Source organism: Actinotalea solisilvae (assembly GCF_016464425.1).
Lineage (GTDB): Bacteria > Actinomycetota > Actinomycetes > Actinomycetales > Cellulomonadaceae > Actinotalea > Actinotalea solisilvae.
Genome location: NZ_JADDKQ010000015.1, coordinates 1 through 57,671, shown reverse-complemented (window position 1 = coordinate 57,671; position 57,671 = coordinate 1). Strand labels below are relative to the sequence as shown.

Below are 57,671 nucleotides of genomic sequence, written 5' to 3'. Positions count from 1 at the left end.
ACAGACCCCGCCAGCGCCACAGACCCCGCCAGCGCGACGGACCCCGCGAGCACGTCCGGAACCGCGAGCCTCCCGGGTGCTACCGGCCCTACCGGCGCTGCGGGCGCTGCGGGTGCGGGCGTGGACCAGACGCGCCTGGACAACCTGCAGGCCCTGTGCCGCCACCACCACCGCGCCAAGACCCACGCCGGCTGGACCCCCGTCCGCGGGGCCGACGGCGCGACCGTCTGGACCGCCCCCACGGACCACCAGCACGTGCGACTGCCGGCGTGGCCAGACCCCGACCCTCCACCGCCCGAGATGCCTCCACCCGCCTGGATCGAAGACGAGCTCGGCAGGCGGGACGGGGAAAGCGGTCGTCCCCCGCCCGACGAGGAGCCGGAGGAGCCTCCCTTCTAGCGCCTGCAGCCGGTGTTAGCGGTGGCCGACCCGCGCGCGGTTGCCATGCGCGCGGGCAGGTGACCGGTGCAGGGCGCGTGGCTGCGCGTGGATGTGGCGCGCGTAGGTTCCACGGCGGCGCCCTGCGACCGTCGCAACCCTGTGGCGCGTCGCCGCCGGGCCGTACCTCGGATCAGCGGGGCGCGGCGACGGTGCGGTCGCGGTCCCAGGGCTCCGTCCAGCCGAGCGCGTCGAAGAGGCGGTCGAGCACGAGTGCGGTGAAGCCCCAGACCACGTGCGGGCCGACGAGGAACGCCGGGCTCACGTGGCGCACGGGCAGGCGGCCGCCGAAGGTCGCGGTCCTCCGGTTCGCGGGGTCGAGGAGGTCGGCGACGGGCGCGCGGAAGACATGCGCGGACTCGCCCCGGTCCACCACGGCCACGGGCGACGGGTCGGCCCACCACGCGAGGACCGGCGTCACGCGGTGGTTGCTCACGGGCACGGGCAGCTCACCGAGGGTGCCGAGCACCTCGACACCGCGAGGGTCGAGGCCGGTCTCCTCGACCGCCTCGCGGAGCGCGGCGGCCACGGGACCGTCGTCCCCGGCGTCGACCCGACCGCCCGGGAACGACACCTGGCCCGCGTGGTGCGCGAGCGACGCCGCACGGCCGACGAGCAGCACGTCGAGGTCCTCGGGGACCGCCGCCGAGCGGTGGTGAGCCGCAACGGCGTCGAGCGCCCCGAGGAGCACGAGCACCGCGGCCGGGCGCGCGGCGGGATCGGGGGCGGGCCAGCCCGGCCAGGTGACTCCCCGCGCACCGAGCGCCCGCAGCTGCGCGTGGGCGGGCCCGAGGGAGCCGCGACGCTCACCGGGCCGGGGCTCGTGCCCCGTCGCCCCGCCCGTCGTCGGCCCGCCCGTCGCCTCGCGCGCTGACGACGGCTCGGCGAGCCCGTCCGTGACCGGGGGATCGGCCGCGGCCGGTTCGCCCGACACCGGTCCGGTCACCGCTCGCCCGCGCCCACGGCCGTCCGCGTCCACGCCCACGCTCACCAGCCGGCGGGGAGCGGGCGGCCCTCGTCGTAGCCGGCGGCGGACTGCAGACCGACGACGGCGCGCTCGGCGAACTCGTCGAGCGTCGTCGCGCCGGCGTAGGTCATCGCGCTGCGCAGCCCCGACGTGATCTGGTCGAGCAGGTCCTCGACGCCGGGCCGCGCCGGGTCGAGGTACATGCGCGACGACGAGATCCCCTCCTCGTACAGCCCCTTGCGGGCCCGGTCGAACGCCGACCCGCCCTGCGTCCGCGCCGCGACGGCCCGGGCCGACGCCATGCCGAAGCTCTCCTTGTACAGCCGGCCGTCGCCGTCGGCGTGCAGGTCGCCCGGGCTCTCGTGGGTCCCCGCGAACCACGACCCGATCATCACCTGCGACGCGCCCGCGGCGAGCGCGAGCGCGACGTCGCGCGGGTACCGGACGCCGCCGTCGGCCCAGACGTGCGCACCGAGGCGCCGCGCCTCGGCGGCGCAGTCGAGGACCGCGGAGAACTGCGGCCGCCCGACGGCGGTCATCATGCGCGTGGTGCACATCGCGCCCGGGCCCACGCCGACCTTGACGATGTCCGCGCCCGCCTCGACGAGGTCCCGCGTGCCCTCCGCCGTGACGACGTTGCCGGCGGCGACCGGGACGTCGGGGGAGAGGCTGCGCACCGCCGCGAGGGCGTCGAGCATCTTGCGCTGGTGGCCGTGCGCCGTGTCGACCACGAGCACGTCCACGCCGGCCTCGAGCAGCGCGGCCGCCTTGGCCCGGACGTCGCCGTTGATCCCGACGGCCGCGGCGACGCGGAGGCGCCCGCCCTCGTCGACCGCGGGCCGGTAGATCGAGCTGCGCAGGGCACCGGTGCGCGTCAGCACGCCGAGCAGCACGCCGTCCTCGACCACGGGCACGAACCGGCGCCGCGACCGGTGGAGGCGCTCGAACGCGGCCTCGAGCCCGTCCGGCGCGGCGACGACCTCGGCCTCGACGACGGTCGGGTCGGGCGTCATGACGGCCGAGACCTGCGTGAACCGGTCGACGCCCACGCAGTCACCCTCGGCGACGACGCCGACCGGCCGACCGTCCTGCACGACGACGGCCGCCCCGTGCGACCGCTTGCCGATGAGCGTCAGCGCCGTGTGGACGGTGTCCCCGGGGGCCACGACGACGGCGCTCTCGACGACGGTGTGGCGCGCCTTCACGGTGCTCACGACGTCGGCGACGACGTCGGCCGGGATGTCCTGGGGGATGACCGCGACCCCGCCACGCCGCGCGACCGTCTCGGCCATCCGGCGGCCCGAGACGGCGGTCATGTTCGCGACGACCACCGGGATCGTCGTGCCCGTGGCGTCCGAGGCCGTGAGGTCGACGTCGAACCGGGACGTCACCTCGGAGCGGGACGGGACCAGGAAGACGTCGCCGTACGTGAGGTCGGTCGTGGGCTGGTGGCCCGGCAGGAAGCGCATGCGGTCAGGGTACGGGTGGCGCCGCCGGGTCCGGGGCGAGGGAGGTCGGGTCGCCCCGGCGGACGTGCGAGCCACCGGGCGGCCGGGCCGACGTGCTGCCGGCCCGCCGGGCGCAACCTCGCTCCCGGTTCACTCCTTCACCGCGCCCGTCGTGACGTTCATGATCCGGCGCTGGAAGAGGAAGAACAGGATCGCGACCGGGATCGTCATGATCGCCGCCGCACCCAGCTTGAGCGGGAACTGGCTGCCCTGGCCGAGGCTGCCGGCCGCGAGCTGGGCGACGCCCTTGGTGAGGGTCCGCAGCTCCGGGTCCTGCGCGGAGACGATGAAGTGCGAGAGCTCGTTCCACGAGCCCTGGAACGACAGGATGACCAGCGTCACGAGCGCGGGGGTCGCCATCGGCAGCACCACCGACCAGTACGTGCGGAACGGGCCCGCGCCGTCGATCCGGGCCGCCTCCTCGACGCTCTTGGGGATGGACTCGAAGAAGTTCTTCATGATGAAGATCCCGGCGGCGTCCGCGAGGAGCGGGATGATCATGCCCGCGAAGGTGTCGTAGATCCCGAGCTGCTTGATGACCAGGAACTTCGGGATGAGCAGGACGACGCCGGGGACCGCCATGACGGCCACGAGCAGCGCGAACACGAGACCGCGCCCGCGGAACTCGAGCCGGGCGAGCGCGTAGCCGGCGAGCGAGTTGACGAACACGCGGCCGAGCGTCACCAGAATCGTGACGATCGCCGAGTTGCGGAACCAGAGGGGGTAGTCCGACCGCTGCGCGAGCTCCTCGTACGCCTGGTTGGTCCAGGTCGCCGGGACCAGCGACAAGGGCGAGGCGACGGCCTCGGCGTCGCTCTTGAACGACGTCGCGACCTGGACGAGGAAGGGGTAGATGTACAGGAGCGCCACGGCGACGAGCACGACGTAGACGGCGACCGTGCCGATCGTCCGGCGACGCGCCGACCGGTCGGCCCGCCGGTTCCGGCGGACGTCCGCCTCCGTGGCCGCCGGCTGGGCCTGGAGGGCGGTCATCGCTGGGCCCCCGCCCCGGGGACGGCGCCGCTCTCGCCGCTGCGTGCCGTGAGCACGAACCGCTTGCGCGCCGGGACTGTGGTGCGCTCCCGGAGCACCCATCGTTGGAACGCCGTGAACACGACGATGATCGCGAAGAGGACGAAGGCGATCGCTGCGCCGCGGCCCCACTGCTGCTGCTCGAACGACGCCTGGTAGGAGAGGTAGGCGGGGGTGAGCGTGGTCTTCGCCGGGCCGCCCTGCGTGCCGGTGTAGATCTGGTCGAACACCTGCCAGCACCCGATGAGGCCCAGCGTGATGACCGTGAAGAGCGTCGGGCGCAGCATCGGCAGCGTGACGAGCCGGAACCGCTGCCACGGGGGCTGAGACGCCGCAGCGAGGTCACGACGCCATCACGGCCCGACCGTCGAAGGGGCACCGATGGAGCTGCAACCCCTGCTGCACGATCTCCTCGTCGCCGTGGCCGCGCCCACCCAGGTGTGGTCGGGCCCCGACGGGCAGCTGCGCGCCCTCGGGGCCCACGGGCTGTACGAGGGCGACGTCCGGGTCCTGTCCGAGGCGGTGCTCACGGTGGGCGGGCTCGAGCCGGAGGCCGTCGCGGCGGGTCCGGCGGGGCGCGGGTCCGTCGAGGTGGTCGCCCTCGTCCGCGGCACGGACGAGGACCACACCGCGGACCCCACGGTGAGGCTGCGTCGGCGGCGGACCGTCGGGCGCGACGGCCTCGTCGAGTCCGTCGAGGTGAGCGCCGCGGGTCAAGTCCGGGGGACCGGTCGCGGCCCGCGAGCCCGACCCGCCGACCCCGGGCCCCGGCCGTGGCGTGCCCGTGGCACCGGGGAGGGGCCGGGAGTCCGACGCGACGACGGCGCCGCTCCTCGTCTGGTCGGACCCGACGGCCACGGTGACGGTGACGGCGCCCGCGGCCGAGGTCGACCGCGGCGACCCGGCGCGGCCCGTGCTGCGGTGGGTGCTCGACGTCGAACCGGGCCGCCCCGTGAGCGTGACCTGGCGTGCCGCCACGACGCAGGGCGCCGACGCCGTGGTGCTGCCGCCGGTCGGCGCCGCCCCGTGGTCGGTCCCGGACGTCCGGTCGGACGACCCGCGCCTCGCCGCCCTCCTCGCGCGGTCGCTCGACGACCTGGACGGCCTGCGCCTGCGGGCACGCTTCGCGCCCGAGGACACGTTCCTCGCCGCGGGCGCGCCGTGGTTCTTCACGCTCTTCGGGCGCGACTCGCTGTGGGCGGCCCGGATGCTCCTGCCGCTCGGCACCGAGCTCGCCGCCGGGACGCTTCGGACGCTCGCCGCACGCCAGGGCGCCGTCGTCGACCCGCTCACGGCCGAGCAGCCCGGCAAGATCCTGCACGAGGTGCGCTCGCGCGAGCTGCCGCTCGGCGAGGACGGGCGCGTCCTGCCGCCCCTCTACTACGGCACCATCGACGCGACCCCGCTGTGGGTCTGCCTCCTGCACGACGCGTGGCGCTGGGGCATGCCCACCGACGAGGTCGAGGCGCTCCTGCCGGCCGCCGAGCGCGCGCTCGCCTGGATGGTCGAGCACGGTGACGCGGACGGCGACGGGTTCCTCGAGTACCGCGACGAGGGCGGGCACGGCCTCGCGAACCAGGGGTGGAAGGACTCGGGGGACTCGGTCCAGTGGCGGGACGGCCGCCTCGCCGACGGCCCGATCGCGCTGTGCGAGGTCCAGGCGTACGCCCACGAGGCAGCCCTCGGCGGCGCCGCGCTGCTCGACGCGTTCGGGCGACCCGGGGCCGAGCGGTGGCGCGCGTGGGCCGCGCGGCTTGCGGAGCAGTTCCGCGACCAGTTCTGGGTCGCCGACGACGACGGCCCGTACCCGGCCATCGCGCTCGACGCCGCCAAGCGCCCCGTCGACTCCCTGACGAGCAACATCGGGCACCTGCTGGGCACGGGTCTGCTCACGTCCGCCGAGGAGGCCGTCGTCGCCCGGCGCCTCGGCTCGGCCGCGCTCGACTCGGGCTACGGCCTGCGCACGATGTCGACGCACGAGGCCGGCTACTGGCCGCTCAAGTACCACGGCGGCGCTGTGTGGACCCACGACACGGCGATCGTCGCCCAGGGACTCGTCCGGGCCGGCCACGCGGACGTCGCCGCGCGGCTCGTCGCGGGGCTGCTCGCCGCGGCGGGGGAGGTCGGCTTCCGCCTCCCGGAGCTGCACGGTGGCGACGCGCGCGGGGCGGTCCCGGCGCTGGTGCCCTACCCGGCGGCCTGCCGGCCGCAGGCGTGGGCGGCCGCGTCCTCGGTCGCGCTGGTCGGCGCACTGCTCGGGCTCGAGGTGGACGTCCCGGCGGGCTCCGTGCGGGTCCGCCCCGCGGCGCCGTCCGTCGTGGGGGCGCTCGAGGTCGCGGGGCTGCGCGTGCCGGGCGGGACGCTCGACGTCGCCCTCGCAGCCGACGGCACCGTCCGCACGGCGCGGGCCGACGGCCTCGCGGTCGAGGTCCGGGAGGCGCCCGGCAGCGCCGGCAGGCCCCCGGACGGCCGGGAGCCGTGACATGGCCGCCCTCCTCACACCCTCCCCGGACCCCTCACCGCGCCGCCGAGGTCCCGTGGCACCGTGCGCCGTACGATGACCGGATGACCCTGCTGCCCCGGATCACCTCGCCGGCCGACGTCCGTGCGCTGCGACCCGGGCAGCTCGCGCAGCTCGCGGGCGAGATCCGCCAGTTCCTCATCCAGTCGGTCTCGCGCACGGGCGGCCACCTCGGCCCCAACCTGGGCGTCGTCGAGCTCACGCTCGCGCTGCACCGCGTCTTCGAGTCGCCGCGCGACACGCTCGTGTTCGACACCGGCCACCAGTCCTACGTGCACAAGCTGCTCACGGGGCGCGCCGACTTCTCCGACCTGCGCCGCCGCGGCGGCCTCTCGGGGTACCCGAGCCGTGCCGAGTCCGAGCACGACGTCGTCGAGAACTCGCACGCGTCGACCGCCCTCTCGTGGGCCGACGGCATCGCCAAGGCGAACCAGCTCCTCGGACGCACCGACCGGCACGTCGCCGCGGTCATCGGCGACGGCGCCCTCACGGGCGGCATGGCCTGGGAGGCGCTCAACAACATCGCCTCGGGCCACGACCGGCGCCTCGTCGTCGTCGTCAACGACAACGGGCGGTCCTACGACCCGACGATCGGCGGCCTCGCGCACCACCTCGACGTCCTGCGCACGACGCGCGGTTACGAGGACGTGCTCGCGTGGGGCAAGCGCACGCTGCGCCGTTCGGGCCCGCCCGGCCGCCTCGCCTACGAGGCGCTGCACGGCCTCAAGAAGGGCATCAAGGACGTCGTCGCGCCGCAGGGCATGTTCGAGGACCTCGGCATCAAGTACATCGGCCCGGTCGACGGGCACGACGTCGGCCAGGTCGAGCAGGCGCTGCGGCGGGCCAAGGCGTTCGGCGGGCCGGTCATCGTGCACGTGATCACCGAGAAGGGCCGCGGCTACGTGCCGGCGGAGCAGGACGTCGCCGACCGCTTCCACGCGGTCGGCGTCATCCACCCCGAGACGGGCCTGCCCGTGGCGCCGTCGCGCTTCGGCTGGACCTCGGTCTTCGCGGACGAGATGGTGCGCCTCGGCCGTCGCCGGCCCGACGTCGTCGCCATCAGCGCAGCCATGCTCCAGCCGGTCGGCCTCGCGCCGTTCGCGGCCGAGTTCCCCGCGCGCGTGTTCGACGTCGGCATCGCCGAGCAGCACGCCGTGACGTCGGCGGCGGGCATGGCGTTCGCCGGCCTGCACCCCGTCGTCGCGGTGTACGCGACCTTCCTCAACCGCGCGTTCGACCAGGTGCTCATGGACGTCGCGCTCCACCGCGCGGGCGTCACCTTCGTGCTCGACCGCGCGGGCCTCACGGGCGACGACGGCGCGAGCCACAACGGCATGTGGGACATGGCCCTGCTGCGCGTCGTGCCCGGGCTGCGGCTCGCGGCGCCGCGCGACGAGGACACCCTGCGCTCGGCCCTGCGCGCGGCCGTCGACGTCGACGACGCGCCCACGGTCGTCCGCTACCCCAAGGGCCCGCTGCCGGACGCGCTGCCCGCCCTCGAGAGCCACGAGCTCGTCGACGTCCTCGCGCGGCACGAGCCCGCACCCGGCGAGCGGTCGGTGCTCGTCGTCGGCGTCGGCCCGCTCGCGCACACGGCCGTGGAGGCCGGCGGGCTGCTCGCGGCCGAGGGCCTGGGCGCCACGGTCGTCGATCCGCGCTGGGTGCTGCCCGTCCAGCCCGCGCTGGTCAAGCTCGCGGGGGAGCACGACCACGTCGTCGTGCTCGAGGACGGGCTCGTCGAGGGCGGCGTCGGGGCGCTGCTCGCGCAGCGGTGCGACGAGGCGGGGCTCGCGGCGCGCGTCCAGCCCGTCGGCGTGCCCCACGAGTTCCTCGACCACGCGACACGGGCGCAGCTCGTCGAGCAGCTCCGGCTGCGCGCTCCCGACGTCGTGCAGGACGTGCTCACGCGCCTCGCCACGCTCTGACGAGCCGGCTCCGACGAGCCGGCTCGCAGCCGCTCCGGCCGGGAGAACCCCGGCGGCCGGCGAGCCAAAGGTCCCAGGTCATCCTATGAATCGCGCCGTAGCGTCGTGGTATCACAGCCCGACCACCAGGGAGCTCGGTTCGCATGGCCATCACCGCAGACCACACGACGGTCCCCCCGCGGGAGCAGGACGGCCCGCCCGCCGCATGGCAGGGTTTCGTCGCCGGACCGTGGCAGGACGCCGTCGACGTGCGCGACTTCATCCAGCGCAACTACACGCCCTACACGGGTGACGCGTCCTTCCTCGCCGGCCCGACCGAGCGCACGACCGGGATCTGGGCGACGCTCTCCGCGATGTTCCCCGAGGAGCGCGAGCGCGGCGTCTACGACGTCGACGCGAGCACGCCGTCCTCCATCACGGCCCACAAGCCGGGCTACATCGACCAGGGCAACGAGCTCATCGTCGGCCTGCAGACGGACGCGCCGCTCAAGCGCGCGATCATGCCGTACGGCGGCTGGCGCATGGTCGAGGGCGCCCTCAAGACCTACGGCTACGAGGCCGACCCGCAGATCGCGAAGATCTTCACCGAGTACCGCAAGACGCACAACGCCGGCGTGTTCGACGTCTACCCGCCCGACGTCCGCGCCGCGCGCAGCTCCCACCTCATCACGGGCCTGCCCGACGCCTACGGCCGCGGCCGGATCATCGGCGACTACCGCCGCGTCGCGCTCTACGGCGTCGACGGCCTCGTCGCCGCGAAGAAGCTCGAGCGCGCGGCGCTCGACATGGAGCGCTCCACCGAGGACGTCATCCGGGAGCGCGAGGAGATCGCCGAGCAGATCCGCGCCCTGGGCGAGCTCAAGCAGATGGCGGCGTCCTACGGCTACGACATCTCGAAGCCCGCGACGACGGCGCGCGAGGCCGTGCAGTGGCTGTACTTCGCGTACCTGGCGGCGGTCAAGGAGCAGAACGGCGCCGCGATGTCGCTGGGCCGCACCTCGACCTTCCTCGACGTCTACATCCAGCGCGACATCGCCGCGGGGACGCTGACCGAGGAGCGGGCGCAGGAGCTCATCGACGACTTCGTCATCAAGCTGCGGATCGTGCGCTTCCTGCGCACGCCCGAGTACGACGCCCTCTTCTCGGGCGACCCGACGTGGGTCACCGAGTCCATCGCCGGCATCGGCGAGGACGGCCGCCCGCTCGTGACGCGGACGTCGTTCCGCTACCTGCAGACGCTGTACAACCTGGGCCCGGCGCCCGAGCCGAACCTCACCGTGCTGTGGTCGCACAAGCTCCCCGAGGGCTTCAAGCGGTTCTGCGCGCAGGTGTCGATCGACACGTCCGCGATCCAGTACGAGTCGGACGAGCTGGTCCGCGGCCAGTGCGGCGACGACGCGGCCATCGCGTGCTGCGTCTCGGCCATGACCGTCGGCAAGCAGATGCAGTTCTTCGGTGCGCGGGTCAACCTCGCCAAGGCGCTGCTCTACGCGATCAACGGCGGGCGCGACGAGGTCTCGGGCAAGCAGATCGGCCCGGTCACCGTGCCGGTCACCGGCGACGTGCTCGACTACGCCCAGGTGCGCGCGTCCTACGACACGCTGCTCGACTGGCTGGCCCAGACGTACGTGGACGCGCTCAACTGCATCCACTGGTCGCACGACAAGTACGCGTACGAGCGCATCGAGATGGCCCTGCACGACCGGGCGATCCTGCGGACCCTCGCGTGCGGCATCGCCGGTCTCTCGGTCGCGACCGACTCGCTCTCGGCGATCAAGTACGCGACGGTCAAGCCCGTCCGTGACGAGACCGGTCTCGTCGTCGACTACGTGGTCGAGGGCGAGTACCCGACCTACGGCAACGACGACGACCGCGCCGACGAGATCGCGGTCGAGCTGGTGCGCAGCTTCATGGAGAAGATCCGCCGCCAGCCGACGTACCGCAACGCCAAGCACACGCAGTCCGTGCTGACCATCACCTCGAACGTGGTCTACGGCAAGCACACCGGCAACACGCCCGACGGCCGCCGCTCCGGCGAGCCGTTCGCGCCGGGCGCCAACCCGATGAACGGGCGCGACTCGCACGGCATGCTCGCGAGCGCGCTGTCCGTGGCGAAGCTGCCGTACGACGACTCCGAGGACGGCATCTCGCTCACCTCGACCGTCGTGCCCTCGGGCCTCGGCCGGGACCGCGCGGAGCAGGTGACGAACCTCGTCGGCCTCCTCGACGGGTACACCGTCTCGCACGGCTTCCACGTCAACGTCAACGTGCTCAACCGCGAGACCCTCGAGGACGCGATGGAGCACCCGGAGAACTACCCGCAGCTGACCATCCGGGTGTCCGGGTACGCGGTCAACTTCGTCCGCCTGACGCGCGAGCAGCAGCTCGACGTCCTGTCGCGCACCTTCCACGGGGGACTGTGACGCGACGGACGCCACGGCCGCCGGTCCACGCCGGCGGTGCGGGTGACGGGACGGGATGACGGGACGGGGCGCGGTGCCGGGGGGCACCGCGCCCCGTCGCGTCGTCGGGACCACCTGCCGTGCGCACGGCCGCGCCGCTCGGACGGCGCCCGGGACACCCGGCGTGCCGGGGACATTCGTCCCATGACTTTCCCTGGTGGGGGCCGGAGACTGGACCCATGAGCACCAACACCGTCACCGGCGCACCCGTCGTCGAGCTCGACCTCCCGGTCGTCGGCGGCTCGCACGAGCGCTCCTCGGCGGGCACCGCGGGCCTCGAGCTCGCGGACGCCGACCGCTCGGAGCGCTTCGCGCAGATGCGCGCCGGCGAGCTCGGGTCGCTGCACTCGTGGGAGCTCGTGACGGCGGTCGACGGCCCCGGGACGCGCCTGACGGCGTTCCTGTCGGGCTGCCCGCTGCGGTGCCTCTACTGCCACAACCCCGACACCATGGAGATGCGGCGCGGCGAGCCCGTCCTGGCCGACGAGCTGCTCGCGCGCATCCGCCGCTACGTGCCCGTGCTCCAGGTCACCCACGGCGGCGTGACCTTCTCCGGCGGCGAGCCGCTCATGCAGCCCGCGTTCCTCGCGCGGCTCCTGCGCGGCGCGAAGGAGATGGGCCTGCACACCGCGGTCGACACCTCCGGCTTCCTCGGGGCGCACTGCTCGGACGCGATGCTCGACGACGTCGACCTCGTGCTCCTCGACGTCAAGTCGGGCCTGCCCGAGACCTACCGCAAGGTCACCGGGCGCGACCTGCAGCCGACGCTCGACTTCGGCCGCCGGCTCGCCGCTCGCGGCACCGAGATCTGGATCCGCTTCGTGCTCGTCCCGGGCCTCACCGACGACGAGGAGAACGTCCAGGCGGTCGCGGACTACGTCGCGACCCTGCCGACGGTCACGCGCGTCGAGGTCCTGCCGTTCCACCAGATGGGGCGCGACAAGTGGGAGTCCCTCGGCATGCGCTACGAGCTCGACGGCGTCGCGGCGCCGAGCCCCGAGCTCGTCGAGCGCGTGCGCGGCCAGTTCCGCGACAAGGGCCTCACGGTCTACTGAGCCGCACCCCGAGGCCGCAGACCTCGCGCGGGAGGCGGGCTCAGGGAGTGCCGGCGACGTCGGCGGTCGCGGCCTGCGTGCCGACCCCGACCGTGCGGTTGCGGCCCGTGGCCTTCGCCTCGTAGAGCGCGCGGTCCGCGCGCGCGAGGAGCGCCTCGGCGCTCTCGCCCGCCCGCCAGCACGTGACGCCCGCGGAGACGGTGACCCGCAGGCCCGGGGCGACGTCTGCCCAGTCGTGGGACTCGACGGCCTCGCGCAGCCGCTCGACGGCCCGCTCGGCGTCCGGCCCCGCGGTCGGCGCGGCCAGCAGGAGCGCGAACTCCTCGCCGCCGAAGCGGGCGAAGTGGTCCTGCGTGCGCACCGTGCGCTCGGCCACGCGGCAGAGCTCGGCCAGGACGGCGTCGCCGACGCCGTGGCCGTGGGTGTCGTTGACGAGCTTGAAGGCGTCCACGTCGAGGATCGCGACGGCGAACGGCCGGGTGCCGCGCTCGGCCCGCGCGCGCTCCTCGGTCAGCGCGGTCATGAAGGAGCGCCGGTTCGGCACGCCCGTGAGCTCGTCGATCGTCGCGAGCGCGTGGACGCGCGCGAGCGCGGCGCTGAGCTCGGCGTTCTTGGCCGACAGCTGGGCGCGCAGCGAGCCGAAGCGCGAGCCGATGAGCGTGAGCTGGTGCACGGACAGGACGAAGTACGCCCACAGGAGCAGCAGGTCGACGTCGCCCGTCCCCGGGTGCCCGAAGCGCCCGCGGACGAGCAGCAGCGCCGTGGCGAGCCCGCCCGCGACCCACCACTTCGCGACGCTGAACTGCCGGGGGCTGAACGACACCATCGCGAACGTGAACGTCACGAGGACGGCGACGAGGAAGAGCGTCCACAGCCGCGGCGCGAGCACGAGGTAGACGAGCTGGACCACGAAGCTCGAGGTCATCTGCGGGACGACGAGCGCCGGGTCGCGCAGGCGCCGGTTCCAGCCCGTGCGCACGAGGAGGGCGAAGGTCGTGGTCGTCACGAGGATCGTCGCCGCGAACGCGACGGCGACGGGCAGCGGAGCCGCGCCGGTCGTCGCGAAGAGCAGGACCATGACGGCCTGGAGCACCGCGTTGCCGACGCCGATGAGCGTCATCCGGACGCGGTGCCCCTGCCGCCGCGCCTCGCGGGCGACGGCGTCCTCGGCCGTGTCGGTCGTCACACCCTGACCATCGGCCGAGGGGTCACCGGGATGATCCCTCGGCCGACGCCGGCGGAACCTCACCCGCACGGGACGCGGCGGCCTCGGCGACGCGGTCAGCCGACGGTGGCGCGGTCGGCCGACGGTGGCCCGGTCAGCCGACGGTGGCGCGGTCCGGCACGTCCGCGGTGCCGCGCGGCAGCAGCCGGCGCCCGATCACGCGCTCGGACCACCCGGTGCGGTCGAGGTAGGGGCAGATCCCGCCGAGGTGGAACGGCCAGCCGGCGCCGAGCACCATGCAGAGGTCGATCTGCTCGGGACCTTCCACGACTCCCTCGTCCAGCATGAGGCCGATCTCCTGCGCCAGTCCGCCGAGGACGGCGTCGAGGACGCCCTGCTCGTCGAGCGAGCCCGCGCGTCCCACGGGGCCGTCGAACGCGTCCTGGATCGCGGGGTCCACGTCGGCCTCGGCGCCCGAGCCGTCGGGCTCCGGGACGACGCGACGCCCCTCGGCGGCGAGCCGCTCGAGTCCGGGGGACAGCGGGTACCGCTCGCCCAGGTCCTCGTGCAGCGACCGCAGCACGTGCAGCGCGACGGGCAGGCCCACGAGCTGGATGAGCGCGAACGGTCCCATGGGCAGGCCGAGGGGACGCAGGGCGCGGTCGGCGACCTGGACCGGCGTCCCGCCCTCGACCGCGGCCGCGACCTCGGCGAGCATGCGCAGCAGGAGCCGGTTGACGACGAAGCCGGGGCGGTCAGCGACGCCGACCGCGGTCTTGCCGAGCGCCTTCGCCACGGCGAAGGCCGTCGCGACGGCCGCGTCGTCCGACGCGGGCGTCCGGACGACCTCGACGAGCGGCATCTGCGCGACCGGGTTGAAGAAGTGCAGCCCCACGACGCGCTCGGGACGGCGCAGGTGCGCGCCCATCGCGGTGACCGACAGCGCCGAGGTGTTGGTCGCGAGCACCGCGGCGTCGTCGAGCACGTCCTCGAGCTCGGCGAACACGCGCTGCTTGAGCGGCAGCACCTCGGTCACCGCCTCGACCACGACGTCGGCCTTCGCGAGCGTCGACAGGTCCGTGCTGATCCGCACGGACCCGAGGATCCGGTTCGCCTCGCCCTCGGAGATGCGGCCCTTACGCGCGAGCTGCTCGACCTGCGCCCGGACGCCCGCGAGGCCCGCGGCGACGCGGTCCTCGTCGACCTCGCGCATGAGCACCGGCACGCGCAGGCGGCGCGCGACGAGCACCGCCAGCTGGCCGGCCATGAGGCCCGCGCCCACGATCCCCACGCTGCGCACGGGGCGTGCGAGCTCGGCGGACGGCGCCCCCGCGGGCGTGCGCGCCTTGCGCGACGTGAGGTCGAACGCGTACAGGCCGGCGCGCAGCTCGTCGCTCATGATGAGGTCCGTCAGCGCGTCGTCCTCCGCGGCGAACGCGACGTCCTGCTCCGCCGTGCGCGCCGCCGCCACGAGCTCGAGCGCGCGGTACGGCGCCGGCTTGGCGCCGTGCAGCCGGCGGTCGAGCTGCGCGCGGGCGCCCGCGACGACGGCGTCCCACTCGTCCTGCGGGTCGAGCGCGCGCCGGGGCACCTGCACCTCGCCCGCGAGCACGCGCGCCGCCCACGCCACGGACTGCTCGAGGAAGTCCGCGGGGTGCAGCACGGTGTCGACGAGGCCCATCTCGTGCGCCTGCGCCGCGGTCGTCATGCGGTTGTTGGCGAGCGGCCGGGTGAGGATCATCTCGATCGCCCCGCGCACGCCGATGAGCCGCGGCAGCACGTAGCACCCGCCCCAGCCGGGCACGAGACCGAGGAACGTCTCGGGCAGCGCGAGCGCGGCGACGTCGGCCGCGACCGTGCGGTACGTGCACGCCAGCGCGAGCTCGAGACCTCCGCCGAGGGCCGCGCCGTTGACGAACGCGAACGTCGGCACGCCCATCTCGCCGAGCAGGCGGTACGTCGCGTGCCCGAGCTCCGCGATCTGCCGCGCGAGGGCCGGGTCGACGAGGCCCGAGACGGCGCGCAGGTCGGCGCCCGCGGCGAGGTAGTACGGCTTGCCCGTGACCGCGACCGCACGGAGCTCGCCCGCACGTGCCCGCGCCTGCTGCGCGAGCAGCACCTCGCGCAGCTCGGCCATGCCGGCGGGGCCGATGGTCGTCGGCTTGGTGTGGTCGAGGCCGTTGTCGAGCGTGACGAGGGCGAGCGTGCCGCCGTCGGGCAGCGCGACGTCGCGCACGAGCGCGTGCGTGACGCGCTCGCCCGGGGCGCCCGCGCCGTCCGCGCGGCCCTCGGCGGTCGTCGTGCCGGTCGTCGTCGTGCCGGTGGTAGCCGTGCCGGTCATGCCTGCTCCTCCGTGCTCGTCGTGGCGGCCGTGCTCGCCGTGCTGCTCCCGCCGGCGTGCGGGTTCTCCCAGATCACCGTGCCGCCCTGCCCGAGGCCGACGCACATGGTCGTGATGCCGTAGCGGACGTCGGGCCGCTCGGCGAACTGGCGCGCGAGCTGCGTCATGAGGCGCACGCCGGTGGACGCGAGCGGGTGCCCGACGGCGATGGCGCCGCCGTACGGGTTGACGCGCGGGTCCTCGTCGTCGATCCCGAACGCGTCGAGGAACGAGAGGACCTGCACCGCGAACGCCTCGTTGATCTCGATGAGGCCGATGTCGTCCATCGTGAGGTCGGCGCGCGCGAGGGCGCGCTCGGTCGACGGGACGGGCCCGAGGCCCATGACGGCCGGGTCGACCCCGGCGTAGGCGAAGGACACGAGGCGCATGCGCGGCGAGAGCCCCAGCTCCTCGGCCGTCTCCTCGGCCGCGAGGAGGCACATGGTCGCCCCGTCGGTCAGCGGTGCGCTCGTCGCGGCCGTGACGCGCCCGCCGGCCCGGAAGGGCGTCGGGAGGTCGGCGATCCCCGCGAGGGTCGTGCCGGGCCGCGGTGGCTCGTCGGCCGTCGCGAGGCCCCAGCCCCGCTCGGGGTCGCGCACCGCGACGGGGACGAGGTCCGGCGTGATCCGTCCCGACGCGAGCGCCGCGGCGTACCGCTCCTGGCTCCGCACGCCGTACGCGTCGGCCCGCTCGCGCGTGAGCGCGGGGAACCGGTCGTGCAGGTTCTCGGCGGTGCTGCCCATGTTCAGGGCGTCGGCCGAGACGAGCTTCTCGGAGACGAAGCGCGGGTTCGGGTCGGCGCCCCCGCCGATGGGGTGTCGCCCCATGTGCTCGACGCCGCCGGCGAGCACGACGTCCTGCGCGCCGACGCCGATGGCCGACGCCGTGGTCGTCACCGCCGTCATCGCGCCCGCGCACATGCGGTCCAGGGCGAAGCCCGGCACCTCGCGCGGCAGGCCCGCGAGGACGCCGACCGTCCGGCCCAGCGTCAGCCCCTGGTCGCCCGCCTGGGTCGTCGCGGCGATCGCGACCTCGTCGATCCGCTCGGGCGGCAGCGACGGCTGGCGGCGGAGCAGCTCGCGGACCGCCTTGACGGCCAGGTCGTCGGCCCGGGTGTGGGCGTACAGGCCGTCGGGCCGGGCGCGGCCGAAGGGGGTGCGGACGCCGTCGACGAAGACGACGTCACGGACGGTGCGGGCAGGGCGCACGGCGGAGTCGGTGCGGGCAGGGCGCACGGCGAAGTCGGTGCGGGTCGGGCGCGCGGGCATCGGGCCTCCAGTCGGACGTCGTCGTCCGGTCGAGCTCGGCAGGGTGGTCCCGCCCCCGCGAGGGCGGGTGGTGGGACGAGGTTACTGGAGAGTAACAAAGGCCGCGGACAGCGGTCCCGCCACCAGGCCGACCTGCCACGGCCGCGCGCCGCCCGCGACGAGGAAGCCCGTGACGGCGTCGACGTCGGCGCCCGGGGGCGTCCAGCACAGGCGCCGCAGGAGGTCCGGCTGGAGGAGGTTCTCGACGGGCAGGTCGTGCTCCTCGGCGAGCGCCGTGACGACGGCACGCGCCGCGGCGAGCCGCGCCGCGGCGGCCGGGTCCCGGTCGGCCCACGCGCGGGGCGGCGGGGGAGCGTCGGTCCGGGGGCCACGCATCGTCGGCAGCGCCGCGTCGGGCAGGGCGAGCGCACGCTCGACCGCGGCGAACCACTGGGCGGCCCGGCGTCGTGTCCCCTTGCCGGCGAACGGCCGCAGGGCGACGAGGTCCGCCACCGACCGGGGGAGCGCGACGGCGGCCGCGATGATGGCGGCGTCCGGCAGCACGCGGCCGGGGGAGACGTCGCGGTGCCGGGCGTCGGCCTCGCGCGCCTCCCAGAGCGCTCGCACGACGGCGAGCCGTCGCGGGTCGCGCACCGTCTGGAGGCCGGACGTGCGCCGCCACGGGTCCACGCGGGGCGGCGCGGGGGGTGCCGTCCGCACGGCCTCGAACTCCTGACGCGCCCACTCGGCCTTGCCGGCCGCCTCGAGCCGCGCACCGAGCTCGCGCCGCAGGTCGACGAGGACCTCGACGTCGAGCGCCGCGTAGAGGAGCCAGTCGCGCGGCAGCGGGCGGGTCGACCAGTCGACCGCCGAGTGCTCCTTGGCGAGACCCAGGCCGAGGACGTCGGCGACCACCGCGGCGAGCCCGACGCGGGGCATCCCGAGCAGGCGCGCCGCGAGCTCGGTGTCGAACACGGCGTCCGGGAGCATCTGCTGCTCCACGAGGCCCGGGAGGTCCTGGGACGCCGCGTGCAGGACCCACTCGACCCCTCGCAGGGCCTCCGAGAGGCTCGAGAGGTCGGGCAGCGCGACCGGGTCGACGAGGAACGTCCCCGCGCCCTCGCGCCGCAGCTGGACCAGGTAGGTGCGCTGGCCGTACCGGTAGCCCGACGCGCGCTCGGCGTCGACGGCGACGGGGCCGGTGCCCGCGACGAGCGCCGCTGCCGCGGCGGCGAGCGCCTCCGGCGTCTCGACCACGTCCGGGACGCCGTCCGCAGGTTCGCGGAGCGGGGTCACCGAGGACTCGGAGGCCTCGGGGGGCACCGTGGGCCCAGGGGAGGCAGGGGTCGCGGGGGTGACTGAGGTCTCGGGGTTGCCGAAGGTCGCGGGGGTGACTGAGGTCTCGGGTGCGACAGACGTCTCGGGCGTGACAGAGGGGTCCGGGCTGACAGGGGTCTCTGTGGCCGCTGCGCCCGTCGCCTGCGGACCGACGGTGCTCGTGGCGCGCTGGGCGCGGCGTCGGGAGGCGGGCACGTGGGGCACGGCGTCCAACCTACGTGCTGCGGGCGACACGGTGGCGCAGGCGCGACGGTCGCGGGCGTCCGGGCGCGGAGGGGTGGCTCGTCAGCCCAGCAGCTCGTGCCGGATCGCGTACGCGACCATCTCCGCGCGGTCGCCCGTGCCGACCTTGCGCGAGATGCGTGCGAGGTGGCTCTTCACGGTCAGCGCGGACAGCTCGAGCGCCTCACCGATCTGGCGGTTGGAGCGGCCGTCGGCCACGTGGCGCAGCACGCCCAGCTCACGGGCCGTGAGCTCGGGGCCCGGCTTGGCAGCGACGGGCACGGGCTTCGCGGCGATGCGCACGGCGCCCGGGTTCTCGGCCGTCACGGCGCCGCGGACCCCGCCGCCCAGCAGGACGACCAGCTCGCGCCGGCCGGCCTTGCGCGTGAGGAGGACCGCGCGGGTCGACTCCCGGCGGCGCAGCGAGCGCACGAGCATGTGGCCGTCGCCGTCGCCGATCTCGGGGACGACGAGGCAGAGCGGTCCGCCGGGGGCGGGCCGCGGCGACGGCGGGTAGGTGGGGCCCGGCTCGCCCTGGACGGGGCGGCGCAGGGCAGGGCGGTTCGCCGGGGGTGTCCGGACGTGCTCGACGGTCACGGGCTGCTCCACACTGCCGTACGGGGTCTGTCCTGACGTGTATCGGCAGGAACTCTCACCCCCTTGAGAGGTGGATCACGCCCGTTTGTGACGCGGTATCGCGGACCGGTTTCGAGCGGTGGGTCAGCGGCGGCGGCCGAGCGCCGTCTACCTGCGGCGGCCGAGCGCCGTGACGCCGTCGGGCAGCGGCGGCAGGCCCGCCGCCTGGCACAGGAGGGCGGCCCAGGCGCCGAGGTGCGCCCCCGCCTCGCCGCGCGGCGACCACGAGGCGCGGATCTCGACCTCGGACTCGGCCTCGCGCTCGGCGAGCGAGCCGAACGACTCCGACGCGACGCGCGTGACGGTCCCGCCGAGCGCGTGGTGGTCGACGCCGGTGAGCGCCTCCTCGACCCAGGACCACGCCGCCTCGCACAGCAGGGGGTCCGACCCGGTCTCGGGGTCGAGCGTCGCGCGCACGAGGGTGACCACCCGGAACGTGTCGTCCCACGCCGTCTGGCCCGCCGGGTCGTGCAGCAGCACGAAGCGGCCGGACGCGGCGTCCTCGTCGCCGTCGGCGCCCGCGACCTCGGCCGTGAGCGCGACCGCGTAGGGCGCGATCCGCGCGGGGGCCGGGATCTCGGTGAGCCGCACCTCGGGCCGCAGGCGCTCGTCGCGCAGCGCGTGCAGCGCGCGCACGAACTCCGGGGGCACTCCGGCATCCGCGGTGATCACGTCTCGCAGGGTACGGCGGCCCTGCGACACCGGCGTGGACCGGCGCGCGGACACCCCGGAGCAGGTCCGGGTCGCCTCGGTAGTCTGGCGGCACACGTCACCGTCGGAAGGGAAGTCCTCGAGCATGACTGCACGCGCGCAGATCGGTGTCACCGGGTTGGCCGTCATGGGCCGCAACCTCGCTCGGAACTTCGCACGCCACGGCTACACGGTGGCGGTGCACAACCGGTCGTTCGCGAAGACGCAGTCCCTCGTCGCCGACCACGGCGACGACGGCGACTTCGTGCCCTCGGAGTCGATGGCGGACTTCGTCGCCTCCCTGGAGCGGCCGCGCAAGGTCGTGATCATGGTCAAGGCCGGCGGCCCGACGGACGCCGTGATCGCCGAGCTGGTCCCGCTCCTCGAGGCGGGCGACATCGTCATCGACGCGGGCAACGCGCACTTCCCCGACACCCGCCGCCGTGAGGCCGAGCTCAAGGCGCACGGCCTGCACTTCGTCGGCACCGGGGTGTCGGGAGGCGAGGAGGGCGCGCTCAACGGTCCGAGCATCATGCCCGGCGGCTCGCGCGAGTCCTACGAGTGGCTCGGCCCGATCCTCGAGGACATCTCGGCCAAGGTCGACGGCGTGCCGTGCTGCACCTACGTGGGCTCGGACGGCGCGGGCCACTTCGTCAAGATGGTCCACAACGGCATCGAGTACGCGGACATGCAGCTCATCGCCGAGGCGTACGACCTGCTCAAGCAGGGGCTGGGCGCGTCGGCGGCCGAGATCGGCGAGATCTTCGCCGAGTGGAACACGGGCGACCTCGAGTCCTTCCTCATCGAGATCACCGCCGAGGTGCTGCGCCACACGGACGCCGCGACCGGCCAGGCGTTCGTCGACGTCATCCTCGACCAGGCCGAGCAGAAGGGCACCGGCCGCTGGACGGTGCAGAACGCGCTCGACCTCGGGGTGCCCATCACGGGCATCGCGGAGGCGACCTTCGCACGCGCCCTGTCGGGGTCCGTGCCGCAGCGCACGGCCGCGCGGGGCGTGCTCGTCGCCGACGCGGCGGCGTGGGACGTGACGGACCGCGACGCCTTCGTCGAGGACGTGCGCCTCGCGCTCTACGCCTCGAAGGTCGTCGCGTACTCGCAGGGCTTCGACCAGATCGCGGCGGCCTCGGCCGAGTTCGGCTGGGACATCGACCGCGGCGCGATGGCGCGGATCTGGCGCGGCGGCTGCATCATCCGCGCGCGCTTCCTCAACCGCATCACCGAGGCCTACGAGCGCCAGGCGGACCTGCCGCTGCTGCTCGCGGACGAGTACTTCGCGTCCGCGGTGGGCAACGGCGTCGCGGCGTGGCGCCGCATCGTCTCGGCCGCGGCGCTCAACGGCGTGCCGACGCCCGCCTTCTCGTCGTCGCTCGCGTACTACGACGGCGTCCGCGCCGAGCGCCTGCCCGCCAACCTCATCCAGGCGCAGCGCGACTTCTTCGGCGCGCACACGTACCGCCGCACGGACCGCGAGGGCACGTTCCACACCGAGTGGACGGGCGACCGCTCCGAGAGCGACGCGTGACGGCGACGACCGCCGCCCCCGCCCCGCTCATCACGCGGGCCGAGGGGCGCTCCGAGGGCGGCCGCGCGTTCCAGCCGGTGATCCTGGGTGCGGACATCGGCGTCTACGCGCTCGCGCGCGCCTTCCACGAGGGCTACGGGGCGCGCTCCGTCGTCGTCAGCCTCACCGTGACGGGGCCCGTCGCGGACTCGACCATCCTCGAGAACGTCGTCCTGGGCCCCGACGCGGCGCCCGAGGACCTCGTCCGCGCACTGCGCGAGGTCGCGGAGCGGTTCGGGACGGGGGACGGGGCGCCGCAGCTGCTGCTCCTCGCGAACACCGACTGGCTCGTCCGGTTCCTCGTGACGCACCGCGCCGAGCTCGAGCAGTGGTACACCGTCCCGTTCCTCGGCGAGGAGCTGCTCGGCCGGCTCGCGGACAAGGCCCGCTTCGCCGCCCTGTGCGAGGAGCTCGGCATCCGCACGCCCCGCACGGTGGTGCAGGACTTCACGGCGGCCGACGACGCCGCCTGGTCGCCCGTCGGGGTCGACCTGCCGTACCCGCTCATCGCCAAGGCCGCGAACAGCGCGGACTACGAGCGCCTGAGCTTCCCGGGCAAGAAGAAGGTGTACCAGGTCGACACGGCCGCGGAGCTCGACGAGCTCTGGGTGACGCTGCGCGCGGCGGGCTTCCGCGGGCGCTTCGTGGTCCAGGAGATGATCCCGGGCGACGACACGCAGATGCGCTCGATCACGTGCTACGTCGACCGGCGCGGCGTCGTGACGCTCTCGTGCTGCGCGCACGTGCTGCTCGAGGAGCACACGCCGAGCGGCCTGGGCAACCCCGCCGCCATGATCACCGGGAACTTCGAGGCGATGCTCGAGCAGGCGCACCGCCTGCTCGTCGGCACGGGCTACACGGGCTTCGCCAACTTCGACGTCAAGGTCGACCCGCGCGACGGCTCGGCGCAGTTCTTCGAGGTGAACCCGCGGATCGGGCGCAACAACCACTACGTGCTCGCGGCGGGTGCGAACCCGGCGCGGTTCCTCGTGCAGGACCACGTCGACGGCACCGCCGTCGAGCCCGTGGTCGTCGAGCGCGAGGTGCTGTACTCGATCGTGCCCCACCGGCTGCTGCTGCGGTACGTGCTCGACCCGGCCCTCCGGGCCAAGGTCACCGGGCTCATCCGCGCCCGCGCGACGGCGCACCCGCTGCGCTACCGGGCCGAGACGCGCCTGCGGCGCCGCCTCTACGTCGCCGCGGCGGCCGTCAACCAGGTGCGCAAGTTCCGCCGGTACTACCCGGAGGTCACCGGCACCGGGCTCTGAGGCCCCGGGACGTCAGCCGAGCCGGCTCGTCCCGCTGTAGAGGTGCAGCACGGGCACCTGGAGCTCCTCGCGCGCCCGCGAGGCCCAGTCCGTGTGGAAGGTGTCCTCGAGCGCGTGCGGCACGGTGACGACGACGACCTCGCGCACCCCGGGCTGCGCCACGGCCGAGCGCAGCGCGGGGAGCGGGTCGTCCGCGACGACCTCGCCGTCGACGCGGGCACCCGTCGCGACGAAGGCGGCGACGCTCGCGGCGAGCTGGTCCTCGGCCGTCTCGTGCGCCCGCACCGGCTCCGGCTCGCGGCCGAGCACGGCGTCGAGCGCCTCGCGCAGCTCGCCCAGGCTGAGGTGGTCGACCAGCGAGACCAGCATGTTGTGCTCGGTGTCCGCGGGGACGAGGAGCTGGTACCGGACGTCCTCGTCGGCGTGCAGGCCGACGACGTGCTGGACGTCGGCATCGGTCAGGGTGTCCTCGGTCAGGACGACGATGATCTCGCTCACGCGGCGAGCCTAGTCGTGCGCCGGTGCGGGCGCCGTGAGGTGACGCGCGTGCGGACGCGGCGGCCGGACGCGCCCGCACGGAGGGAGGACCGCCCGGCCCGGGCGTGCGGGGCCACGCCTAGGCTGGCGGCGTGACCGATGACGCTGCGCCCGCGGCCCGCCCGGCGGCCGACCCCGCGCTCGCGCGACGCGTCGTCGTCGTCGCCGGGGGGACGGGCCACGTCGGGGGGTACGTCGTGCGCGCGCTGCTCGACGCGGGCGCCCGCGTCGTCGTGCCGACCCGGCGTCCGGCGGGGGCGCGCGGCCGCGGCCTGCCCGACCACGAGCACCTCGTCCGGGTCACCGTGCGGGACTGGGAGCAGCCCGGCGAGATCGCCGCGGCGCTCGACGACCGCGGCTGGGTCGCCGATGCGGCGGTCGCGAGCCTGGGCGGGTGGTGGATCGGCACACCGCTCGTCGAGCTCGACCCGCTGGTGTGGCGCCAGGTGCTCGACGACAACCTCACGGCGCACTTCCTCGCGGCGCGCGCCCTCGTCCCGCTCGTGGCCGCGGCCGGCCCCGACGCCGACCCGGTGCACGTCGCGCTCAACGGCGCCGCCGCGACCGAGCCGATGGCGCTGTCCGGCCCCGTGAGCGTCGCGGGCGCGGGCCAGCGCATGCTCCTCGACGTCCTGCGCCGCGAGGAGCCGGGCGTGCGGCTGCACGAGGTCGAGGTGCTCGCGGCGGTCGCGGGCGACGACCGCAACCTCGACCCCGTCGCCGAGGTCGGCGGGACCGCGGTCGCGGCCGCGGTGCTCGGCGTGCTCGCCGACCCCGGCTCGCCCGCCGTGGCGGCGGTCGCGGGGGAGCGCGCCTAGGCTGGCTCCTCGTGAGCACCCCGGCGACCCGCGCGGCCAGTCTCGTGGGCCGTCGGCCGCAGGTCGCCCCGGAGGACCTGCTCGCACAGCTCGGCGTGCCCCGGCACTTCGCGGACGCCACGCTCGAGTCCTACGTCCCGGACCCCGAGCACCCGAGCCAGGCCGCCGCGCGCGCCCGGGTCGCCGACGTCGCCGAGGGCCTGGGGCGTCCCGCGCGTCGGGGCTGGCTGCGGCGTCCGACCGCCCCGCCCGCGCTCTACCTCGACGGCGGGTTCGGCGTCGGCAAGACCCACCTCCTCGCCGCGCTCGCGCACCGCGTGCCCGGTGCCGCCTTCGGGAGCTTCGTCGAGTACACGCACCTCGTGGGCGCGATCGGGTTCCGCGAGACCGTCGACGCCCTCGCGACGCGCCGCCTCGTCTGCATCGACGAGTTCGAGCTCGACGACCCCGGCGACACGCTGCTCATGTCCCGCATGCTGCGCGAGCTGTCGGACGCCGGCGTCGCCCTCGCCGCGACCTCGAACACCCTGCCCGAGCAGCTCGGCGAGGGCCGCTTCGCGGCGGAGGACTTCCTGCGCGAGATCCAGGCCATGGCGGACCGGTTCGACGTCGTGCGCATCGACGGGCCCGACTACCGCCACCGCGGCGCCGCCCCGCTGACCACGCTGCCCGACGACGACGTGCGCGCGACCGCGGCCGCGACCGACGGCGCGACGTGCGACGCGTTCGACGCCCTGCTCGCCCACCTGCGCACCGTGCACCCGAGCCGCTACGGCGCGCTGCTCGAGGGCGTCGCCGCCGTCGGGCTCACCGGCGTCGGGCCCACGTCGGACCAGGCGGACGCGCTGCGGCTCGTGTCGTTCGTCGACCGGCTCTACGAGGGCGACGTGCCCGTGCTGCTCGGCGGGCCGTCCGACGGGCACGAGCCGGGGCTCTTCGACGCCGCGATGCTGCGCGGCGGGTACCGCAAGAAGTACCTGCGCGCGCTGTCGCGGCTCGGCGCGCTCGCCGGCGAGGGCCGCGCCCTGGTGGAGGCCGGGCCGGCCTGAGCCGGCCCGAGCCGGCCCGGCCCGGCCCGGCTCTGCCGGGTGGCTCAGGTCCGCGGGTCCGACGCCTCGAGGCGGCGCAGCTCGGTCTCGACGTCGAAGTCCGCGGGCGGCCAGCCGAGGTCGAGGCCCTCGAGCGCGTCCTGGAGCAGCGCACCCACGGCGAGGCGCGCGTACCACTTGCGGTCCGCCGGCACGACGTGCCAGGGAGCGACGTCGGTGGACGTGCGCTCGAGCGCCGTCTGGTACGCGGCCTGGTAGAGCGGCCACCGCTCGCGCGCGTCGATGTCGCCCGGGTTGTACTTCCAGTGCTTGTCCGGCCGCTCGAGGCGCTCGCGCAGGCGGGCCGCCTGCTCGTCGAGCGAGACCATGAGCGCCACCTTGACGACGCGCGTCCCGGAGGACGCGACCTCGGCCTCGAACGCGTTGATCTCGTCGTAGCGCTCCTCGACCTCGCCCGCCGGGACGAGCCCCTCGACCTTGACCACGAGCACGTCCTCGTAGTGCGAGCGGTCGAACACGCCGATGTAGCCCGGCCGGGGCAGGGCCCTGCGGATCCGCCACAGGTAGTGGTGGCGCTTCTCCGCCGCGGTCGGGACGCCGAACGAGCGCAGCGCGACGCCCTGGGGGTCGACCATGCCGAGCACGTGCCGCACGATCCCGCCCTTGCCCGCGGTGTCCATGCCCTGGAGCACGAGCAGCACCGCACGGTCACCGCCCGTGCGGCCGTGCGCGAACAGGCGCTCCTGGAGCTCCGACAGGCGCTCGCCCTGCGCGGCGAGCGCGTCCGGCGCGCTCTTCTTGTCGCCCGACCAGCCCGGCGTCGACCGCCGGTCCAGGCCGGCGAGGTCGAAGCCCGGGCCGACGCGCAGCGCCTGCGTCGCGGGGGTGGTCCAGCGTCCTGCGGCTCGTGTCATGCCGCCGACCGTACGACCGCGACGGCGCGGCCCGCGAGCGTGACACCCGTCGCGTCCGCGCTCGCGCCCCCGAACGCGGCGAGCATCGTCGTCCCCCCGGGGGTCACGGGCACCGTGACGTCGTCGTCCGCGAGGGACACGACGACGGCGACGGGCCCGCGGTGCAGCGCGAGCCAGCGGCCCGCCTCGTGCTCGACGCGGGTCGCGCCGAGGTCGCCCGAGGCGACCTCGGGCACGGCCCGGCGCACCGCGACCAGGTCGGTGTACCAGCGCAGGAGCGCGGCGTGCCGGGGCTGCGCGGGCTCGGACCAGTCGAGGCGGCTGGCCTCGACGGTCGCCGGGTCCTGCGGGTCGGGCACCTCGACCTCGCCGCCGTAGACGTCCGTCCAGCCGTGGCCCGAGAACTCTTCGCGGCGCCCGCGCCGGATGCCCTCGACGAGCTCGGGCTCGGCGTGGTCCGTGAAGTACTGCCAGCGGGTGCGGGCGCCCCACTCCTCGCCCATGAAGAGCATGGGCGTGAACGGCGACAGGAGCACGAGCGCCGCGGACGCGGCGAGGCCCGCGTCGTCGAGGCGCTCCGAGGGGCGGTCGCCGAGCGCGCGGTTGCCCACCTGGTCGTGGTCCTGGGCGAAGACGACGAAGCGGTGGCCGTCGGTGCCCTCGGGCACGGGCGCGCCCCAGTCCCGCCCGCGGAACGTCGAGAAGCCGCCGTCGTGCAGGAAGACGCGCGTGAGGACCTTCGCGAGGACCTCGGCGCTGCCGAAGTCGACGTAGTAGCCGTGCCGCTCGCCCGTGAGGAACGCGTGCAGGGCGTGGTGCACGTCGTCGGCCCACTGCGCGGTCATGCCGAGCCCGCCCTGGTCCGTCGGCGTGACCATGACCGCGTCGTTGAGGTCGGACTCCGCGACGAGGGACAGGGGCCGGCCCAGCTCGGCGGCGAGCGCCGCGACCTCGTCGGCGAGCTCGGCGAGGAGGTGGCGGGGCGAGTCGTCGACGAGCGCGTGCACGGCGTCGAGGCGCAGCGCGTCGACGTGGAAGTCGCGCAGCCAGCGCAGCGCGTTGTCGATCACGAACCGGCGGACCTCCGCCGAGCCCTCGCCGTCGAGGTTGACGGCCTGCCCCCACGGCGTGTGGTGGCGGTCGGTGAAGTACGGGCCGAACCCGTGCAGGTAGTTCCCCGACGGGCCGAGGTGGTTGTGCACGACGTCGAGGCACACGGCGAGGCCGCGCGCGTGGGCGGCGTCGACGAAGCGCTGGAGCGCCGCCGGGCCGCCGTAGGGCTCGTGCACCGCGTAGAGCGCGACGCCGTCGTACCCCCAGCCGTGCACGCCCGGGAACGCGGCCACCGGCATGAGCTCGACCATGTCGACGCCCAGGGCGGCGAGGTGGTCGAGGCGGTCGATCGCCGCGTCGAGCGTGCCCTCGGGCGTGAACGTCCCGACGTGGAGCTCGTAGACGACCGCGCCGCGCACGTCGCGGCCCGTCCAGCCGGCGTCGGCCCACGCGTGCGCCGACGCGTCGAACGTCCGGCTCGGGCCGTGCACGCCCGCGGGCTGCCACGGGCTGCGCGGGTCGGGCCACGGCTCGCCGCCGTCGACCGCGAAGGCGTAGTCGGTGCCGTCCGGCAGGGCCAGGGGCGCGCGCCACCAGCCGCCGCCGTCGGGCACCATCGCGTGCCGCTCGTCGCGGCCCGGCAGGTGCAGCTCGACGCGCTCGGCCGACGGCGCCCAGACGCGCGGGGCGTCGGCGGTGCTCGCGGTGCGCGGGGCGCTCGCGGTGCTCGCGGCGGGGTCGGTCGTGGCCTCGGGTGGGGTCGCGTCGCTCACGCGGTCAAGCGTGCCCCGCGGGGACGAGGAGGGCGACCGGGAGGTGCTCGAGCAGGTGCTCGAGCGGCACGACGCCGCCCTCGATCGTCCGGCCCGTGAGCACGTCCGTCCACCGCCACTCGGGGATCGCGACCGTGTGCGCCCCCCACCCGCCGAGGCGGTCGAGCGAGAGCGCGAGCCGGGTCGCGACCGTGATCGCCGACGGGATGCCCGCCTCGGTGCGCGCGAACGCGAACGCGTTGCCCGACGACGCCGGCACGGGCGCGTAGCCCGCCTCGGGACCGACGAAGCAGCCGGGCCGGTCGCGGCGCACCCGCAGGGCGCGCGACGTCACGACGAGCTTCTCGTCGGCGAGCGTGCGCGGCGTCTCGGTCTCGAGCCGCGCGAGGGCGGCGTCGAGCGCCTCGACGTCCACCGGCCGGCGGTTGTCGGGGTCGACGAGCGCGACCGCGGGCACCTCGGTGCCCTGGTACACGTCGGCGACGCCCGGGAGCGTGAGCTGGACGAGCTTCATGCCGAGCGTCGCGGCCCGGACGCCGGGAGCCGCGCGCTGCGCCCAGCCCTCGTACGCCTCGAGGACCTCGGGCGCGCCGAGCAGGTGCCGCGCGAAGCCGAGGACCGCCTCCTCGTACCCCTCGTCGGGCGCCGTCCAGGACGTGCGCGACTTGGCCTCGCGGACCGCCTTGGTGAGGTAGCCGACGAGGCGGTCCTCGGCGATCGGGCCGCCGTCCCAGGTGCCCGCGAGCGTCTGCCAGAGGATGTTCTCGGTCCGGCCGTCGAGCAGCACGGGCCGGGCCTCGGCGGTGACCGCCCGCAGGTGGTCCACGAGGTGGGACCACTCGACCGGCAGCTCGGACAGCACACCGAGCCGCGCGCGGACGTCCTCGCTGCGCTTGGTGTCGTGCGTCGACAGGCCGGTCATCGCGACGGGCGCGTGCACCTGGGCCCGCGCGGCCCACGCGTGCAGCTCCTCGGGGCTGATCGCGAACCGCTCGGGCGCGCCGCCCACCTCGCACAGGCTGAGGAGGTGGGTCCAGCGGTAGAACGCCGTGTCCTCGACGCCCTTGGCCATGACCGCGCCGCACGTCTGCTGGAACCGCACGACCAGCTCGTCCCGGCGCGACTCGCGCGTCCGGCCGGCCGAGCCGACCTCGCGCGCCAGGAGCATCTCGGCGAGCAGGTCGAGGGTCTCGTGGCGGTCCTCGTCCAGCCGGGCCCGCGCCGTGGCGACGCACTCGGCGAACGCCGCCTGCGCGTCGGGGTGCACCGGCTCGCCGGGGACGACGTAGTAGCGGTAGCGGTCCGCGGCGACGACGAGCTCGAGGAGGCACTCGTGCAGCGAGCGCCACGTGTGGTCGCGCAGGCGCACGTCGTCGCGGCAGATGTCGGCGGCCAGGTCCGCGAGGCGGTGCACCTCGGCGTAGAGCGGGCCCTCGACGATCTGCCGCTTGCCCTCCTCGACGAGCGCCGGGAGGGCGTCGGTCGTGTCGCCCGTGAGGCGGTGCATGACCGCGCCGAGCTCGCCGCCGCCGCCCGGGTCGACGAAGGTCGCGTGCACGCGCCACATGGCGTCGTAGCCCGTGGTCCCCACGGTCGCCCAGTCCTCGGGCACCTCCTCGGTGGGCGCGAGGATCTTCTCGACCGCGACCCACGCGTCGTCCGTGGCCGCCGCGAGCCGCGCGAGGTAGCCCTGCGGGTCCGCGAGCCCGTCGGGGTGGTCGATCCGCAGCCCGTCGACGACGCCGTCCCGCACCAGCCCCGCGACCAGCTCGTGGGTGCGGTCGAACACCTCCGGGTCCTCGACGCGGACGGCCGCGAGGGTCCCCACGTCGAAGAAGCGGCGGTAGTTGAGCTCCTCGTCCGCGACCTTCCAGTACGCGAGGCGGTAGTGCTGGCGGTCGACGAGCTCGGCCATCGGCAGCTGCTCGGTCCCCGGCCGCACCGGGAAGACGTGGTCGTAGTAGCGCAGCACGGTCTGGCGGCCCGGGAACCCCGGCACCTCGGCCTCCTCGAGCGCGAGCTCGCCGTCCGCGAGCACCGCCCCGATCCTGCGGCCGAGCACGGGCATGAGGAGCGCGCCCTCGCCCGCGGACCAGTCGACGTCGAACCACGACGCGTAGGGCGAGTCCGGGCCCTGCGCGAGCACGGACCACAGCGCGCGGTTGTGCCAGACCGGCGTCGGCACGGCCATGTGGTTCGGCACGATGTCGACCACGAGCCCCAGGCCGTGCTCACGCGCGGTCGCCGCGAGGCGGTCGAACGCCGGCCGGCCGCCCAGCACGGGCGAGATCTCGTCGTGGTCGACGACGTCGTAGCCGTGCGTCGAGCCGGGTGCCGCCGTGAGCACGGGGGACAGGTACAGGTGCGTCACGCCGAGCCGGGAGAGGTACGGGACCTGGCCGGCCGCGTCGTCGAGCGTGAGGTCGGCGTTGAGCTGGAGCCGGTACGTCGAGACGGGCACGGGCCGGCCCGCACGCGGCCGGCGGCGCGAGGGGCCCGGGCGCTCGGCCGGGCGCTCGGCGTCCCGGTCAGGGCCGCTCACTCGACCACCGGACGCGTGAACACCAGCGTGCTGCGGCCCGTGGTCTTCACCTTGGTCCCCGCCTTGACCTGCCGGCCGGCGCCGAGCGTGTGGTCGGTGTCGACGACGCACGTCCAGACCTCGCCGAAGCGTCGGGGCGGCAGCTTGAACGTCACCGGCTCCGGCGCCGCGTTGTAGAGCAGGAGGAAGCTGTCGTCCACGACGAGCTCGCCGCGCGCGTCCGGCTCGGCGATCGCCTCGCCGTTGAGGAACACCATGACGGCCTTCGCGAAGCCGTTGTTCCAGTCGGCCTCCGACATGTGCTCGCCCGACGTGGTGAACCACGCGATGTCGTTGAGGTCGGACTCGCCGCCGTGCTCGGCGCTGCCCGAGAAGAAGCGGCGCCGGCGCAGCACGGGGTGGTCCCGGCGCAGATGGACGAGCGCACGCGTGAAGTCGAGGTGGCCCCGGGCCTCCTCGCTGAGGTCCCAGTCCATCCACGTCGTCGGGTTGTCCTGGCAGTACCCGTTGTTGTTCCCGCCCTGGGTGCGGCCCAGCTCGTCGCCGTGGGCGATCATCGGGACGCCCTGCGACAGGAGGAGCGTGGTGAGGAAGTTGCGCTGCTGGCGCCACCGCAGCTCGGTGATCGCCGGGTCGTCGGTCGGCCCCTCGGCGCCGCAGTTCCAGGACCGGTTGTGGCTCTCGCCGTCGGCGTTGCCCTCGCCGTTCGCGTCGTTGTGCTTCTCGTTGTACGACACGAGGTCGTTGAGGGTGAACCCGTCGTGGGCCGTGACGAAGTTGATCGACGCGATGGGCTTGCGGCCCGTGTGCTCGTAGAGGTCGGACGAGCCGGACAGGCGGCTCGCGAACTCCGCGAGGGTCGACGGCTCGCCGCGCCAGAAGTCACGCACCGTGTCGCGGTACTTGCCGTTCCACTCCGACCACAGGGGCGGGAACCCGCCGACCTGGTAGCCGCCGTCGCCCACGTCCCACGGCTCGGCGATGAGCTTGACCTGGCTGATGACCGGGTCCTGCTGCACGAGGTCGAAGAACGCCGAGAGGCGGTCGACCTCGTGGAACTGGCGGGCCAGCGTGCTCGCGAGGTCGAACCGGAACCCGTCGACGTGCATCTCGTTGACCCAGTAGCGCAGCGAGTCCATGAGGAGCTGGAGCACGTGCGGGTGCCGCATGAGCAGCGAGTTCCCCGTGCCCGTCGTGTCGTAGTAGTGCGCCTGGTCGTCGTCGACGAGCCGGTAGTAGGCGGCGTTGTCGATGCCGCGGAAGCACAGGGTGGGGCCCAGGTGGTTGCCCTCGGCGGTGTGGTTGTAGACCACGTCGAGGATGACCTCGATGCTCGCCTCGTGCAGCGCCTTGACCATCTGCTTGAACTCCTGCACCTGCATGCCCGGCGCGGGGGAGGACGCGTACCCGTTGTGCGGCGCGAAGAAGCCGATCGTGTTGTAGCCCCAGTAGTTGGACAGGCCCTTGTCCTGGAGCGTCGGGTCGTTGACGAACTGGTGGACCGGCATGAGCTCGATCGCGGTGATCCCGAGGTCGACGAGGTGGTCGACGATCGCGGGGTGCGCCATGCCGGCGTACGTGCCGCGCAGCTCCTCCGGGATGCCCGGGTGCTGCATCGTCAGGCCCTTGACGTGCCCCTCGTAGATGACGCTCTCGTGGTAGTCCTTCATCGGCGGCCGGTCGTGGCCCCAGTCGAAGTACGGGTTGATGACCACCGACGTCATGGTGTGGCCCGCGGAGTCGTCCGTGTTGAGGGACTCCGGGTCGCCGAAGTCGTAGGAGAAGAGCGACTGGTGGCCGTCGATCTGGCCGTCGATGGCCTTGGCGTACGGGTCGAGCAGCAGCTTGGCGGGGTTGCAGCGGTGCCCGCGCTCGGGCTCGTAGGGGCCGTGCACGCGGTAGCCGTAGCGCTGCCCGGGCTGGATCGTCGGGAGGTAGGCGTGCCAGACGAAGGCGTCCACCTCGGGGAGGTCGAGGCGGGTCTCGGTGCCGTCCTCGGCGATGAGGCACAGCTCGACGCGCTCGGCGACCTCGGAGAACAGGGCGAAGTTGGTGCCCGTCCCGTCGAAGGTCGCACCGAGCGGGTAGGGCTTGCCGGGCCAGATCTGCATGGCGCAAGAGTGCCAGCCGAGCGCCGCCCGTGCGCACCGAGTCCCACCCCGGGACCGCGGTGTGGCGCGCGTCACGCCGGGACCCGGCTCGGCGTGCGGCGCGCCGCGGACGGTGCGACGTTGGGGGCATGAGCGAACAGACACCGGACGCCTACGACCCCGCGCAGGACCAGGACGCCGACCCCGAGAGCCTCCAGCCGCGTGAGGGCGCCCGCGCCGCGGGCGGCGACGCGCCCACCGGCGGGGACCCGGACGCCGACCCCGACATGCTCAACCCGCGCGACGACACGTCGTCCGGCGCCGAGCTCTGAGACCGCCGAGGATGGCGCACGCGTGAGGGCCCCGTGAGGGTCGCGGTCGTCGGCGCGAGCGGCAACGTGGGCACCGCGCTCCTGCGCGCGCTGCACCGCGAGGACGCCGTGACGTCCGTGGTCGGCGTCGCCCGCCGCGCCCCGTCGTCCCGCCCGCCCGCGCCGTACGACGCGGTCGAGTGGCGCGGTGTCGACCTCGCGGCGCGCGACGACGACGTCGTCGGGCGCCTCGCCGACGCGTTCGCGGGCGCCGACGCCGTCGTGCACCTCGCGTGGGCGATGCAGCCGAGCCACGACCGCGCGCTGCTCCGCGCCACCAACGTCGGTGGCACGGCGCGCGTCATCGACGCGGTCGCGCGGGCGGGTGTCCCGCACCTCGTCGTCGCCTCGTCGGTCGGCGCCTACGCGCCCGTCGACGACGACGAGCCGCGGAGCGAGGACTGGCCGACCCGCGAGGTCCGGTCGAGCAGCTACAGCGTCGACAAGGTCGCCGTCGAGCGGCTGCTCGACGAGGCCGAGGTGCTCCACCCGAACCTCCGCGTGGCGCGCGTGCGGCCCGCGCTGGTCTTCCAGCGCGCCGCCGGCTCGGGCATCGAGCGGTACTTCCTCGGCCGGCTGCTGCCCGCGGCGGCGCTCGGGGCGGGCCTGCCCGTGCTGCCGTGGCCGCGCGGCTTCCGCCTCCAGGCGGTCCACGCGGACGACCTGGCCCAGGCGTTCCGCGCGATCCTGCTCGACCAGCACGTCGGGGCGTTTAACGTCGCGGCCGACGACCTCCTCCGGGGCGCCGACGCGGCCGCGCTCCTCGCCGCGGGCCGCGTCGTGGAGGTGCCCGTGCCCGTCGTGCGCGCGGGCGTGCACGCCGCGTGGCTCGCGCACGGCATCGCGGTGAGCCCGGGCTGGGTCGACCTGGCCGCGGGCATCGCGCTCATGTCCACCGAGCGTGCGCGCACGGTGCTCGGGTGGCGCCCGCGGCGGAGCGCCGCGGAGGCGCTCGCGGCCGTGCTCGGCGGCATGGTCGACGGCGCGGGGACCGCGAGCCCGCCGATGCGCCCGCGGTCGCGGGCCCGGCGCTCGCTCGTGGGCGGGCAGAGCTCGGTGCGCTGAGCGGCGGGCGGGCGTGCGGGCTCCGGGAGAGCGGGCTCAGCGCGCGAGGCGCTCGACGATCGCGCCGAACAGCGGCGGGATGCCGGCGGCGACGGGGACGATGCCGCGGCGCAGGGGCGACGTCGCCCAGGCGACGAGGCCGCCCGTGAGGATGCGGTAGTCCCGCGTCGCCTCGACCCACGCGCGCTCGTACGCCCGTGGGTCGTCGAGCGTGAGGACGGCGGCGCGGGCCTGCGCCAGGCCGACGCGCAGGCCCTCGCCCGTGAGCGCGTCCACGTACCCCGAGGCGTCCCCGACGAGCCGCACGCGGCCCGCGGTGCGCCGCACGGCCCGCTGGCGCAGGGGGCCCGCGCCGCGCACCGCCCCCGCGGGCTCGGCCCCGGCGATCCGCTCGACGAGCTCCGGGAAGCCCGCGAGCACGTCGTCGAAGGCCATGCCGGGCGGGCCGAGCAGGGCGATCCCGACGAGGTCGTCGCCCACGGGCGTCACGTAGGCCTCGGCTGCGGGCGCCCAGTGCACCTCGACGAGGTCCGTCCAGGGCGCGGTGCGGACGTGCCGACGAAGTCCGAACCGGCGCCGCGGGCCCGCGGGCCGCTCGTCGGCGTCGAGGCCGGTGACGCGCCGCACGGTCGAGTGGAGCCCGTCGCACGCGAGCAGCCAGCGCGCCTCGACGCCGGCCGCGCGCACGCCGTCCGCGTCCTGGTCGACGTCGGTGACGCGGCGGGCGAGGACGCGCACCCCGAGCTCGGCGGCGCGGGCGGCGAGCGCGGCGTGCAGCGTCGTGCGCCGGACGCCGCGGCCGGGCCCGGAGCGGAAGGGGTGGTCGACGTGGCGCCCGGGCGCGCGGTAGGAGATGCCGCGCAGCGGGTGCCCGTCGGGGTCGACGCCGAGCCGCGCCAGGGCGCGCAGGGTGCCGGGCATGAGTCCCTCGCCGCACGCCTTGTCGATGGCCCCCGCGCGGGGCTCGACGACGACGACGTCGTGCCCCGCGAGGCGCGCCTCGACCGCGGCCGCGAGGCCCACGGGACCGCCGCCGGCCACGAGCACGTCGGTGGTCGTCGTGCCGTGGGCCGTCGGGTCGGCGGTCATGGCGTCAGGAGCGCCCGGGTGCGGGCAGCAGGGCGAGCGCGCGCTCCTCGGCCGGGATGCGGAAGCCGAGGAGCAGGACGGCGTTGAGGACCGTGAAGGCGAGCGCCGTGACCCAGGCGGTGTGCACGAGGGGGAGCGCGATCCCCTCGACCACGACGGCGACGTAGTTGGGGTGACGCAGCACGCGGTAGGGGCCGCTCGTGACGGGGGCGAGGCCGGGGACCACGATGACGCGCGTGTTCCAGCGCGGGCCGAGCGTCGTGATGCACCACCACCGCAGCGCCTGGCTCGCGACGACGGCGGCCAGCGCCGCCCACCCGAGCGCGGGCACGAAGGGCCGGTCGAGTGCGTGCACCTCGACGACGCACGCCACGAGCAGCCCCGTGTGCAGCGCGACCATGGGCGGGAAGTGGCCGCGGCCGCTCTCCACCCCTCCCCGCGCGAAGGACCACCGGGCGTTGCGCGCGGACACGACGAGCTCGGCGAGCCGCTCGAGCGCGGTCGCCGCGACGACGAGGTCGAACAGGAGTCTCATGCGGCCTCCGGCCACTGGAGCAGGACGTACTCGGCGCCGACGCCGGGGCCGAAGGCCATGAGGACGCCGGTCGAGCCGGGCGCGGGCGGGTCCTCGAGCGTGCGCGCGAGCACGTGCAGCACGCTCGCCGACGACAGGTTGCCGACGTCGGCGAGGCTGCTCCGGCTCACGGCCAGGGCCGCGTCGTCGAGGTCGAGCGCGTCGCGGACCGCGTCGAGGATGCGCGGCCCGCCCGCGTGGACCACCCAGGTGGACACGTCCCGGACCTTGAGGTCGCGCTCCTCGAGCAGCGCGCCGACGTCGTCGGCCAGGCCCGCGCGCAGCACCTCGGGCAGGCCCGCGGCCAGCACGATCCGGAACCCGCCGGAGCCGATCCGCCAGCCCAGGTGGTCGGCCGTCCCGCCGACGATGCGGCTGCGGCTCCCCGTCACCGCGGGCAGGCCCCGGGCGGCGGTCCCGGCCGCGGGGTGCCGGTCGCCGACGACGACGACCGCGGCCGCGCCGTCCCCGAACAGGCCGCTCGAGACGAGGTTCGCGACCGAGTCGTCGCCGTGCTGCACCGTGAGGGAGCACAGCTCGACCGCCACGAGCAGCGCGACGCCCGTGGGGCGGCCCGCGAGCAGGTCGTCCACGGTCGCGAGGCCCGCGGCGCCCCCCGCGCACCCCCAGCCGAACGACGGCACGCGCCGGACGTCGTCGCGCAGGCCGAGGCGCGGCACGAGGAGCGCGTCGAGCGACGGCGCGCCGATCCCGGTGACCGAGGTGAGGACGACGACGTCGACGTCCCGCGGGGCGAGGCCCGCGGCGTCCAGCGCGTCCCGCGCGGCCCGCTCGGCCAGGTCGGCGCCGATCCGCAGGAAGTGGTCGTTGGCCGTGCCGAAGTTGGTGAGGCCGGCGTACTCCTCGAGCGGCAGCGCGAGGTGCCGCGTGCGGACGGCCGCGCTGCGGTGCAGCGCGCGCAGGCGACCCTGGGCCGCAGGGCCCGCGAGCAGCGGGCCGATGACGGCGGTGATCTCCTCCTGCCGGTACGCGTGCGCGGGAAGGGCCGGTGCGACGGCGAGCACGCGCGACATGCGCTGCATCGTGTCATGGCACGGTCGCCGCGTCGCTGCGAGGAGGCACGCGCTAGCGTCGGGCCGACCGCCCCGACCCCCGGAGGACCGCGTGACCGACGCCGCGCGTGAGGCGACCGCCCCCGCGGCCGTCGGCGTCGCCCGGCGCGTCGAGGGCCTCGTGCGGGCCTCGCACCCCGCCCCGACCGTGGTCGTCACGGCCATCGCGGCGACCCTCGCCGCAGGCGCCGGGGCGTCGCCCGCGCGCGCGGCGCTCGCGGCGGCCGCCGTCCTCGCGGGCCAGCTGAGCATCGGCTGGTCCAACGACTGGCTCGACGCGGACCGCGACGTCGCGGTCGGGCGGACGTCGAAGCCGGTCGTCCAGGGCCTCGTCACCGCGCGGACCCTGCGCCGCGCCGCGCTCCTCGCGGCGCTCGCGTGCGCGGCGCTCTCGTTCGCGACCGGCGTCCTGCCCGGCCTCGTGCACGTGGTCGCCGTCGCGAGCGGGTGGAGCTACAACCACCCGCTCAAGCGCACCGCCTGGTCGTTCGTGCCCTACACCGTGTCCTTCGCGCTGCTGCCGGTGTTCCTCGTGACGGTCCAGCCGGGCGCGCGGCCCGCGTGGTGGGCGGTCGTCACGGGCGGGCTGCTCGGCGCGGGCGCGCACGTGGCGAACGTGCTGCCCGACCTCGACGACGACGCCGCGACCGGCGTCCGCGGCCTGCCGCACCGGCTCGGCCGGCGTGCGTCGAGCGTGCTCGCGCCCGCGCTCCTCGTGGCCGCGGTCCTCGTCGTGGTGCTCGCGCCCGGGCAGCGCTCGCCCGCGCCGCTGGTCGCCGCCGGCACCGCCGTCGTGCTGGCCGTCACCGCGGGGGCGCTCGGTGCGACGCGACCGACCAGCCGGCTGCCGTTCCGGCTCACGATGGCGGTCGCCGCCCTGTGCGTCGGGCTGCTCCTCGCGGCCGGGTCGCGGATGGTGGTGACGTGAGCAGGGTGGTGACGTGAGCAGGGTGACGGCGTGACCCGCCTGGTCGCGCACCGCGGCGCGAGCGCGCTCGAGCCCGAGCACAGCCGGGCGGCCTACGAGCGCGCGCTCGCCGACGGGGCCGACGGGCTCGAGTGCGACGTGCGGCTCACCGCGGACGGCGTCGCGGTGTGCTGGCACGACGCGACGCTCGACCGCACGTCCGACGGGCGCGGGCCCGTGCACGAGGCGACTCTGGCCCAGGTGCGGGCGCTCGCGCTGCGCGGCCCGGGCGGCGACGCGCGCGGGGCGCTCACGCTGCGCGAGCTGCTCGGCCTCGCGCTCGGCGCGGGCCGGCCGCTCACCGTCGCGATCGAGCTCAAGCACCCCGCGCCCTACGGCTGGGCGGCCGAGGACGCCGTGCTCGCCGAGCTCGACGCCCTCGGCTGGGACCCGGCGTCGGGGGCGCTCGGCGACCTGCGGATCAGCCTCATGAGCTTCCATCCCGGCGCGCTCGCGCACCTGGCGCGTCGCGTGCCGGCCGCGCACCTCATGGTGCTGCTCGACGACGCGCCCGGCGCGGACCCGGACCTGGGCTCCGCCGCCGACGTGGCCGAGGCGTGGCGTCTTGCGGACGCCGGGATCGTGGGCGGCGTCGGGCCGGGGCTCGGCGTCGTCCGGCGTCGCCCCGAGCGCGTGGCGGCCTGGCTCGCGGCCGGGCGGCTCGTGCGCGTGTGGACGGTGAACGCCGCGGGCGACGCGGCGGCGTGCCTCGCGCTCGGGGTGCCCGAGCTGACCACGGACGACCCGGGCGGGCTGCGCGCGGCGCTCAGCGCAGCGCCGTGACCTCCCGGTCCGGCGCGAGCGCGTCGGCGAGCCAGCCGAAGGTGCCGGCGAGGTAGCGCTCGCGCGGCTCCGGCGCGCTGAGCACGAGGTCGTGCACGCCGCCCTCGACGACGAGCCGCGTCACGTCGGGACCGAGCAGGGGAGCGCGCGCCGCGATCTGCTCGACGTCGAGCACGGTGTCCTGGCGGTCGAGGTCGGGGTTGTCCAGGCTGTTCGGCCCCGTGCGGTCCGACGTCGCGACGAGCACGGGCACGCCGATGCGCAGGCCGCGCGCCAGGCGCGCCTGGCCGCGGCGCACCGCGCGCAGCCAGCCGGCGCGCACCGGGCCGTCGGGCGGCTTGAGCGCGAGGTCGTACTCCCACCGCCCGCCGTGGTCGACGTGCAGGTGGTACGAGTACGCCGACACCCCGCTCGCGACCACGCGCAACGGGTCGAGCGGCCCGACCGCGTCGAGCACGCGCGTCGAGACCACGCGGTGGAACCAGCGCGCGCGCAGGTCGAACCACGGGCTGTCGAGCACGAGCGCGTCCAGCGCGCCGGTGCGCCGCAGGCTGTGCGCCCACAGGCTCGCCGTGAGCCCGCCGGTCGAGTGGCCCATGACGACGAGGCGGTCGTGGCCCGCCTCGCGGCGGAGGAGCCGCGCGGCGGCCGTGAGCTCGGGCACGTGCTCCGTGAGCTCGGTGACGACGTGCGGCACCTGGCCCTCGCGCAGCGAGCGTCCGCAGCGGCGCAGGTCCAGCGCGTGGAAGGCGTAGCCCTCCTCCGTCGCGCGCTCGGCGAGGTGGCGCTGGAAGAAGTAGTCGTTGAACCCGTGCACGTAGAGCAGCGCGGGCCGTGCGCGGTCCGGCGCGGCGCCCGGCCCGTCCGGCACGTGCCGCACGAGCGTCGCGACCGCGGGACCGTCCGGGGCGCCGCCGAGGTCGAGCGTCGTCCGCTCGAAGTCGTCGCCCAGCACGTCGGGCTCCCAGCGCGTGGTCACGCTCGGCACCCTCGGCACGGGCGTCCGCACGAGTGTCCGCCCCGCCGTCGGCCCGGCACCGTCATCCCGCGCCCTCCGTCAGCGGCCGGGCACGGGCGAGCCCGGCGCGCCCAGGGCGACCTCGGCGTCGCGCGGCCGGCCGGCGCGGATCGGCAGGAGGAGCGCGAGGCCCACGGCCACGACCGCGATGATCCCCACGATGCCCCAGTGCTGCGAGCCCGACACCGCGACGAAGGTCGAGAACGCCAGGGGCGCGAGGAAGCTCGCGGCGCGCCCCGTCGTGGCGTAGAGCCCGAAGATCTCGCTCTCGCGGCCCGGCGGGATGAGGCGCGCGAGGAGCGTGCGGCTCGAGGACTGCGCCGGCCCGACGAAGACGCACAGCAGGAGGCCGAACACCCAGAACACGCCCGGGCCGCCGTCGTGCAGCACGAACACCGCCGTGCCGGCGACGACCAGGCCGGTGAGCGAGGTGACGATGATCGCCTTGGGCCCGACGCGGTCGTCGAGCCAGCCACCCAGGAGGGTCGCGAGCCCGGCGACGACGTTGGCCGCGATCGCGAAGACGATGACGCCCTCGGCGGTGAACCCGAAGGTGCCGGACGCGATGACCGCGCCGAACGTGAACACGCCCGCGAGCCCGTCGCGGAAGACGGCGCTCGCGAGCAGGAACCACAGCGTGGGCCGGCGCTCGCGCCACAGGCCGCGGACGTCGCGCGCGAGCTGGGCGTACGACTCGAGGAGGCCCAGGCGCGCGCGACCGGGCGACGGCGGCACCTCCGGCACGGCGACGAGCACGGGGATCGCGAAGACCGCGAACCAGATCGCCGAGACGAGCACGGCGGCGCGGATGTCGAGGCTGTTCTCGTCCGAGACGCCGAACCAGCCGACGTCGGGGTTGATGAAGCCCACGAAGAGGAGGAGCAGGAGCACGATCCCGCCGAGGTACCCCGCGCCCCAGCCGAGCCCGCTGACGCGCCCGACGTCGCGCGGGGTCGACACCTGCGCGAGGGTCGCGTTGTAGTTGACGGACGCGAGCTCGAAGACGATGTTGCCGGCCGCGAGCAGGAAGATCCCGAGCAGAAGGTTCTGCTCGAGGTTCGCCGGGTCGGGCGTGACGAGGAACATGGCGGCGCTGATCGCGACCGTGATCGCCGTGTAGACGCCCAGCAGCGTGCGGCGTCGTCCGCGGTCGTCGGCCCGCGCCCCGAGCACGGGGGCGAGCAGGGCGATCGCGAGGCCCGCGGCCGTCAGGCCCCAGCCGAGCCAGCTCGAGTGCTCGGCGAGCACGCGGTCGAGCGCCGTCCCCGCGGCGCCGTCGGGGTCGGCCTCGGCCGCGGCGACGACGGCGGGGTCCACGAACGTCGAGCTCGTGAGCCAGCGCGTGAAGACGAAGGTCGTGATGACGGCGTTGAACGCGGCCGAGCCCCAGTCCCACAGCGCCCACGCGACCACGCGCCGGCGTCGCGTCCGGGCGTCCAGGGGTGCCGCCGTCGCGACGTCGTCGTCTGCCATGGCGCGCATGCTACGTCCGGGGGTCGACGAACCGGTGACCAGGACGGGCGCGTCGCACGAACGGGGGACGGCACGGACGGGGACGGCACGGACGGGGGACGGCACGGACGCGGGGCGCGCACGGGACGCGCGGCGCGGCGGATCAGCCCTCGACGACGACGTCGACCTCGTGCCACCCCGTCGCGCCGTCGGGCACGACGTCCGCGACGTCCCCCGTCTGCGGACCCTCCGGGTCGGACGCGCGCACGCGCAGGACGTGCCGGCCCGGCTCGGCCCGCCAGGTCCACGACCACTGGCGCCACGTGTCCACGCTGATCTCGGTCGCGACGTCCGCCGCCTCCCAGGCCCCCTCGTCGACCTGCACCTCGACGCCCGTGACGCCGCGGTGCTGGGCCCAGGCCGTGCCCGCGACGACGACGTCGCCCGCGGGGAGGCTCGTCCCGGCGCGCGGCACCTCGATCCGCGACGCCGTCTTCACCGGGCCCCGGGCCGACCAGCCGCGCACCGTCCAGTACGCCTCCCGGTCGGCGAAGCGCGTGACCTCGAGGTCGGTGACCCACTTGGTCGCCGACACGTAGCCGTACAGGCCGGGCACCACGAGGCGCGCCGGGAAGCCGTGGGCGGCGGGCAGGGGCTCGCCGTTCATGCCGACCGCGAGGAGCGCGTCGCGGTCGTCGGTGAGCACCGGCAGCGGCGTGGACGCCGTGAAGCCGTCCGCGCTGGTCGAGAGCACCATGTCGGCGCCCGGCAGGGGGCCCGCGCGCGCGAGCAGCTCGCGGACCGGCAGGCCGAGCCAGCGCGCGTTGCCGACGAGGTCGCCGCCCACGGGGTTGGAGACGCAGGCGAGCGTCACCCACGCCTCGACGAGGTCGCCCGCCAGGAGCTCGTCGAAGTCGATCGTCACCTCGCGCTCGACCATGCCGTGCACGCGGAGCCGCCAGGTCGCGGGGTCGACCTGCGGGACGGCAAGGGCGGTGTCGATCCGGTAGAAGTCGGCGTTGCGCGTCACGACGTCGGCGACCCCGGGCACGTCCACCTGGGCGCCCGAGGGCACGGGCGGCGCCGGGCGCGCGGGGGAGGGCAGCCGCAGCCGGTCGCGCGCCGCGGTCGCGACGCGGGCCGCCGAGCCGACGACGCCGCCCGCGGCCGCCGTGAGCGCGGCGACGACGGCGACGCCGGCCGCGCCGACGAGGAAGCCGCGCCGGTCGGGCCGGGGCACGGCACCGCCCGCAGGCCCGTGGTCGCGGTCGGCCGGCGCGGACCCGGGGGCGCCGTCCGGTCCGAGGCGGCGCACGAGCGCGCGCAGTGCGACGGCGCCCGCGGCGGCGCCGGCCAGGCTCGGCAGCGCGGCGGCGGGTCCGTTGCCCGGCCGTGCGGCGGCGACCACGCCGGCCGCGAGCCCGACGGCGAGGACGACGCCGGTCGCGAGGCCCGGGGAGCGCACGGCGAGGACGCCGGCGCCCGCGGCGAGCACCGCGAGCACGAGCACCATGCCGACGAGCAGCGCCGTCTTGTCGGCCGTGCCGAAGACGTCGATCGCGAGGTCCTTGAGCCAGGCGGGCGTCACGTCGATGAACGCGTCGCCCACCGCCGAGAGCGGCGACGAGCCGCTCGGCAGCACGGCCGCGACCAGCTGCGCGACCCCGAGCGTCAGGGCCGCCGCGAGGAGCCCGGCGAGGGCGGCGAGGCGACGGCGGGGCATGCACTGAGCCTGAGGCCTCGCGCGCCCCCTGTCACGCGAGGACCACCCCGCCCGCCCGCGCACCCGCCCCGCCGGCGCCGGCTGCGCCCCCGGCGAGCGCGTGGGCGGACCGGCGCGTCCGGCCGTGTCGGTGGTCGGAGGGATGCTGGGCCCGTGACGGCGACCACGCTCCGTGAGCTGAGCCGGCGCGCCCCGGCGCGGACACCGGCGGCGCGCACGGCGTTCGTGCGCCCGGCGCGGGTGCCCGGCTGGGACGCGTCGCGCTGGGGCTACGACGTCGTGCTCGAGTGCTTCTGGGCGGAGCTCGCCCGGCCGGGCGGCGAGGTCGTCCGGATCGGCCCGGAGCACCTGCTCACCACCGTGCCCGCGCTCGCCCTCGCGGTCGCGGACCGCGCGCGGCTCGACTGGACGGCGGCGTACCTGGCGCTCACCGCCTGACGCGTCGGGCCCGTCGGCGCTCAGCCGACGACGGCGACCTCGGTGCCCAGCACGTGGCTCGCGCCGGGGGCGAGGCGGACCGCGTCGTCGCCGACGGCGGCCGCCTCGACGCACACGAAGCCGGGCCACGCGTCGCCGACGTCCGCCATGGCGGCACCGCGCGCGGGCCCCGGGTTCCACACGACCGTCGTCGCCGAGCCGGTCTTGGCGACCGCGAGCCGGCGGTCGCCGTCGTCCACCGTCGCGGTGGCGCGCGTGCCGAGGTAGACCCGGTCGACCTCGCCCTCGAACCGGACCGGCCCCGCCTCCCCGGGCCGCTCCCCGCCGCCCGACGGCTTGTCGAGGTAGGGCGTGCCCTCGAGCCCGGCTACCGAGGTCCGCCGGACGTCCCGCACCGCGAGGTAGGTGTGCAGCGCGGCCTCGACGGTGACGTCGTGGTCGTCGCGGTTCGTCGCCTCGAGCGCGACGCCGAGCGTCCGGCCGACGCGCACCGTGCAGACCGCCGCGAAGCGGTGCGGCCACGCGGACGCGCGCGTGAGCAGGTCGTCGGCGAGCGCGAGGCGCACGACGACGTCGTCGCCGTCCTCGGCGGCGTCGAGGAGCTCCCACCGGGTCGTGCGCGCGAAGCCGTGCGCCGGCGCCGTCGGCTCGGTCGCGTGCGCGCCGAACCACGGGAAGCACAGGGGCACGCCGCCCCGGACCGCGACGCCGGGCTCGAGCCGGGCCCGGCTGCTGCGCCACAGGACCGGGCCCTCGCCGTGCGGCGCCCACGCGGTGACCTGCGCGCCCTGGAGGTGCACGACGGCGTCGGCGACCGGGCCGCGCACGTGCACGACCGGCAGCGCGCCCTCGGTGCCCTCCGTGACGGACGCCGGCAGGCCGCTCACGCGCGCGCCCGCAGGCGGTGCAGGACCTCGCCGGCCTGCGGCACGACGAGCGTGCCCGGGTCCTGCGCCCACGCCTCGGGGTCGACCTCGGCGGGGTCGAGGTAGTCGAGGTTCGCGGCCCGGACCACCTCCTCGGGGATGCCGGTGGCCAGGGTCACGGTCACGCGGCAGCGCTCGCCGTGCTCGTCGTCGTAGGTGCCGGCGCCGCGCAGGTGCGTCGAGTGCGCGAGGTCGCCCCACGGCACGTCCTTGAACCGGTCCCACTGCTTCACGAAGTAGTCGCGGCAGTGGTAGCCGATCTCGAGGATCTGCGGGTGCATGACCGAGATCTCGGTGATGTGCGGCGCGTAGAGCACCACCTGGCCGCCGTCGGCCACGACGGGCTCGACCTTGTAGAAGCCCTTGGCCCCGGTCCACATGTCCTCGTACTTCTCGGGGACCAGGGAGAGCACGCGCTGCACGGGCGCGTCGAGGTAGCGCACGTGGGTCTGCGCGGACACGTCGGCGGCGGCCGCCCACGCGGCCTGCGGCGTGCCGAACGCGGCCGCGTGGAGGGCGCCGCTGCCGGACTGCGCGACGACGCACAGGGCGTGCCGCTCGCCCGGCACGAGCGCGGCCGCCTCGTCGATGAGCGCGCGCACCGGCGTCGTCCCGCGGGTGCCGATGATCTCGACGCTCGAGATGAGCGCGCCGAGCCAGTGCGAGACGTTGATGACGTCCTTCACCGCGACCCCGGGGAACAGGTACTTGTTGCCGCCCGAGAAGCCGACCACCTCGTGCGGGAAGACGGGCCCGACGAGCACCGTGACGTCGTGCTCGACGACCGCCCGGTTGAGCCGCACCTCGACGTCGCGCACGAGGCGCCCCTCCGACAGCTCGGCGAGGCGGTCGGCGGGGATCGTCCCGACGGAGGCGAACGTCGCCTCGTCCCACCACTCGTGGTTGAGCACGGAGGTGCCCGGGTACGTGGCCTCGAGGGCGCCCTCGACGTAGCCGAGGTGCCGCGCGAGGTCGGCCTCGCCCATGGGCGCGTGCGTGCCGAGGGCGACGAGCACGGTGAGGCGCGTGACCCGCCCGACGGCGACGTCGTGCACCGCGCGCAGGAGGAGCGGGAGCGGGCACGAGCGGGTCCCGTCGGGCACGACGAGGCACAGGCTGCGGCCGTCGAGCTCGAGGCGCCCGACCTGCTCGGCCACGAAGGCGCGGACCTCGTCGTCGGTGAGGACGACGTCCGCGCCGCCGAGGACGGCGGCGGGAGCGTCGGGCCCGCGTGACGCGGCAGGACCGGCGGGGGCGGCGGGCACGGCGGGCACGGACGGCGCGGTCATGGCCTCACCCTGCCCGCCGGGACGGCCTGCGGCAACGCCGCGGGACAACATGCGGCAACCGGTTGTCGCGTCCGGGGGCGCGCGCGGAGACTCGACGGCATGACCCTCGCACCGTCCGCGCCGGAGGCGGCCCGCCTGGCCCCGCACCCGGACCGCCTGCTCCCCACGGACCCGTCCGTCCGGGCCGTCGCGCGCCGCCTCTACGCCGCGGTGCGCGACCTCCCGGTCGTCTCGCCGCACGGTCACGTCGACCCGGCCCTGCTGCTGGACGACATCCCGTTCCGCGACCCCGCGAGCCTGCTCGTGACGCCCGACCACTACGTCACGCGCCTGCTGCACGCCTCGGGCGTGAGCCTCGCCACGCTCGGCGTCGGCCGCGGCCCGCTCGACGAGGACGGCGCGCGCGCCGCGTGGCGCGCGCTCTGCGAGCACTGGCACGTCTTCCGCGGCACGCCCGTGCGGTACTGGCTCGAGCAGGAGCTCGCGGGCATCTTCGAGGTCGACGTGCGCCCGTCCGCCGCGACGGCCGACGCCATCTTCGACACGGTGCAGCACCGCCTCGGCCGGCCCGAGTTCCGTCCACGCGCCCTCTACGAGCGCTTCCGGATCGACGTCCTCGCGACGACCGACGACCCGGCCGACGACCTCGCGACGCACGCCGCGCTCGCCGCCGACCCGACCTGGACCGGCCGCGTCGTGCCGACGTTCCGCCCGGACCGCTACCTCGAGGTGGGCGCCCCGACCTGGCGCGCCGACGTCGAGCGGCTCGCCGAGGTCAGCGGCGTCGCGACCGGCACGTGGCAGGGCTGGGTCGCGGCGATGGAGGACCGCCGCGACCACTTCCGGGCGCACGGCGCGCGCTCGAGCGACCACAGCCACACCGACGTCCGCACCGACCCGCTCGAGCCCGCCGAGCGGGACCGCATCTACGCGGCCGCGGTCGCGGGGACCGCGACGCCGGCCGAGGCCGTCGCGCTGCGCCGCCACATGCTGCTCGAGATGGCGCGCATGGCGACCGACGACGGCCTGACGATGACGCTCCACCCCGGCGTCCGGCGTGGCCACCACCGGCCCACGCTCGAGGCGTTCGGCCCGGACACCGGCCACGACATCCCGCTGCCCGGGGAGTTCACCGACGCCCTGCGGCCCCTGCTCGAGCGGTACGGCACGCACCCGAACCTCCGGCTCGTGCTCTTCACGCTCGACGAGACCGTGTGGTCGCGCGAGCTCGCACCGCTCGCGGGCTTCTACCCGTCGGTCTACGTCGGTGCCCCGTGGTGGTTCCTCGACGCACCCGACGCGATCCGACGGTGGCGCTCGGCCGTCACCGAGACGGCCGGCTTCAGCCGCACGTCGGGCTTCATCGACGACACGCGCGCGTTCTGCTCGATCCCCGCGCGCCACGACATGGCCCGACGCCTCGACGCGGGCGCCCTCGCGCACCTCGTGGCCGAGCACCGCCTCGACGAGGACGAGGCGGTCGAGACCGCCGTCGACCTCGTGGTCGGCCGGCCGCGGGCGGTGTTCGGCCTGTGACCGCGACGTCCAGCACCTCGGGCGCGACGTCGGCGGCGCCCGTGGCGCTCGCGCGCACCCGCCCGCGCCCACCCGTGCGGCACGTGCACCTCGGCCTCGGCAGCTTCTTCCGCGCGCACCAGGCCTGGTACACCCACCACGCCCCCGACGGGCAGGCCTGGGGGATCGCGGCCTGGACCGGCCGCCGGCCCGGGCTCGCGCGCAGCCTCGAGGCGCAGGACGCGCTCTACACGCTCGGCGTCCGCGGGCCCGACGGCGACCGGTTCGAGGTCGTCGAGTCGCTCGCCGAGGCTCGCGCCGCGGACGACCACGCGAGCTGGCTGCGCCACCTCGCCGACCCCGACGTGGCGCTCGTGACGACCACCGTGACCGAGGCCGGGTACGCGCGGCGCGCCGACGGCGGGCTCGACCTCGACCGCGCGGACGTCCGGGCCGACCTCGAGGCCCTCCGCGCCAGCCCGGCCGCGCCGGTGCGCACCGCGCCCGCGCGCCTCGTCGCCGGGCTCGCCGCGCGCCGGCGCGCCGACGCCGGGCCCCTGACGCTCGTGCCGTGCGACAACCTCCCGGGGAACGGCGCCGCCGTCGCACGCGTGGTGCGCGACCTCGCCGACGCGCTCGACCCCGCCCTCGCCGCGTGGGTCGAGGCCCACGTCACGTCCGTCACGACCATGGTCGACCGGATCACGCCCGAGCCCACCGCGGAGGACGTCGCGCGGGTGCGGGCCGCGGGCCTGGACGACGCGGTCCCCGTGGTCACCGAGCCGTTCAGCGAGTGGGTGCTCGCGGGCACCTTCGCGGCCGGCCGCCCCGCGTGGGACGCCGCCGGCGCGCTCGTGGTCGACGACGTCGAGCCCTACGAGCAGCGCAAGCTGTGGCTCCTCAACGGCGCCCACTCGCTGCTCGCCTACGCCGGCCTCGCGCGCGGCCGCACGACGGTCGCCGAGGCCATCGCGGACGAGACGTGCCGGTCGTGGGTCGAGGAGTGGTGGGACGAGGCCTCGGCGCACGTGCCGCTGCCTCAGCCCGAGGTCGCCGCCTACCGGGCGGCGCTCCTCGAGCGGTTCGCGAACCCGCGCATCCGGCACCGCCTCGACCAGATCGCGGCCGACGGCTCGCTCAAGCTGCCCGTCCGGGTGCTGCCCACGCTGCGCGCCGAGCGCGAGCGCGGCCGCCTCGGTGCCGGGGCGAGCCGGGTCGTCGCCGCGTGGGTGCACCACCTGCGCGGCCCGCTCCCGGTCCGCGACGCGCAGGCCGAGGCCGCACGCGCGGCGGCCGAGGGCCCGCTCGCGCCCGCCGTGCGGCGCGTGCTCGGGCTGCTCGACCCCGCGGTCGCCGAGGACGAGACCGTCGTCGCCGCCGTCCTGGCGCAGGTCGAGGAGGTCGGGCGGTCGTGAGCCCCCGCATGCTCGTCGGCGTGGACGTCGGCACGACGTCGGTCAAGGTCGTCGCCTTCGGCCTCGGCTCGGGGCGCCGGACCGTCGCGACCCGGTCCTACCCGCTGCTCGAGCCCGAGCCCGGCCACCAGGTCCAGGACCCGCTCGCCGTGCTCGCCGCGCTCGAGCAGGCGCTCGGCGAGTGCGTGCGCGCCACGGGCGGCGCCGACGTCGTCGGGCTCGCGGTGAGCACCGCGATGCACGGCCTCGTCGGCCTCGACGCCACGGGCGAGCCCACGACGCCGCTCGTCACGTGGGCCGACGGACGCGCGGCCGAGGTCGCGGCGGACCTGCGCGCCTCGGGCGTCGCCGCACGCCTGCACGACGTCACGGGCACCCCCGTGCACCCCATGTCGCCCCTGACGAAGCTGGCGTGGTTCGCCCGCCACCGGCCCGACGTCGTCGCCCGCACCCACGTGTGGGCCGACGTCAAGGCGCTCGTGCTGGGCCGCCTCACGGGGCGCGCGGTCACGGAGCGGTCCTCGGCGTCCGGGTCCGGCCTGCTCGACCGCCGCACGGGCCGCTGGAGCGCCGAGGCGCTCGCGGTCGCCGGTGTCGACCCGCTCCGGCTGCCGCCCGTCGTCGAGCCGGGCGAGGCGCTCGCGCTCGAGCCCGGCGTCGCGGGCCGCGTCGGGCTCCTGCCCGGGACGCCCGTCGTGGCGGGCGGTGCGGACGGGCCGCTCGGCAACCTCGGCGTCGGCGCGCTCGACACCGGCGTCCTCGGGCTCTCGCTGGGGACCTCCGGCGCGGTGCGCACCGTGACCGCGACCCCGCCCGAGGACCTCGACCCGGGGCTGTTCTGCTACGCGCTGCGCGGCCCGCTGTGGGTGGTCGGCGGAGCGGTGAGCACGGGCGGCGTGGTCCTGCGGTGGTCGGCCGACGCGCTCGCGCCCGAGCTGCCCAACGACGGCGCCGCCCGCGAGGCGGTGCTCCTCGCCGAGGCGGCCCACGTGCCGCCGGGCAGCGACGGGCTGGTCATGCTGCCGCACCTCCTGCCCGAGCGTGCGCCGTCGTGGGACCCGACCCTGCCGGGCGCCTACCTCGGCCTGCGGCCGGGCCACGGGCGCGGTCACCTCGTCCGTGCGGCCGTCGAGGGCGTCGCGCTCCAGCTCGCGGGGCTCGTCGAGCGGCTCGACGCGCTGCACCCGGTCACGGAGGTCCGGGCGACCGGCGGCACGCTGCGCTCGCCCGTGTGGCGGGAGACGCTCGCCGCCGCGCTCGGCCGGCCGGTGCGGGTGGTCGACGCCGTGGCCGGCTCCGCGCTCGGTGCGGCCGCCCTCGGTGCCGAGGCCCTCGGCCTCGCCCCCGACCTGCCCGCCGCGCTCGCCCTGCTCGCCGGCCCCGGGGACGTCGGCGCGCCCGGGACGGACGACGATGTCGTGGTGCCCGACGCGGCAGCGGTCGACGCGCTGCGCCGCTCGCGCGACGCCGTCCCGCGCTACCTCGACGCCCTGCGGGCGTCGGTGGGCCCGAGCGGTCAGAGCAGTCCGAGCACTCGGAGCAGTGAGGGCACTCCGAGCAGTGAGGGCACCCGGAGCAGTGAGGGCACTCGGAGCAGTGAGGGCACTCGGAGCAGTGAGAGCGGTCCGGCCGAGCGCGGCCCGGCGAGCCCCGGCGGCCCCCGGGACGCTGCCTACGGTGCCGCTCGACCGCCCGGGCGCGCTGACGCGCCCACGGCCGCCGACGCGCCCGCGGACGGCGCGGGTGCCCCCCGCACCCCCGTGGGCAGGGCGGTGCCGGCGGGCACCTGAGCCCGGGTGGCCCAGGCGCTGCGACGCCGCGCGCGCGGCGCGGTCGAGCCCCGCACGAGGAGCTGGGCCGGCAGGAGCGCGGGGCGCACCTCGCGGAGCTGGCGGTTGCCGCGCTGCTCGAGCAGCGTCCGGACCGCGTACGCGCCGAGGTTGCGCAGGGGCGCGGCGACGGTCGTGAGCGGCGGGCTGCAGAAGTCCGCGCCGAAGATGTTGTCGAACCCCACGACGCTGACGTCCTGCGGGACGCGCGCGCCGAGCGCCGCGAGCCCGCGCACCAGGCCGATCGCGAGCAGGTCGTTGTAGGCGACCACGGCCGTCGTCGGGTGCTCGGCGAGCGCCTGCGCCGCCGCCTGACCGCCCGCGAGCGTCGGCGGGAAGGGCCCCAGCCGCCGCACCTTGAGGTCGAGCTCGAAGGCCGCCTCGCGCATCGACCGCCACCGCATGCCGTCGGCCCACGAGGCCTCGGGACCGGCGACGTAGGTGATCACGGCGTGCCCGAGCCCGGCGAGGTGCTCGACCGCGCGGCGCGTGCCGCGGGCGTTGTCGGTGACGACGCTCGGCACGTCCGTCATGACCCGGTTGAGCACGACGGTCGGCCGCTGCTTGGCGGCGACGCGGATCGCCGAGTCCGACATGCGCGACGTCGCCAGCACGAGGCCCTCGACGAGGGGGAGCGTCCGGTCGAGGGCCTGGCGCTCGGCCTCGACCGACTCCTGGACGTCCGCCACGAGCAGCGTGTACCCGGCCGCGGTCGCCTCCTCCTCGGCCCCTCGGATGATGTCGAAGAAGAAGGGGTTGGTGACGTCGGAGACGACGAGCGCGAGCAGCGACGTGCGGCCCGTGGGCAGCGCGCGCGCCAGCGGGTTGGTGCGGTAGCCCATCTCCGCCGCGACCTGCCGGATGCGCTCGGCGGTCTCGGCGTTGACCCGGCCCGGCCGCGAGAACGCCCGGGAGACGGTCGAGGGCGCGACGCCGCACGCGCGGGCGACGTCGTAGATCGTCGGGGTCCCGCGGAGGGCCTCGGACGGCTCGCCCGCGGGCTCCGGCGCGTGTTCGTGGCCGCGGCCGTCGTCGGTGACGTCCATGGCCCCACCGTACGAAGCGCGGCAACTCGTGGCAACCGGTTGCTGTTGCGTCCACCGCGCACGGCGCGCGGGATGGCAACGCGTGGCAACCGCTTGTCGCGCGGATGCCGCCACGCGCTCAATGGATCCGGATCGACACGCACCAGGACCGGCCCGAGGGCCGAGAGGAGACGGACATGCTTCGCCCCCAGGACACCAGCACCCGTGAGCGCAAGGCCCTCGACGGCCTGTGGGACTTCCGCCTCGACGCCGCGGGCGAGGGCCGCTCCGCCGGCTGGGCCCGCGGGCCCCTCGAGGGCGCGACGGCGATGCCCGTCCCCGCGAGCTACAACGACATCCCGGCCGACGCCGCCGCCCGCGACCACGTGGGCGACGCGTGGTACCAGACCACCGTCCGCGTCCCGCGCGGCTGGGCGGGCCGCCGCGTCGTGCTGCGCTTCGACGCCGCGACGCACCGCGCGGTCGTGTGGGTCGGCGACACCGAGGTCATGACGCACGAGGGCGGCTACACGCCGTTCGAGGCTGACGTCACGGCCCTCGTCACGCCCGGCGACGAGATCCGCGTGACCGCCGTCGTCAACAACGAGCTGAGCTTCCAGACCATCCCGCCGGGGGTCGTCGAGGACACCCCGCAGGGGCGCCGCCAGCGCTACTTCCACGACTTCTTCAACTACGCCGGCCTGCACCGCTCGGTGTGGCTCTACGCGACGGCGCCCGAGCACGTCACCGACGTGCGCGTCGTGACCGACGTCCGCCCCCAGGGCGGCGCACCGACCGGCGTCGTGCGCTACGACGTCGAGCACGAGGGCGGCGCTGCGGTCCGCGTGACGCTGCGCGACGCGGCCGGCGACGTCGTCGCGACGGCCGACGGCGCGCACGGCGAGCTCGTCGTCCCCGGCGCGCACCTGTGGGGACCGGGGCACGGCTACCTGTACGAGGCCGACGTCGAGCTGCTCGACGCCGAGGGCGCGACCCTGGACAGCTACCTCCAGACCGTCGGCATCCGCACCGTCGAGGTGCGCGGGACGCAGTTCCTCATCAACGGCGAGCCGTTCTACTTCACGGGCTTCGGCAAGCACGAGGACGCGCCCGTGCGCGGCAAGGGCCACGACGACGCGCACCTGGTGCACGACTTCGCGCTCCTCGACTGGGTCGGCGCCAACTCGTTCCGGACGTCGCACTACCCGTACGCGGACGAGGTCTACGACTACGCGGACCGGCAGGGGATCGTCGTCATCGACGAGGTCGCGGCCGTCGGCCAGAACATGGGGCTGGGCGGCGGCATCTTCGGCGGCCAGAACTACGTGACGTTCTCGCCCGAGACGATCAATGACACGAGCCGCGAGGTGCACGCCCAGGCGATCCGCGAGCTGATCGGCCGCGACAAGAACCACGCGAGCGTCGTCCTGTGGTCGATCGCCAACGAGCCCGAGTCCGACACCGACGCCGCGCGCGCCTACTTCGAGCCCCTGTTCGCCCTCACGCGCGAGCTCGACCCGTCGCGGCCCGTGGGTTTCGTCAACGTCATGCTCGCGCCGCACGGGAGGTGCCAGGTCTCCGAGCTGGGCGACGTGCTCATGCTCAACCGCTACTACGGCTGGTACGTCAACACGGGCGACCTGGCCGCGGCCGAGGTGGCCTGGCGCACCGAGCTCGAGGGCTGGGCGTCCGAGGGCAAGCCGATCGTCGTCACCGAGTACGGCGCGGACACGATCGCCGGCCTGCACTCGGTGACCCCCACCCCGTGGACCGAGGAGTACCAGGTCGAGTACCTCGAGATGAACCACCGCGTGTTCGACTCGATCGACGCCGTCGTCGGCGAGCACGTGTGGAACTTCGCGGACTTCGCGACGTCGTCGGGCGTCTTCCGCGTCGACGGCAACAAGAAGGGCGCGTTCACGCGCGACCGCCGCCCGAAGGCCGCCGCGCACGCGCTGCGCCGGCGCTGGACCCGTGACCGCTGACGGCGCCGAGCGGCGCCCCGAGCCACCTCCCGCGGCACCCGCCGCCACCGCAGCCCGTCCTGCACCCGCACCCGTACCCGCACCGACCCGTCCGCCGCACCCCGCGGCCCCACCCCGAGGGAACGCCATGACCAGCACCGTCGCTGCCCCGGCAGCACCCACCCCCGCCGCCCCGGCGCCGGCGTCGTCCGGGAAGCTGCGCCTGTCGCAGCTGCTCGGCTACGCGTCCGGCGACGCCGCGAACAACCTCGCGTTCTCGATGTCGTCGATGTTCCTGCTGCTCTACTACACGGACGTCGTCGGCATCTCGGCCGCCGCGGCCGGCACGCTCTTCCTCGTGGTGCGGGCGTGGGACGCGTTCGCCGACATCTACGCCGGCCGCGTGGTCGACAAGACGATGACCCGCTGGGGCAAGTTCCGGCCGTTCTTCCTCTTCGGCTCGCTGCCCCTGCTCCTGCTGAGCGTCGCGACGTTCACGGTGCCGGGCGGCCTCGGCGGCACGGGCAAGCTCGTCTACGCGTACGTCACCTACGCGCTGCTGGGCCTCGCCTACAGCCTCGTCAACATCCCCTACGGCTCGCTCGCGTCGGCGATGACGCAGGTGCCGGGGGAGCGCGCCAAGCTCGCGAGCTTCCGGATGGTCGGCTCGGCCGCGACCATGATCATGCTCGCGTTCGTCGTCGCCCCGCAGATCCGCAGCTCGGACGACCTCCAGCAGTCCCTCACGCTCACCACGCTGCTCTTCGTCGTCCTCGGCGTCGGCCTCTACGGGATCCTCTTCACGACGTCCAAGGAGAACGTCGTGCGCGACGTCGCCAAGGTGAGCCTGCGCCAGAGCCTCGGCACCCTCAAGGGCAACAAGCCCCTCCTCATGCTCTGCCTCTCGGCGCTCTGCTTCCTCACCGGCATGTTCGCGCTGCAGACCGTGCAGGCGTACTACGCCCGCGACGTGCTCGGCGACGCGAACCTGTTCATCGTCCTCACGGTCGTCAGCACGCTCGCGATGTTCGTCGTCGCGCCCGTCATCCCGCGGGTCGTGCGGACCTTCGGCAAGAAGAAGGCGTACATCACGGCCGGCCTCCTGGCGGTCGTCGCCGCGACCGGCATCGCGCTGACCCCGGCCTCGATGGTGTGGCTCGCGATCGTCTTCTTCGCCCTCTACGGCGTCGGCCTGGCCGCCGTGAACATGCTGATGTTCGCGCTCGAGGCGGACACGGTCGAGTACGGCGAGTGGCGCTCGGGCGTCCGCACCGAGGGCACGACGTACGCGGTGTTCTCGTTCACCCGCAAGCTCGGCCAGGCGGTCGGCGGCGCGGCCGCCGCCTACGGGCTCGGCATCGTCGGGTACGTGGCCGGCGCGGAGCAGCAGGCGCAGGCCACGGCGGACGGCATCCGCCTCATCGCGGGCTTCGTCCCGGCCGCCTTCATCGCGGTGGGGGTCCTCATCATGCTGGCCTACCCCCTGACCGAGGCGAGGTTCCGGTCTATGGTCGCTGAGGTCGAGGCCCGGCGGGCGCAGCGCGCCGCGGCCACCCCGGACGCCCTGGAGGTCTGATGCGCAGCCCGGTGGACCGTCAGCAGCCGGAGGTCCTCGGGCCGGACGACCGCAGCGCCGTGGAGCACGTCTCCGCGGCGCTGCGGCGCGCCGTCCCCGCGGGCCGGCTCGGCGTCGCGTTCTCGGGCGGCGTCGACTCGTCGGTCGTCCTCGAGCTCGCGGTGGCCGCGCTGGGCCCCGCCCGCGTCGTGGCCGTGCTCGGGGTGTCCCCGAGCCTCGCCGCCGACGAGCGCCGGGCCGCGCACGACGTCGCCCGTGCGGCCGGCGCGCCCGTGGTCGAGGTCCGCACGCACGAGGGCGACAACCCCGCGTACCGCCGCAACGGACCCGACCGGTGCTTCTTCTGCAAGGACGAGCTCTTCGCGCGCATCGGCGACGAGGTGGTCGAGGCGCACGGGCTCGTGGCCGTCGCGTACGGCGAGAACGCCGACGACGCGCGCCGCCCCGACCGCCCCGGGTCGCGCGCGGCGACGTCGCACGCCGTGCTCCGCCCGCTCGCGGACGCCGGCCTCGACAAGGCCGCCGTGCGCCGCGTGGCGCGCGCGCTCGGCCTGCCGTCGGCGGACAAGCCCGCCGCACCGTGCCTCGCGTCGCGCATCCCGCACTTCGAGGAGGTCACGCCCGAGAAGCTCGGCCAGGTCGAGGCGGCCGAGGCGGGCCTGCGGCGGCTCGGGCTCGGGGACCTGCGCGTGCGCCACCACGGCGACGTCGCGCGGCTCGAGGTGCCGGCCGACGACATCGTCGCCGTGGCCACCCCGCCCCTGCGCGACGACGTCCTCGCGACCGTGCGGGCGGCCGGGTTCCGCTTCGTCGCGCTCGACCTGCGCGGGGTCCAGTCGGGTGCGTTCACGCTCCCGCTGGTCGAGGTGCGCAGTGCCTGAGCGCGATCCCGGGCGTGCCTCCGCGGCCGGTGCCGCCCGGGTGGCCGGCGACGGCGTCGGCACGCCCGACGGCGGCTGGGCGCCCCCCGCCGCGCTCGACGCGTTCGTGCGGCTCGACCACGACCGCGCGCCGCGGCGCGGGTTCCCCGAGGCCGTCCTGTGCGAGCCGAAGACGGTCGCGCAGGTCGCCGCGATCGCCCGCGAGGTGGGCGCGCGCGGTGCCCGCACGCTCTTCACGCGCGCCACGCCCGAGCAGGCGGCGGCCGTGCTCGCCGAGCTCCCGGACGCGCGGCACGACGCCACGGCGCGCCTCGTCGCGTGGCCCGCCGACCCGCCCGAGCCGCGCGGGGGAGCCGTCGTCGTGCTCGCGGCGGGGACGTCCGACCTGCCGGTCGCGACCGAGGCGGCGCTGACCGCCGAGCACCTCGGGCGGCGCTGCACGCTCGTGGTCGACGTGGGGGTCGCCGGCCTGCACCGGGTCCTCGAGCACCTCGAGCTGCTGCGCGCGGCGCGCGCGGTCGTCGTCGTGGCGGGCATGGACGGCGCGCTCCCGGGCGTCGTCGCGGGCCTGGTCGCGGCACCCGTGGTCGCCGTGCCGACGTCGGTCGGCTACGGCGCGTCGTTCGAGGGGCTCGCGCCGCTGCTCACCATGCTCACGGCGTGCGCGCCGGGCGTCGCGGTCGTCAACATCGACAACGGCTACGGGGGCGGCCACCTGGCGGCGCAGATCGCGGCGCCCTGACGCCTCGGGGGCCGGTCGTGCGGGGAGCGGGCCCGGCTCAGGCCCCGTCCGGCGGCCACGGAGCGCCCGGGGCGAGGCCCGCGGCCCGGGCCGCGCCGCGGGCCTCGTCGAGGACGTCCGCGACCGGCCGACCCTGCCGGCTCGCGAGGTCGACGACGTCGTCGAACTCGGGCATGGCCTGCAGCACCCGGCCCGCGCGGTGGCCGACCTTGACCCGGACGGCGCCGCCGCCGAGGTCGACCGGCGCCCACGCGCGGTCGAGCACCGTGCGCGTCACCGGGGTCCGGCGCACCCCGAGCGTGCTCGTGTGACCCAGCACCACGTCGACGAGCGCCTCGGCCCCTGCGGGAGCGGCGAGGACGTGCAGCGTGTGGGCGGGTCGGCCCTTCTTCATGAGCGCGGGCGAGAGCCAGGCGTCGAGCGCGCCGGCGTCGAGCAGCGCCGCGAGGACCTCGGGCCACACGCGCGGGTCGAGGTCGTCGACGTTCGCCTCGAGGAGCACGGCGTCGGGCAGGGGCACGTCCGCCCCGGGGGACGCGGCCTCGCCCACCACGAGCCGCACGACGTTCGCCCGGTGCGGGTCGTCGCGCGTCCCCGCGCCGACGCCCGTGGTGCGGACCAGCAGCGGCGGCAGCGGTGACGAGGCCTCGGCGAGCGCCGTGACGAGCGCCATGCCGGTCGGCGTCGCGCGCTCGCCGGCGCCCCCCGCGAGGACCTCCCAGCCGCGGGACAGCTCGAGGACCGCGGGTGCCGGGACCGGCAGCTCGCCGTGGTGCGCCCGCACCGTCCCCGAGCCGAGCGCGACGGGGGAGACGAGCACCCGGTCCGCGCCGAGCGCGGTGACGCCCGCGGCCGTGCCCACGACGTCCGCGACCGCGTCGAGCGCGCCGACCTCGTGGAAGTGGACGTGCTCCGGGTCGGTGCCGTGCACGCGCCCCTCGGCCTCGGCCAGCCGGCGGAACGTCGCCGTCGCGCGGTCCCGGACGGCCGGGTCCAGCGGCGCCTGCGCGAGCAGGTCGCGGATCGTCGTCCAGGTGCGGTGCGGCGGGTCCTCGACGAGGACGTCCACGTGGACCTTCGTCGCCCTCAGGCCGGCCCGCCGGACCGTCTCCGCGCGCAGGGCGACCGACCCGGGGAGCACCGCGTCGACGGCGTCCTGGAGCGTGGCGAGCGCCACCCCGGCGTCCACGAGCGCGCCGAGCAGCATGTCGCCGGCGACGCCCGCGGTCGCGTCGACCCACAGCGTGCGCGTGGCGGTCGGCGTGCCGGCGGTCGAGCGGGACGGTGCGGTCACGGGGCTCCTCGGGACGTGTCGTGGCGGGTCCGACCGACGCTAGCGCGACCGGCGGCGCGGTCGGCGGCGGGTCCGCCCCGGGCGCCCTCGACGCGCGGTCCGCGGCCGCGCGACGTACGGTCGAAGCACGTTGGTCCCGAGCACCGAGGAGGAGCCATGGGAGTGGACGACAAGATCGAGAATGCGGCCGAGGGCTGGCAGGGCAAGGCCAAGGAGGCCGCCGGCGAGGCCACGGGTGACCGTGACCTGGCGGCCGAGGGACGCGCCGACCAGACGAAGGCCGACCTCAAGCAGGCCGGCGAGAAGGTCAAGGACGCCTTCAAGCAGGAGTGAGCAGCACCGGTGCCCCGCGGCACCGGAGCGACCGGACGCGGGGCGGGGGGGCCCCCCCGCCCCCCCCCCCCCCCCCCCGCCCGGGGCACGGGGCCCGCCCCCAACCCCCGTGGCGCG

The 57,671-nt window shown here is 75.9% G+C and carries 46 protein-coding genes and 2 pseudogenes (1 of these 48 running past the window's edge); 23 read left to right on the top strand and 25 right to left on the bottom strand.

Translation table 11 applies throughout. The features are described 5' to 3' along the window. Positions 1-399 carry the 3' portion of an HNH endonuclease signature motif containing protein gene (locus tag JIG38_RS12800; RefSeq protein WP_199424205.1) on the top strand. 1,002 nt of this gene lie to the left of the window's left edge, so 399 of the gene's 1,401 nt are visible here — the last part of the coding sequence; its start codon lies beyond the left edge, outside the window; its stop codon occupies positions 397-399. Between the two features lie 172 nt (positions 400-571). Here JIG38_RS12800 and JIG38_RS12795 read toward each other — a convergent pair whose 3' ends face one another. The 4 genes and pseudogenes from JIG38_RS12795 to JIG38_RS12780 form a co-directional block, all read right to left on the bottom strand. Then, positions 572-1,210, bottom strand: a complete 639-nt coding sequence (locus tag JIG38_RS12795) for an NUDIX hydrolase (protein ID WP_199424278.1) — start codon at positions 1,208-1,210, stop codon at positions 572-574. Between the two features lie 215 nt (positions 1,211-1,425). After that, complete coding sequence (locus JIG38_RS12790; protein ID WP_199424204.1) at positions 1,426-2,874, bottom strand: GuaB1 family IMP dehydrogenase-related protein; 1,449 nt, start codon at positions 2,872-2,874, stop codon at positions 1,426-1,428. Positions 2,875-3,003: 129 nt separating this feature from the next. Then, positions 3,004-3,906, bottom strand: a complete 903-nt coding sequence (locus JIG38_RS12785; protein WP_199424203.1) for a carbohydrate ABC transporter permease — start codon at positions 3,904-3,906, stop codon at positions 3,004-3,006. Then, positions 3,903-4,262, bottom strand: a pseudogene (locus JIG38_RS12780) (carbohydrate ABC transporter permease); the annotation flags it as partial. The pseudogene JIG38_RS12780 and the gene JIG38_RS12785, both read right to left, overlap by 4 nt. Before the next feature lie 64 nt (positions 4,263-4,326). On the opposite strand from JIG38_RS12780, the pseudogene JIG38_RS21060 reads away from it, so the two are divergent. From JIG38_RS21060 to pflA, 5 genes and pseudogenes are all read left to right on the top strand, one after another. After that, positions 4,327-4,602 (top strand): annotated as a pseudogene (locus tag JIG38_RS21060) (glycogen debranching N-terminal domain-containing protein); the annotation flags it as partial. Positions 4,603-4,729: 127 nt separating this feature from the next. Continuing rightward, a complete protein-coding gene (locus JIG38_RS12775; protein ID WP_307844893.1) occupies positions 4,730-6,427 on the top strand; it encodes an amylo-alpha-1,6-glucosidase in 1,698 nt (565 codons plus the stop codon). A gap of 83 nt (positions 6,428-6,510) precedes the next feature. Then, a complete protein-coding gene (gene dxs, locus JIG38_RS12770; RefSeq protein ID WP_199424202.1) occupies positions 6,511-8,391 on the top strand; it encodes a 1-deoxy-D-xylulose-5-phosphate synthase in 1,881 nt (626 codons plus the stop codon). Between the two features lie 143 nt (positions 8,392-8,534). Then, positions 8,535-10,814 (top strand): formate C-acetyltransferase, encoded by a 2,280-nt coding sequence (pflB, locus tag JIG38_RS12765; protein ID WP_199424201.1) that lies wholly within the window; start codon positions 8,535-8,537, stop codon positions 10,812-10,814. A gap of 218 nt (positions 10,815-11,032) precedes the next feature. Next, complete coding sequence (pflA, locus tag JIG38_RS12760; RefSeq protein ID WP_199424200.1) at positions 11,033-11,908, top strand: pyruvate formate-lyase-activating protein; 876 nt, start codon at positions 11,033-11,035, stop codon at positions 11,906-11,908. Between the two features lie 40 nt (positions 11,909-11,948). Here pflA and JIG38_RS20720 read toward each other — a convergent pair whose 3' ends face one another. The 6 genes from JIG38_RS20720 to JIG38_RS12730 form a co-directional block, all read right to left on the bottom strand. Beyond that, positions 11,949-13,094: a GGDEF domain-containing protein gene (locus tag JIG38_RS20720; protein ID WP_199424199.1), complete on the bottom strand. Its 1,146-nt coding sequence runs from the start codon at positions 13,092-13,094 to the stop codon at positions 11,949-11,951. Positions 13,095-13,227: 133 nt separating this feature from the next. Continuing rightward, the gene (locus tag JIG38_RS12750; protein WP_199424198.1) at positions 13,228-15,414 is read right to left on the bottom strand and encodes a 3-hydroxyacyl-CoA dehydrogenase NAD-binding domain-containing protein; all 2,187 of its coding nucleotides are present in this window, start codon (positions 15,412-15,414) and stop codon (positions 13,228-13,230) included. Beyond that, positions 15,411-16,721, bottom strand: a complete 1,311-nt coding sequence (locus JIG38_RS12745) for a thiolase family protein (protein WP_199424197.1) — start codon at positions 16,719-16,721, stop codon at positions 15,411-15,413. Before JIG38_RS12745 ends, JIG38_RS12750 begins: the two co-directional genes overlap by 4 nt. 81 nt (positions 16,722-16,802) lie before the next feature. Then, entirely contained in the window at positions 16,803-17,996 is a 1,194-nt protein-coding gene (locus tag JIG38_RS12740; protein WP_307844892.1) for an HRDC domain-containing protein, read from the bottom strand. A 327-nt stretch (positions 17,997-18,323) separates the two neighbouring features. Next, on the bottom strand, positions 18,324-18,857 hold the full coding sequence (locus JIG38_RS21055; protein ID WP_307844891.1) for a helix-turn-helix transcriptional regulator: 534 nt from the start codon (positions 18,855-18,857) through the stop codon (positions 18,324-18,326). 147 nt (positions 18,858-19,004) lie between these two features. After that, complete coding sequence (locus JIG38_RS12730; protein ID WP_372419892.1) at positions 19,005-19,565, bottom strand: DUF3000 domain-containing protein; 561 nt, start codon at positions 19,563-19,565, stop codon at positions 19,005-19,007. A 127-nt stretch (positions 19,566-19,692) separates the two neighbouring features. Here JIG38_RS12730 and gnd point away from each other — a divergent pair, with 127 nt between their 5' ends. After that, positions 19,693-21,129 (top strand): NADP-dependent phosphogluconate dehydrogenase, encoded by a 1,437-nt coding sequence (gene gnd, locus JIG38_RS12725; RefSeq protein ID WP_199424195.1) that lies wholly within the window; start codon positions 19,693-19,695, stop codon positions 21,127-21,129. After that, positions 21,126-22,436, top strand: a complete 1,311-nt coding sequence (locus JIG38_RS12720) for a carboxylate--amine ligase (protein WP_307844889.1) — start codon at positions 21,126-21,128, stop codon at positions 22,434-22,436. Before gnd ends, JIG38_RS12720 begins: the two co-directional genes overlap by 4 nt. A gap of 12 nt (positions 22,437-22,448) precedes the next feature. On the opposite strand, the gene JIG38_RS12715 is transcribed toward JIG38_RS12720, so the two are convergent. After that, positions 22,449-22,934 carry a hypothetical protein gene (locus tag JIG38_RS12715; RefSeq protein WP_199424194.1) on the bottom strand — a complete coding sequence of 162 codons (486 nt, stop codon included), beginning with the start codon at positions 22,932-22,934 and terminating at the stop codon, positions 22,449-22,451. Positions 22,935-23,065: 131 nt separating this feature from the next. On the opposite strand from JIG38_RS12715, the gene JIG38_RS12710 reads away from it, so the two are divergent. After that, the gene (locus JIG38_RS12710; RefSeq protein ID WP_199424193.1) at positions 23,066-23,791 is read left to right on the top strand and encodes an NAD-dependent epimerase/dehydratase family protein; all 726 of its coding nucleotides are present in this window, start codon (positions 23,066-23,068) and stop codon (positions 23,789-23,791) included. Positions 23,792-23,802: 11 nt separating this feature from the next. Continuing rightward, the gene (gene zapE / locus JIG38_RS12705; protein WP_199424192.1) at positions 23,803-24,840 is read left to right on the top strand and encodes a cell division protein ZapE; all 1,038 of its coding nucleotides are present in this window, start codon (positions 23,803-23,805) and stop codon (positions 24,838-24,840) included. A gap of 44 nt (positions 24,841-24,884) precedes the next feature. Here the strand turns inward: zapE and JIG38_RS12700 are convergent, their stop codons facing one another. The 4 genes from JIG38_RS12700 to glgX are packed head-to-tail and all read right to left on the bottom strand — an operon-like array spanning position 24,885 to position 32,233. Then, a complete protein-coding gene (locus JIG38_RS12700) occupies positions 24,885-25,754 on the bottom strand; it encodes a PPK2 family polyphosphate kinase (RefSeq protein WP_199424191.1) in 870 nt (289 codons plus the stop codon). After that, complete coding sequence (gene treZ, locus JIG38_RS12695; protein ID WP_199424190.1) at positions 25,751-27,580, bottom strand: malto-oligosyltrehalose trehalohydrolase; 1,830 nt, start codon at positions 27,578-27,580, stop codon at positions 25,751-25,753. The genes JIG38_RS12700 and treZ overlap by 4 nt, the downstream gene beginning before the upstream one ends. A gap of 4 nt (positions 27,581-27,584) precedes the next feature. After that, positions 27,585-30,122 (bottom strand): malto-oligosyltrehalose synthase, encoded by a 2,538-nt coding sequence (gene treY, locus JIG38_RS12690; RefSeq protein ID WP_199424189.1) that lies wholly within the window; start codon positions 30,120-30,122, stop codon positions 27,585-27,587. After that, positions 30,119-32,233, bottom strand: coding sequence for a glycogen debranching protein GlgX (gene glgX, locus JIG38_RS12685; RefSeq protein ID WP_199424188.1), 2,115 nt, complete (start codon positions 32,231-32,233; stop codon positions 30,119-30,121). Before glgX ends, treY begins: the two co-directional genes overlap by 4 nt. 128 nt (positions 32,234-32,361) lie before the next feature. On the opposite strand from glgX, the gene JIG38_RS12680 reads away from it, so the two are divergent. After that, positions 32,362-32,544 carry a hypothetical protein gene (locus JIG38_RS12680; RefSeq protein ID WP_199424187.1) on the top strand — a complete coding sequence of 61 codons (183 nt, stop codon included), beginning with the start codon at positions 32,362-32,364 and terminating at the stop codon, positions 32,542-32,544. A 33-nt stretch (positions 32,545-32,577) separates the two neighbouring features. Then, positions 32,578-33,648, top strand: a complete 1,071-nt coding sequence (locus tag JIG38_RS12675) for an NAD-dependent epimerase/dehydratase family protein (protein ID WP_199424186.1) — start codon at positions 32,578-32,580, stop codon at positions 33,646-33,648. A gap of 36 nt (positions 33,649-33,684) precedes the next feature. Here the strand turns inward: JIG38_RS12675 and JIG38_RS12670 are convergent, their stop codons facing one another. From JIG38_RS12670 to JIG38_RS12660, 3 genes are read right to left on the bottom strand one after another with little or no spacing between them, the layout of a single operon-like run. Further along, the gene (locus JIG38_RS12670; protein ID WP_199424185.1) at positions 33,685-34,737 is read right to left on the bottom strand and encodes an NAD(P)/FAD-dependent oxidoreductase; all 1,053 of its coding nucleotides are present in this window, start codon (positions 34,735-34,737) and stop codon (positions 33,685-33,687) included. Between the two features lie 4 nt (positions 34,738-34,741). After that, positions 34,742-35,272: an isoprenylcysteine carboxyl methyltransferase family protein gene (locus JIG38_RS12665; protein WP_199424184.1), complete on the bottom strand. Its 531-nt coding sequence runs from the start codon at positions 35,270-35,272 to the stop codon at positions 34,742-34,744. Next, positions 35,269-36,345 (bottom strand): type III polyketide synthase, encoded by a 1,077-nt coding sequence (locus tag JIG38_RS12660; protein WP_199424183.1) that lies wholly within the window; start codon positions 36,343-36,345, stop codon positions 35,269-35,271. Before JIG38_RS12660 ends, JIG38_RS12665 begins: the two co-directional genes overlap by 4 nt. A gap of 91 nt (positions 36,346-36,436) precedes the next feature. Between JIG38_RS12660 and JIG38_RS12655 the strand changes: the two genes are divergently transcribed. Both JIG38_RS12655 and JIG38_RS12650 read left to right on the top strand, forming a co-directional pair. Then, on the top strand, positions 36,437-37,312 hold the full coding sequence (locus JIG38_RS12655) for a UbiA family prenyltransferase (protein ID WP_307844888.1): 876 nt from the start codon (positions 36,437-36,439) through the stop codon (positions 37,310-37,312). 30 nt (positions 37,313-37,342) lie between these two features. Beyond that, positions 37,343-38,134, top strand: a complete 792-nt coding sequence (locus tag JIG38_RS12650; RefSeq protein ID WP_199424181.1) for a glycerophosphodiester phosphodiesterase — start codon at positions 37,343-37,345, stop codon at positions 38,132-38,134. On the opposite strand, the gene JIG38_RS12645 is transcribed toward JIG38_RS12650, so the two are convergent. The 3 genes from JIG38_RS12645 to JIG38_RS12635 all read right to left on the bottom strand — a co-directional run bounded on the left by JIG38_RS12645 (position 38,118) and on the right by JIG38_RS12635 (position 42,327). Beyond that, the gene (locus JIG38_RS12645; RefSeq protein ID WP_307844887.1) at positions 38,118-39,113 is read right to left on the bottom strand and encodes an alpha/beta hydrolase; all 996 of its coding nucleotides are present in this window, start codon (positions 39,111-39,113) and stop codon (positions 38,118-38,120) included. The two genes, JIG38_RS12650 and JIG38_RS12645, sit on opposite strands and share 17 nt — an antisense overlap. Before the next feature lie 78 nt (positions 39,114-39,191). Next, positions 39,192-40,634 (bottom strand): MFS transporter, encoded by a 1,443-nt coding sequence (locus JIG38_RS12640; protein WP_372419891.1) that lies wholly within the window; start codon positions 40,632-40,634, stop codon positions 39,192-39,194. Between the two features lie 133 nt (positions 40,635-40,767). Then, the gene (locus tag JIG38_RS12635; protein ID WP_199424178.1) at positions 40,768-42,327 is read right to left on the bottom strand and encodes a molybdopterin-dependent oxidoreductase; all 1,560 of its coding nucleotides are present in this window, start codon (positions 42,325-42,327) and stop codon (positions 40,768-40,770) included. 153 nt (positions 42,328-42,480) lie between these two features. Between JIG38_RS12635 and JIG38_RS12630 the strand changes: the two genes are divergently transcribed. Continuing rightward, positions 42,481-42,765 carry a hypothetical protein gene (locus tag JIG38_RS12630; protein ID WP_199424177.1) on the top strand — a complete coding sequence of 95 codons (285 nt, stop codon included), beginning with the start codon at positions 42,481-42,483 and terminating at the stop codon, positions 42,763-42,765. Between the two features lie 20 nt (positions 42,766-42,785). Here JIG38_RS12630 and JIG38_RS12625 read toward each other — a convergent pair whose 3' ends face one another. Continuing rightward, on the bottom strand, positions 42,786-43,652 hold the full coding sequence (locus JIG38_RS12625) for a D-hexose-6-phosphate mutarotase (protein ID WP_199424176.1): 867 nt from the start codon (positions 43,650-43,652) through the stop codon (positions 42,786-42,788). Further along, complete coding sequence (locus tag JIG38_RS12620; RefSeq protein ID WP_199424175.1) at positions 43,649-44,980, bottom strand: lactate racemase domain-containing protein; 1,332 nt, start codon at positions 44,978-44,980, stop codon at positions 43,649-43,651. The genes JIG38_RS12625 and JIG38_RS12620 overlap by 4 nt, the downstream gene beginning before the upstream one ends. A gap of 99 nt (positions 44,981-45,079) precedes the next feature. On the opposite strand from JIG38_RS12620, the gene uxaC reads away from it, so the two are divergent. Genes uxaC through JIG38_RS12605 form a run of 3 tightly spaced genes read left to right on the top strand, consistent with a single transcriptional unit; the run spans position 45,080 to position 49,700 of the window. After that, entirely contained in the window at positions 45,080-46,516 is a 1,437-nt protein-coding gene (gene uxaC / locus JIG38_RS12615; protein ID WP_199424174.1) for a glucuronate isomerase, read from the top strand. Further along, complete coding sequence (locus JIG38_RS21050) at positions 46,513-47,910, top strand: mannitol dehydrogenase family protein (RefSeq protein ID WP_199424173.1); 1,398 nt, start codon at positions 46,513-46,515, stop codon at positions 47,908-47,910. Before uxaC ends, JIG38_RS21050 begins: the two co-directional genes overlap by 4 nt. Then, on the top strand, positions 47,907-49,700 hold the full coding sequence (locus JIG38_RS12605) for a gluconokinase (protein WP_199424172.1): 1,794 nt from the start codon (positions 47,907-47,909) through the stop codon (positions 49,698-49,700). The genes JIG38_RS21050 and JIG38_RS12605 overlap by 4 nt, the downstream gene beginning before the upstream one ends. On the opposite strand, the gene JIG38_RS12600 is transcribed toward JIG38_RS12605, so the two are convergent. After that, complete coding sequence (locus JIG38_RS12600; protein WP_199424171.1) at positions 49,583-50,785, bottom strand: LacI family DNA-binding transcriptional regulator; 1,203 nt, start codon at positions 50,783-50,785, stop codon at positions 49,583-49,585. The two genes, JIG38_RS12605 and JIG38_RS12600, sit on opposite strands and share 118 nt — an antisense overlap. A 176-nt stretch (positions 50,786-50,961) precedes the next feature. Between JIG38_RS12600 and uidA the strand changes: the two genes are divergently transcribed. The 4 genes from uidA to larB all read left to right on the top strand — a co-directional run bounded on the left by uidA (position 50,962) and on the right by larB (position 55,927). Further along, the gene (uidA, locus tag JIG38_RS12595) at positions 50,962-52,749 is read left to right on the top strand and encodes a beta-glucuronidase (RefSeq protein WP_199424170.1); all 1,788 of its coding nucleotides are present in this window, start codon (positions 50,962-50,964) and stop codon (positions 52,747-52,749) included. 127 nt (positions 52,750-52,876) lie between these two features. Beyond that, positions 52,877-54,304 (top strand): glucuronide transporter, encoded by a 1,428-nt coding sequence (gene uidB / locus JIG38_RS12590; RefSeq protein WP_199424169.1) that lies wholly within the window; start codon positions 52,877-52,879, stop codon positions 54,302-54,304. Further along, positions 54,304-55,185 carry an ATP-dependent sacrificial sulfur transferase LarE gene (gene larE, locus JIG38_RS12585; protein WP_199424168.1) on the top strand — a complete coding sequence of 294 codons (882 nt, stop codon included), beginning with the start codon at positions 54,304-54,306 and terminating at the stop codon, positions 55,183-55,185. Before uidB ends, larE begins: the two co-directional genes overlap by 1 nt. Then, entirely contained in the window at positions 55,178-55,927 is a 750-nt protein-coding gene (gene larB / locus JIG38_RS12580; RefSeq protein WP_307844885.1) for a nickel pincer cofactor biosynthesis protein LarB, read from the top strand. The genes larE and larB overlap by 8 nt, the downstream gene beginning before the upstream one ends. A gap of 37 nt (positions 55,928-55,964) precedes the next feature. On the opposite strand, the gene larC is transcribed toward larB, so the two are convergent. Next, the gene (gene larC / locus JIG38_RS12575) at positions 55,965-57,221 is read right to left on the bottom strand and encodes a nickel pincer cofactor biosynthesis protein LarC (protein ID WP_307844883.1); all 1,257 of its coding nucleotides are present in this window, start codon (positions 57,219-57,221) and stop codon (positions 55,965-55,967) included. Between the two features lie 156 nt (positions 57,222-57,377). Between larC and JIG38_RS12570 the strand changes: the two genes are divergently transcribed. After that, the gene (locus JIG38_RS12570) at positions 57,378-57,554 is read left to right on the top strand and encodes a CsbD family protein (protein WP_199424167.1); all 177 of its coding nucleotides are present in this window, start codon (positions 57,378-57,380) and stop codon (positions 57,552-57,554) included. Positions 57,555-57,671: the final 117 nt, after the last annotated feature.

Coding starts and splice junctions, on each gene's coding strand:
- JIG38_RS12640 (WP_372419891.1), bottom strand. CDS start 40,634: ATGCGCGCCATGGCAGACGACGACGTCGCGACGGCGGCACCCCTGGAC.
- JIG38_RS12600 (WP_199424171.1), bottom strand. CDS start 50,785: ATGGACGTCACCGACGACGGCCGCGGCCACGAACACGCGCCGGAGCCC.
- JIG38_RS12700 (WP_199424191.1), bottom strand. CDS start 25,754: ATGACACGAGCCGCAGGACGCTGGACCACCCCCGCGACGCAGGCGCTG.
- JIG38_RS12570 (WP_199424167.1), top strand. CDS start 57,378: ATGGGAGTGGACGACAAGATCGAGAATGCGGCCGAGGGCTGGCAGGGC.
- JIG38_RS12620 (WP_199424175.1), bottom strand. CDS start 44,980: ATGACCGCGCCGTCCGTGCCCGCCGTGCCCGCCGCCCCCGCCGGTCCT.
- JIG38_RS12785 (WP_199424203.1), bottom strand. CDS start 3,906: ATGACCGCCCTCCAGGCCCAGCCGGCGGCCACGGAGGCGGACGTCCGC.
- pflA (WP_199424200.1), top strand. CDS start 11,033: ATGAGCACCAACACCGTCACCGGCGCACCCGTCGTCGAGCTCGACCTC.
- JIG38_RS12670 (WP_199424185.1), bottom strand. CDS start 34,737: ATGACCGCCGACCCGACGGCCCACGGCACGACGACCACCGACGTGCTC.
- gnd (WP_199424195.1), top strand. CDS start 19,693: ATGACTGCACGCGCGCAGATCGGTGTCACCGGGTTGGCCGTCATGGGC.
- uidA (WP_199424170.1), top strand. CDS start 50,962: ATGCTTCGCCCCCAGGACACCAGCACCCGTGAGCGCAAGGCCCTCGAC.
- dxs (WP_199424202.1), top strand. CDS start 6,511: ATGACCCTGCTGCCCCGGATCACCTCGCCGGCCGACGTCCGTGCGCTG.
- larE (WP_199424168.1), top strand. CDS start 54,304: ATGCGCAGCCCGGTGGACCGTCAGCAGCCGGAGGTCCTCGGGCCGGAC.
- uxaC (WP_199424174.1), top strand. CDS start 45,080: ATGACCCTCGCACCGTCCGCGCCGGAGGCGGCCCGCCTGGCCCCGCAC.
- JIG38_RS12750 (WP_199424198.1), bottom strand. CDS start 15,414: ATGACCGGCACGGCTACCACCGGCACGACGACGACCGGCACGACGACC.
- JIG38_RS12790 (WP_199424204.1), bottom strand. CDS start 2,874: ATGCGCTTCCTGCCGGGCCACCAGCCCACGACCGACCTCACGTACGGC.
- uidB (WP_199424169.1), top strand. CDS start 52,877: ATGACCAGCACCGTCGCTGCCCCGGCAGCACCCACCCCCGCCGCCCCG.
- JIG38_RS12680 (WP_199424187.1), top strand. CDS start 32,362: ATGAGCGAACAGACACCGGACGCCTACGACCCCGCGCAGGACCAGGAC.
- JIG38_RS12745 (WP_199424197.1), bottom strand. CDS start 16,721: ATGCCCGCGCGCCCGACCCGCACCGACTTCGCCGTGCGCCCTGCCCGC.
- pflB (WP_199424201.1), top strand. CDS start 8,535: ATGGCCATCACCGCAGACCACACGACGGTCCCCCCGCGGGAGCAGGAC.
- JIG38_RS12635 (WP_199424178.1), bottom strand. CDS start 42,327: ATGCCCCGCCGTCGCCTCGCCGCCCTCGCCGGGCTCCTCGCGGCGGCC.
- JIG38_RS12660 (WP_199424183.1), bottom strand. CDS start 36,345: ATGTCGCGCGTGCTCGCCGTCGCACCGGCCCTTCCCGCGCACGCGTAC.
- JIG38_RS12665 (WP_199424184.1), bottom strand. CDS start 35,272: ATGAGACTCCTGTTCGACCTCGTCGTCGCGGCGACCGCGCTCGAGCGG.
- glgX (WP_199424188.1), bottom strand. CDS start 32,233: ATGCAGATCTGGCCCGGCAAGCCCTACCCGCTCGGTGCGACCTTCGAC.